Raw genomic sequence first — 57671 nt, 5'->3', positions numbered from 1 at the left:
TCACATCGAAAGATATTATGTTCAAAAATACCGACAGCACGATTAACACTAAAGCAGCGTGGGTGAAAGCATCTTCACACGGTAGTGTCTATACGGCTCAGGTCACGCTAGAGAAAGTTAAAAAGCACACATTATCGGTTGAGGTAAATAAACAGGTAAAAAATATCGAAATTGATGTAAAACCGCAAGAAGGTGCCAAAAATGTCGCGAAAGTTGAGTTAAATGCACCAAAAACAGTGGCAATTAATGCTGGTGCCGAGCTTCAACTCAGCCTAAAAGATAAATTCGGTAATGGTGTTGTCGCGGTTAATATTTCTGATATCACACTGGAACATTTAAATACATTAATACCAATAAATTGGGTTGAAGGCAATGAAGGTAAGTACACATCCAGCTTAGCGCTAACTAAGGCCAAAGCACATCCACTGACAGCCAAGGTTAATGGACATTCTTCAAATGCCACTATCACGGTTGACAGCCCGGAAGGGGTTAAACATGTGGCCAAGATCAGTATGAAGTCTTCAATAACCGCTGATAGTTCAGGGAAATTAACTACCTTCCCAGGGCAAGAGTTCAAGTTAACATTCACATTAACTGACCAGTATTACAATGGCGTCACTGGGTTAAAAGAAACAGATATCAACTTAACTGATACTCAAAAACCAAGTTCAGTGCTAATAACGGCATGGCAAGAAAATACACTGAAGAAAGGTGAATACAATGCCACTGTATCACTGACTCAAACAGCCCAACACAAGCTGACAGCAAAAGTGAATACTGTTTCGGATACTGCACAGATAATGGTGACCCCATTCAGAGACACCAATTACATTGCAACCGTTGAATTAAAACTTGATAAAACTAATACCAATATGGGTAAAACATATAATGTTGAGTTAAAAATCAAGGATAGATACGGTAATGACGTATTTGTTAATAACAACGATATTGCAATACATAATAAAAATCAAAAATCATCAGCTATTCAAGAGAAGTGGGATATAACAAGTGACACTTTCACTCGCCAATATAAAGGAACGCTCAGTTTTACAAAACCTGGAGAGTATATAATCTCAGTCGGTGTAGGTAGGGTAAATAGTAAACCTGAAGTGGTAACTATTGAAGCTGGCGCACCTGTATTTGCCCCAGGAAAAAGCTCACTCACTGCGAGTGCCTATGAAACAAGCACAACTGATATCAAAACGACCACGATACAGCTAATGCTTAAAGATGATAATGGTCATTTGATTACAGGGAAAAAACCAAAAATAGAAACCATATCAAACGTAACCTCTAAGCGGGTATCGAAGGATATGATAGAAAAATCGGCAGGAATATACACTGCAGAGTACCAAAACAGTCTTGATCCAGAAATTATTCACATCAAATTACTCAATAGCTCCATTGGTTATACGGGTAATTACCAATCTATTCAAATTGTCAATTACGACAAAATATCAATTACACCGTTAGGTACTAAGGAAACCTATGCGGTTGATAAGCAATTCCCTTCTACCGGATTTACTGGAGCACAATTTGCCATCAAACCTTCACTAGGTACCGCATCTAACTATAACTGGGAGGTTGACCAAAAGTGGTTATCTATTGATAGCAAAGGAGTTGTGACACTGAATAAACACCCGGAAGGCCGCAACACTGCAAAAGTCACCATCACAGGAAGACCTAAAACGACTAATAGCAAGAATATGGTATATACCTTTAACATGAATAAGTGGTTTAGCACAGGGGCACAATTGGATTTTCATAATGTAATGAAATATTGTACTAATTCTCAAAGAATAGCCACACCAGAAGATATAAAATACAGTAATATCTCGCTATTCACCCAGTGGACAGAGAAAACCATTAACGACAACATAAAACTAGACCAAATAGCAACACAAGGCTGGATTTGGGTAATGAACCAGAATCATATAACCTTATACAATCTACGAACACATAAGTACCTAACCAATCCTTTTAATGCCGGTGAGCGTGGTCTGGTGTGTGTTAAAGAGTATTAATTGTAATTAGTTTTAAATTATTGATACTTATATCTCATCAGCCCCCTATTGGGGGCTTTTTATTATCAATTCCCTTTACCTACCCTTCATCCCTTCCCAATCCAACCCAAATTTAGCGAGATACTTTCGCAACCTGTCTGCATCATTGGGCTGTTTTTTATGTTGCCGCGAAACGGCAAACAGCTCACGCCCCGCTTCGGAAAGGGTAGATGAACGGCGGCAAACTTCAAGCACCATTGCCAACTGTGGTTGGTCGAATAAATCAATCTCACCAATTTGCTTGGGTAATGTATTGGTTGATTTTGTTTGCCATTGGGCTTGCAAGCGGCTAATTTCCTCTTCGGCCACCGCTTTGGTAATGCGCCCGCGTTCGGCAAAAGTGGCCATCCGGCTGATAGATGCGCCCAGTTCACGGAAATTACCACGCCACAGGGCCTGAGGGGAACAGGCAAACTTCACATACACATTACGAGCTTCACTATCAAAACGAATGTGACTTTGCTGGTCTTGGCAAAACTTAGCTAATTCATAATCCACATTTGGCTCGATGTCTTCACGGCGGTCACGCAAGCCCGGTAGCGCAAACGTCCACATATTGATACGGGCAAATAGGTCTTCACGAAATTTGCCCTCCTCAACTTGCTGCGCCAAATTACGGTGAGTCCCCACAATTAATTGAAAATCACTGTGAATTTCTTCATCTGAACCATAAGGGAAAAAGCTTTTCTCTTCGATGGCTTTCAGTAGCATTGCTTGCTCATCAAGGCCTAGCTCCGCAATTTCATCGAGAAATAAAATACCGCCATCGGCTTCTTTTAACAGTCCCTTTCGGGAGTTTAGCGCCCCCGTAAATGCCCCTTTCACATGACCAAACAGCGTCGACATGGCGTTATCACCGCGTAAGGTGGCACAGTTTACTTCCACAAAACGCCCTTTAACTTGGTGGCGGCTTTCACGCAGTTGATAAATTCGCCTAGCTAAGAAAGACTTCCCCGCCCCCGTTGGTCCATTGAGTAAAATCGGGGCTTTAGAACGCAGCGCGACACGTTCGATTTGCTCAATCATGATATTAAATGCCGCGTTGCGGGTGGCAATACCCGATTTTAAAAACGAAACCTGCTGTTGCTGCTCTGTTTGGAAACGGCTGGTGATATGGGTATAACGGCTTAAGTCAAGGTCAATCACGGTATGAATACCGATAGGGTCTTTTTCTCGCCCTTTTTGGCTCGGTGACGTTTGAATTAATTTGGCAGGTAAATAGTGAGCTTCCGTTAATAAAAACCAACAAATTTGTACCACATGGGTACCCGTCGTGATGTGTACCAGATATTCTTCATTATCAGTATCAAATTGATAATGCGAAGAAAAATCCAGTAATGAGGTATACACCTCTTCGAAATCCCACGGGTCAGCAATATCCACCTCATGCAGCACCACTTCTGTATTGGGAGAGGCTTGCTCAATATCCTCTTTCACCCGGTGTGCCATGCCATAGTCATTCACCTGATGCAGTAATTCAAAACGACCAATATCCAAATCAGGCTGTTGGCAAAGGCCAACCGTTGGCCGCCATTTTGTCCAGCGGTTGGCTTTTTTGCCTCGCCTGTCTAGTACGGTACCCAATACCCCAATAACAACCTTACGTTTTTCACTCATAGTATTTATATAAATTTATAAATTACGATATAAAAAGATAATAAATAGCATAATCCATTTACCACGCCAATGTTACCCACTTTTATCTTAAAATTATTTTTTACTTATATTTCAATTTGATAAAAATTTTTATCCCATTTTTTAAAAAGTTGGCATGCTTCTGGCAATACTCTATTCATCCACTGCCGGAAATTGTCTGAACTTCGCGTTCAACCGGTGCAAACATGGTGACTTAGTCACTGCATGGTCTGTATACCGCCGTCGGTAAGATACCTTTTGGTAATAGCAAAGCTATCAGGTTCGACTCCTGAAACTAACGTCTCCAAAACGTAAAACAACGAGCTGAAGTTAAGCTTAAAGCCGCTACTCGGGAGCCACGCTGAGTGATGAGCAAAAATTTAGACAGCCAGTTTTGGCGCTCTACTTTTTCCCTCACTACTTCGCTTTTTTCTTCAGTAGCGGATAAATATAAAAAAGGAAAAATAATGAAAAAAATAAATGTAGCTCAAGGACTTATCGCATTAACTGAAAAAAATGGCGATTTTCAGCACCTATTATTAGCTGGTGAGCACAAAGTGAATGATTGGTTTAACAAATTAACAGTCACCATGTATCCATTAAATGACGAACCAATTGAACATAAGCTGGCAGAGCATTTGCGCCAATATCATCAGCAGTGGGTTGTCGACTATTGCATTGATATCAATTTATCCGATGATGAAGTCGCATTTTTATATTTGCATGATCGTTTAATTGAGGTCATTGCGCCACAAACGCGCCGTTTATATTGGAAAATGACCAATACATTACGGGTTGAGAAGCAAAGTATCGCTGACTTTAAAATGTCCAACGAATTAACCGCCGCGTTAGTACACAAGAAAGACATTAAAGGCCGTGAACTGTGCCTGATCACGCAAATTCCCGCAGGGAAACTTGGCTTATTTAAAGTTGATGGTGAGATAAAAAGTTTATTAGAAACTGGAACTTATGGATATTGGAATATCAAGCAAAAACCAGAAATACAGGTCATTGATGTTTGCTCGCAATCTATTGATAAACCAGTCGATTACGTATTAGCGGAACAAATTCGCCAATATCACCCAGATTGGATAGCATCCCACGGGGTCGATATTGATTTATCGGATGATGAAGTTGGCTTTTTATATTCACACCATAATTTGGTTGAAATTTTATCCCCAGCGACTCGACGTTTGTACTGGAAAGTCGGTGATAGCTTGAAGGTTGAGAAACAGAAGGTCGGTGAAATCGTGTTATCAGAAACCTTGATACAACGTTTAAGTGGCAAAAAGCGTATTAAAGGTCATGAGCTATGTTTAGTCGCTCAAGTACCTGCATGGCATATGGGCGTGCTGAAAATTGATGGTGAAGTCGAAAACTTGCTTGAACCGGGTACTTATGGCTACTGGCGTATCGAACGCACACCCGAAGTTGAGGTGATTGATACCCGTTTACAGTCATTAGAAGTCAGCGGGCAAGAGATTTTAACCAAAGACAAAGTCACACTGCGGATCAATCTGTGTGCTAACTGGCGTTATCACGATATTTTATTGGCATTCTCAAAATTGAGTCAGCCTGTAGAGCATTTATACCGTGAATTACAGTTTTCATTAAGGGAAATCGTTGGTACTCGAACCTTAGATGAATTGTTAGAAAACAAGCAGTTAGTTGATGAATTGATGCTAACTCAAGTAGTGCAGTGTGTGGCTGAGTTTGGCCTAGAAATTGATAGCATCGGTGTAAAAGACATCATTTTACCAGGGGATATGAGAACAATTTTATCCCAAGTGGTAGAAGCCGAAAAATCGGCACAAGCGAACGTGATCCGCCGCCGCGAAGAAACCGCCGCAACGCGCTCACTGTTAAATACTGCAAAAGTGATGGAAAACAACCCCGTTGCACTGCGTTTAAAAGAGCTTGAGACCTTAGAAAGTATCGCACATCGGATCGACCAAATTTCTGTTTACGGCGGTCTAGACCAAGTATTAAACGGATTAGTAAAAATTAAGGAATAAATAATGATAAATAATAAATTCAACGAATTAATTCAAGAAAATGGCGTGCCTGTAAAAATGTGGACCAACGGTGTACCCGTTGACCCTAAAGCGGTAACACAACTACAAAACACCGCAAAAATGCCGTTTATTTTTAAGCACCTAGCCGTAATGCCTGATGTGCATGTAGGGAAAGGTTCAACCATTGGGAGCGTGATCCCAACCAAAGGCGCGATTATCCCTGCGGCAGTGGGGGTGGATATTGGTTGTGGAATGATTGCCGTGCGAACGTCTTTAACGGCATCTGATTTACCAGATAGCTTGCAAAATATCCGTTTTGCTATCGAAGCTGCCGTACCGCACGGTCGAACCACGCATCGACATGGACGTGATAAGGGGGCTTGGCATCGTACACCAGATATTGTTGATAGCCACTGGGCGCACTTGGATGAAGAGTTCAAACGTATCTGTGATAAATACCCAAAACTGCGTCAGACGAACCATTACAACCACTTAGGAACATTGGGAACGGGAAATCACTTTATTGAGCTGTGTTTGGATGAACAAGACCGTGTATGGGTAATGTTACATAGCGGGTCGCGAGGTGTGGGAAACGCGATTGGTAACTTGTTTATCACGTTGGCGCAAAAAGATATGCAACAGCATATCGCTAATTTGCCTGATAGAGACCTTGCTTACTTTGAAGAAGGAAGCGTGCACTTTAATGACTATATGGAAGCGGTCGGATGGGCGCAAGATTTTGCGCGCCATAACCGTGAAGTGATGATGCACCGCGTATTGGAAGCGCTATCGCGTGAAATTCCAAAACCATTTACGACCCAACAAGAGGCCGTAAATTGTCACCATAATTATGTGCAAAAAGAGCAGCACTTTGGTGAAGAAGTACTGGTAACCCGAAAAGGCGCGGTGTCAGCGCGAAAAGGCCAAATGGGGATCATACCAGGATCTATGGGAGCAAAAAGTTTTATCGTGCGCGGTTTAGGTGATGAAGAAAGCTTTTGTTCCTGTAGCCACGGTGCAGGACGCGTAATGAGCCGAACAGAGGCGAAAAAACGTTTCTCAGTCAGCGACCAAAAAATGGCTACCGCCCATGTGGAATGCCGAAAAGACAGTGACGTGATTGACGAAATACCGATGGCGTACAAAGACATCGACGCAGTTATGGCAGCTCAATCATCATTAGTAGAAATTGTTCATACCCTACGCCAAGTGGTGTGTGTGAAGGGGTAAATATAAAAAGTAACAGGAGAAAGCATGGAAACTGACCATGAAAGTGTATCCGTGCTAATGAGAGAACGGATAAGAAAAACACTCAAAGAAATAGAAGAAACTCATCACGTTAAAATACTGTTTGCGTGTGAATCAGGCAGTCGCGGTTGGGGCTTTGCCTCCCGCGACAGCGACTATGATGTTCGATTTATCTATGTTCACAAACTCGATTGGTACCTAACATTAGATAAAAAACGCGATGTGATAGAAAAGCCAATTGATGATGAGCTGGATGTGTCGGGTTGGGAGCTATCTAAAGCATTGAAATTAATGCGTAACTCTAACCCTGCATTAATCGAGTGGCTACACTCACCGATTGTATATTCTAAAGATGAAGTATTTTTTGCTCAACTGGAGCAACTGGCGGCACAATTTTATTCGCCATTAAAATCACGTTATCACTATTTATCAATAAGTAAGCGCAATTTACATACTGATTTTAAAGGTGAGCGCGTTAAATTAAAAAAATATCTTTATTTATTACGGGCGGTATTAGCTTTACGTTGGATAGAAGCAAGCAAGAGTATGCCACCAATGGCATTTTCTGAATTAGTCGCGGCCACAGTCACGGATACCAAGGTACTCGCAGAGATAGATGAACTACTCGTTATTAAGCACCAAGCGGTTGAAAGCGATTATGGCACGAGGCGAACTGCTATTGATAAGCTCATTCTGGAAGTTATCGCCAATGCAGAGCGTATGCAATTTCCAGATCCTGCTTGTCGTGACAGCCGATTATTAGATGACTTTTTTCGTAAAACTGCGTTAGAAAATAATTAACTAATATTTTTTCAAAAAAATAGACCATCAGAAAAATTTTGATGGTCTATTTATTTAATAATATTAAATAAATAACAATAAAACTTATTGCCACCCGGCTTTTTATAAATGAGAGTTTGGGTCCTGTGTATGATGCAATACCGCTAGCACTTCAATGCCTTCAAGCGCTTTTCGATAATAAATAATGTGGCTTTCAACAGGGAAGCTAAAAACGCCCAAATATAAATCTTCACTACGATCACGGCCAAGAGATGGCTGGTTCGCGAGTATATCCGTCATTGTCACACGTAATGCATTCGCATAAGCCTCAGCAACATTAGCTCCCCATCTACGCAGAGAATACAGCTGAATTGAGCGGATATGTCCTTTCGCTTTATGAGTAAACTTAACGCTCATCCTTAAGCCTTATTTTCAAGTTCGTCCATAGTTAGCGGAGCAAATACATCATCAATGCTATGAAGTTCACCGCGTTCTGCTTGAGCAATAGATTCAGCCAAAACCGCTTTTAAACTCTGTAATTTTAACTGCATTAGCTGGTCATATTCATCTGGAGAGATAACAACAGCAACGCGCTTCCCATGCTTACTTATTTCAACAGGTGCACGCTGAACTTTCATCAACAAATCACCAAATTGATTTTTAGCGACTTGTGCGGGGATCGTTTCCATACATCACCTACAATATAAAATGGCTTGATTAGCTATTATAGCTAAAATAGCTTGAATAACCAGCAATCCAAAAAAATCACGTGTCTTGAACTTCCCGTAGTTTGGACAAAAAAATAGACCATCAGAAAAATTTTGATGGTCTTTTTTCAAAGGCAATGTCAAACACGAAAGAAAAACTAATTTATCGCCAGTTCGGGTTTTTGATAATGGAATATTTACCCGCACCTAAAAATGCCAACGCAATACCACTCAAGAAGAAATACACAATACTTTCAATCGCCCATGCACCTGTTTTATCGAGCAAGAATGTTTTATCTAGCCCAATCATCAGCCATGCAACCACCATAGTGAAGGCGACTAATAATGCAGATGGCCGAGTTAAAATCCCTAAAATAATGAAAATAGGGGCAACAACTTCACCTAAAATGGTTCCATAAGCGATAAATTCAGGTAACCCATAAGAAGCCAGCAGCGCTTTAATACCACTCGCTCCTGTCATTAATTTGCTCATGCCATGAAACAACATGAGCCCACCCACAGCAAGGCGCAATAACAACCTGCCTGCATCTTCATGGGACAACAAACGATTTAATAAATTGACCACTTTATACCCCCTATGGATATCCAAAAACATCATTAAGTAGTATGGCTTAAAAATGTATTATGGCTTAGAAAGCTAAAGTAAGAATCATTTTAATTTGCATTTCTTATAACTAAATCAATTTTCATTTGATTAAATTTTGTTAACTTCTCACCCATTCAAATATTACGTTTAATTAACCATTAAACAGTCAAATATACTGAATAATATTATAAACATGACCTTACAGTAACCAGTGTTAATTCCGTTAATGCGTTATAAAATGGGCTACATGTTGTTCGATTTAATTGCTGGTAAAATTGTGGTAACCAATTAGCCAAATGGTCATTTAGCAATTCTTTTAATGCGGCTTCCCTGACTTGTGAAGCCAACACTGCCGCTTGAAATAACATTAAACCAACATGATCCGAAGGCTCTGGATAATGAGTTTGTATTTTCAAGCGTTCGCGTTTTAAAAATTCACTTAATGCCACCGTGGAGGATCCTTGCAATACCCCTTCAGGGTCGAGATATACCGAGCCCCATGGTGGGGCCGGTAATGCTTCGGGACCAATAAATAAATCTGTCCATTGAGTGTGGAGTACCGCAGCTTCGATGTTTAGTGATGCCGAGATACGTTCACTAAGCTGAGCACTGATCTTACAAGGCCATTGAGATGCAAAGTCATTTAACTTGAAAAAGCTTATCGCATAACGGCTTGCATCGTCATTTGGTGAAAATAAATAGCACGTGCCTAAGATATTAAACGCAGCTGCGTAGTGTGAAAAATGGATCATGAAAAAGATAATTTCCTAAGCAATATGCCGTTATTTATCAATGAATAGTGTAAAAACAGTAGCGCAGCATAAATTCAGCAATCATGGCAGCCGCACAACCCACCACTAAATACCCTTTGCTGCTCGAAGACATAACCCCACTCGCAGTCTGTCGCATATGGCGAAATAACCCATACCCCAATACAATCACCGACAATATTCCAACAACCCAGCTTGTAATACGCAGCGACCAAATCCCTTGGTAGGCGTGAATAGAGTCGATAGGAAATGTAATAGATTCATTATTATAGCTCGTGCTAACTAAGTAACTTTCATAGGCAGGTTGATAAGCTAAACGGACTAACAAGCTAATGCCAATCACTGCCCACAGTATCCATAACCCGCGAGTTGAAACTTGCGCCGCTGGCGATCCTGCATGAAAACGCAATAACAAATTGATTAATAAATAATACCCAGCAGCTCCCGCAGTTAACATCGTTCCGTAGAACATCAAATAGGTATTATCATTCATCCACGTTAACATTGATGTATAACGATAAATTGAAGCCATGGCATATACATCACACAACCCAGCGATAATCGCTAAACTAAGTAACAGATATGACAGCTCCTTTTTGAACCAGAGCCATAGAAAGGTCAGCCCAAGAAAAGCAAAATAGGTGGCAGTGAACACCACTTCACGGCTTAACCATGATGAAAAGATATTCAACAATGAATTAGGCGCATTCAAAGGAACCCCTAAGTGGGTAATTGAAGACAACAAACCAATACCCGCGAAGACACAGGCGACAAACACATACCACAACAAAAATTGTGCATTAACTTTACGGCCCAACGCTGCTGATAATTTTTTTGCGAAAAGCGCTAACATCACACTCAACCCAATGGATGTTTGCATCAAAAATGTGAATAACAATAGTGGCCATTCATTCATTTGGCTTCTCCTTGAGAGTTTTGAGTACGGCCAGCCCCTTGGTGCGGGTGGATCACTAAATTCGGATGCGTAATCGATGAGTCCGGTAGCCCACGAACATCCGCAAGCTCGCCATAACGTTGTCTTAATTCATCTATCGGGCCAAACTGAATTGCCCCTAATGGACACGTGGCGACGCAGACGGGTTGCTCCCCTTTTAGTTGTAAGTCGATACAAAAATCACATTTCGACATTTGCTTGGTTTCCGGGTTCATTTGCGGTGCGCCATAGGGGCAAGACCACGCACAAGTTCCACAACCCACACATTTATCTGTGTTGACCATCACGATACCGTCCCCTTCACGTTTGTGCATTGCCGTTGTCGGGCAGTTTTTCACACACATTGGGTCGGCGCAGTGGTTGCATGAAATGGATAACGTATAAGCAAAGACGTTATTCACCAATCCCCCAGAGCCATTTTCAATAAACTCACCGCCAGCGATTTCATATACGCGACGATATTTGCGCCCGACATCAAGGTTATTTTTATCTTTGCACGCGACTTGGCAGGCTTTACAACCTGAGCAGCGTGCAGAGTCGATATAAAAACCAAGCTGTTTGCTGCTTATCGCGGGATAAACGTGAAATTTACTCATGCTTTGCTTACCTCCACCAATAAGGTTTGATGGGCATTTCCATGTGCCATTGCGGTGCTACGGGCTGATGTTAAAACGTTAGCGCAACCGCCTTGGTCAACGCCATTTTCATCAGGTTGCCACCATGCTCCTGCTTGTAAAGCCACCACTCCGGGCATAATCCGCTGGGTGATTTTGACGGGCACCATAGTGATACCGCGGTCGTTATTCACTTTGACGCGCTCTCCATCCGTAATATTTCGTTTTTTGGCATCAATGGAGTTGATCCACAACTCTTGGCGCTGCACTTCTTGTAGCCACGGGTTCGCAAATTGCGTTGAATTGGCACGATTACGGCCTTTCCAAGTAATTAATTGCAATGGATAACGTGAAATTAGCTCGTCTTCTGGCCCTTCAATGGCAGGTACGTAATGAGATAATGCAGGGATCTCCACATCATGACGTTCATAAAGACGCTGAGAAAAAATTTCAATTTTTCCAGATGGCGTTTCAAACGGGTTATTATCGATATCATTAATATTTTTCTCAAAGGCGACATGGCCAGTATGGGGTTTATGTTTTAATAGATGGCGACGTTTAATTAGCAACTCATCAAACGTTGGAATGCCGTCTTCTGGGCGCTTCTGATGAGCGTCATTGACTAAATGTTCAATCCACTCTTTTTCTGTGCGCCCTTCACTGAATTTCTCACCAACCCCAAGTTTTTCAGCTACGTCACGTAACCATTCATAGTCACTACGGCGCTCAAATTCAGGCTCAATCACTTTCTCAGACAAAATAATGTAGTTACCCGTTCCCCATGTCCCCCCCACATTCCAACGTTCTAAGAAGCTGGTTTCAGGCAGTAAAACATCGGCATACTTGGCGCTAGGTGTCATGTATAAGTCACTGTAAACAATAAACTCAACTTTACTTTCATCTTCCAGAACGTTAGCCGCATGCAAAATGTCGGGGTTCTGGTTAGTCATATAGTTACCCGCCAACGAAAAAATCATTTTGATTTCCGTATCGAGTTTTTCTGCGTTTTTTAAACCATTATTTGGCGTCACAAGGTCTTTGTTCTCACAAGCTTGTACCCAATTGGTGATATTGATTTTTGCTTTGACTGGGTTTTCAAATAAGCTCGGCCCCGCTAACGTTTTACGTAAGTCAGGGGTAACTGCCATACCATAGCCCGCAGCCCAACCCCCTTTCACGCCTACATTTCCGGTGATGGTGGCTAATAGCGTGGCACCTCTTGCAGAGCGTTCACCACAGATATGGCGCTGGGGGCCCCAACCTTGCATTAAGGCCGCTGGTTTTGTATTGGCATATTCGCGAGCCAGTTGACGAATGGTATCGGCGGGGACTTTCGTGATGGGTTCCGCCCACTCTGGGGTTTTCACCACACCATCTTTTTTTCCCATTAAATAAGCAATTAATGACTCATTTTCAGGGATGCCTTCAGGCATCTGGTGCTCATCAAACCCCAAGGTGTATTTATCAATAAAGGCCTGATCATGAAGACCTTCGCTGATGATCACATACATCATGGCATCCATCATCGCGTTGTCTGTGGTCGGCAAAATGGGGATCCACTGGTCGGCTAATGACGATGCGGTATCCGAATAGCGTGGGTCAACCACAATGAATTTGGTGCCATTTTTTTTCATTTTTTGGAAATAATGATTAGTATGGCCAAAAATGGTTTCGTTCGGGTTATGTCCCCACAAGATCACCAATGGCGTATCTTCGAGTGTGTCTAGCGTGCTACCACTGGCTGACGTGCCATAGGTATAAGGCGTAACCGCCATGGTATTGCCATTGCTCACTGAGTGGTAATTTTCTAAAAAACCACCCGTGATATTAAACAACCGACGCAACATATTCGCACCGGAGAAAATCCCCCCAGTCACCCCGGTACTGAGGCTCACAAAGCGCGATGCAGGGCCATATTGGGCGTTGATACGCTGCATATTGTCAGCAATCAATGTTGTCGCCTCTTCCCAACTAATGCGCTCAAAGCGCCCTTCGCCACGTTTACCCACGCGCTTCATCGGGTATTTCAGGCGATTTGGGTGATAAACAAATTTTCGATAGCTGCGGCCGCGCACGCAAGCACGCATGATTGGCATCTCTTCGTCTAAATCGGCATCTGGACGGGTACTAATTCGTGTCACCACACCTTCTTTAACATGTGCTCGAATATCACACTTGCCACCGCAGTCAAAACTACTGCAGGTCGAGACCACTCGCTCACCGTTATTTTCCAGCGTTGTGGTTGGGATGATATTCGGGTTTTCTGGTGTCGATGCGACCGTGTTTGTGGCAATAAATGGGACAGCCATGAGTGCAGAGCTGCCTTGAATAAACCGACGACGGGTTATGGGGTCAATCAAACTCTTGCTATCCGCCTGATCGTGATAATTTTCCATGATAACTCTACCTCTGGCATACATTAGGTTGCCGCGCTAGAGTAATCATTTCCCTGCCTGCCAACTTTCGAAAAACCGCCAAACACATTGGAATTTCAGCCAACCATGAAAAACATGTGGTTATATCAATAAAAATTGCCTATATTCAGAAAATAGATGATAACTTTTGAATATCAGCCAAGAAAATTACTATGCGAAATATTCCTCTAAAAACGGTCGATGCAACTCCGCGTGATGTTTTAGCTATCGGCACTGATTACCTACCAAACGTGCTGCTTGATTCTCACGTTCACCGCCGCGCCCAGTTTCTATATGGTGCGACAGGCTTGATTGAAGTGAGTACAGCAGATGGCGAATGGGTCATACCTCCTGATAGTGGTGTTTGGATCCCCTGTAATACGCCTCATGAAACACGCATGTTGAATGTCAGTACGCGTAGCTTATACATTGAGCCCAAAGCCGCTCCACGTAGGGGAAACAAATGTGAAGTGCTCAGGGTTTCGCTCTTACTTCGTCAGCTATTGCTTGAAGCGGTTGATACCCCAATTGAATATGATTTAAATGGCCGTGATGGTGTGATGTACCAATTGATTTTGCATGAAATTGCGCAGGCAGAGCCCCTGCCTTTCTATGCCCCAATTCCACGGGATGAACATTTAGCCCAGTTGTGCCGGGAATTCCTAAAAGCCCCACAAATCACCTCATTACCACAGGAGTGGGCGGCAAAATTACATAAAAGTGAGCGCTCATTTAGCCGTTTTTTTGGTGCTCAAACGGGGTTATCTTTCTCTGACTGGCGGCAGCAAGCTTGTTTATTAAGTGCGATTACCCACATTTCTGCGGGTAAATCCATTACCGAGGTCGCATTCGATTTAGGCTACAGCAGCGTTGGGTCTTTTTCGACCATGTTTAAAAAATGGTTAGGGCAAAGTCCATCCAGTTTTATTCAGAGAATTAGTGGATAACACCTAACCATTCAAAAATTCAATTTAGTCAAATGTGGCAATTAACCATGCAGACCCTTGATAACTTCCTGCGTCTGCATTATTTCCTTGAATACGACTACGTATATGGATCGTGCGATTTGAATGAATTCCTACACGAATATCTGTCCCCGTCGCCCCTGTTTGTTCATCCACAATATCTAACTTACTGTAAATCGTTCTATTTGAAGCATCTTTCATCGGTAAACGCTTTTGCGGGTCACCATCTGTCACATAGTCTAACCGTAACCTTACCTTCGTTAAGGCCGCAAATTTACACGTGTATCTGATGCTTTCCGTCACCAAACTATCGTAATGAATACTACTTAATTGGCCGTGTCGCAAATTGACTGTGCTAGCCTGCCCAGAGCTCGTTTGCGTGGAGCACATTGCTTTCACATTTAACTGAGAAGCTGCAAGACGCATTGGCACTGTTGATTCAGATAAAGGCCAGCTGTCAAAGGGAGGCGCTGTTTTAGGTTCAGTAAAAGCGCGAACATAGCCCGCTAAATCCATTGCAGGAATAACCAGTTTTCCATCAATAATTTGCTCATTAATGAAAAATGTAATAGTAACCGGAAATTGACTGGTAAACTCTTGAGCAGACCTAACAAGCCCCACATAAGCATATGAGCACATTCCTGCATCAATATTTATCCAATTCATTATCGGAGTTTCCACCGTCATCACTAAATTGTTATTGATCCGGTAGGCCGTTTTTCCATCAATTGTGACTCCCGCAGAAGCCACATACATAAACAAACGATGAAATGCCTGTGATGAATGAATTCTTGTATTGCTACTTCCCCATCGTCTACCAACACAATCAACCAAGCCAGACACGCTCACTTGAGCACTATTACCGTCAATAACAATAGGGTTTCCTACACGATAATAATTTTTGCCATCAGAGCCAACCCGTGAAACGGGTTCAATAACACTATTACTATCGATCCGAATTGAATAACCTGAATTGGAATTTTGTATTCGAGGTGCATAGTCTGCATGAGCATTTATTCCATACAAACTAAGAATAGCCACCAGAAAATACATTGATAAGCCAGATGGTTGTTTAAAGAATTCTCTCCTCAAAAATAAGGGAAATGGTATTTTTACCATAAAGCAAGAAACCGCCTGAAATAGGATTTGAAAATTAGACATAACCGATATTACCGCCTTAATAGTAAGTGACCGAAATCATGGCAATAGCACTAAATTTTCCAGCACGGAGTTGGCTCGCTGGTAGGGTACTAACGAGATCAGCTTGTAAAATAATTCGCTGCAAAGTGGCATCTATTTGTTCTGGGAATATTTGCTGAATTTGATTAACTTCAAGTGGATGAGCCACACCTCCAGTTATATTATTGATATTAATGCCAAGGCCATCAGTACTGGTGGATAAAATACTTTTTCCTTGATAAACCATAGTGTTACTATTTTTGGGGTTAATCATAATACCGAGTGATTTATTCCAATTACAGCCAGTTAAATACAAAGGAAATGTATGGGATTGGGAAATATCATCAGAATTATGCGGTATATTAATCACCCCAAAATTGATTTTTAACGGGGTACTGTTATCTTCACTACGCAGGTGGCAGGCTGGGTCGACTAGCGTCGCACTCACATCGATTAAGACATCCGACTTAGATATAAATGGGAGAAATAAAAAACACAAAACAAATTTAGATAACCAATTGATTGTATTCATTACTCATACTCCAATGAAAAAGTCGCTGAGCTTGAAAAAAAACCTTTTTTTGCTTCATTCAGCGGATTTTTACGAACAAATACACCAAATTCCAATTGTTGAGTCCCATCCGTAACCGTAACCGGTGTGACCTCAATCGACTTATCCCAAGTAACAAGTACTCTTTGCTTATCAACTACACCGAGCAGTACACCACTATTTCCATCCGTTCCAAGGTAATTATCACCCTCTACAGCGACCTGTTTTGGGCTTTTCCAGGTAATCTTAATCATCTTATTCAGGTCGGCTTGGCTACATTTTTCAATCGTGATAAAAAAGGGGGTGATATCACTAGGAATATTGTCATTAATCGACTTCAAACGTATATTTTCAATTGTTACCCGCTTATTGATAGAATCAGCCGCTAACTGACAGGTTTTATTGACTAAAATACCACTAAACTCCACATCTAAGCTGTCCATACTCCAAGCGAAAATAGGGAATCCAAGGCTTAAAAGTAAAATAGCCTTACTCATAAACCACCTCCAGCCGTAATAAATTCGATTTGTGCATTGAAACAGGGGGGTAAATGAGATTATTGCCATTTAATAGATTTATTTTCTCTATAGCCGTAACATTCCCATTTTGCACATCATAAAAACGTATTTGTGCGGGCGTTGTTTGCATTTTGTTGGCAGAAAAGGCATCGCCTGCGCCACATTGAGTCAGCATCACCGCTGAGGTTGATATTTTTAAGTGACAAGGTGAATTGAATAATTGAGCGCTGACTTCTAACCATCCACTATTTGAATCTTCATAATGCGATTCATTCACTGCAGTATGATTTAAAAACTCGCTAGCCGAAGCCATCCCGCCTATCACGCCACTGATGACCATGCTACTGATGAAAAATAAGCCGATAAGCATATATTTTATCAATGCATTACTCCTTCTATTATTAATGCTAGGCATATTTCCTAACTTAACTAACGTTCATCAACCACAGTGCAAACCTCTTGCTGGCAACGAAAAGCCAAAGTCGGTTTTCCGCCATAGTCGTTGATATAGGTTAAATGTGGCTTTGTCAGCGGCTGGGAAACAAATTCTTGGGTGGATTTCGGTGGTACCATCACCACCTCGAATTGACTTTGTTCAGACTGTTTTTGGTTATTACCCAAGCCAATAACCGTCAAATTAAAAGGTGTTGAATTATTAAGTTGATACCCTTTATTGGTCTTCATTAGTGTGACCTTATGTGCCCAGTTTGTTTCTGACTCAGCTAAAATGGACGAGGGCCGATAAAAAAGCTTCACCCGCGATTGCAAAGCAATTTGTAAGGTATTCGCATCATGAGATTTAGGCGGGACTTCTCGTAAATTAAAATAAAATACGGATTCCCTATCTTGCGGTAACTGACTAAATAAAGGCGTCAGACTCAAACGAACTAAGCTTTGGCTATTCGGCTCGACACGCTGTAGAGGAGGCGTGGCTAATAACGCTCCTTTTATTAACTTGTTACCTTGCGGGTCTTCAATCCAACTTTGCGCGAGATACGCCTCTTCTGGGTTATCATTGGCTATCTTGATATTGATCGATTTCGCATCCCCAGGGAAAATGATCCGAGTTCGATCCAAGGTCACTGCTGCATGAGTATTAAATGATAATATTGATATAACAAACAGCACCCTCACAACCCATTGATAACAGATATCTAATTTCCACATAATTAGCCTCACAATCATTTACTTGATGATGAATCAACTGAACGGACCGCTTTGACTGAAGAGCATGGCAGCAATAACAAATCAGTAAGCTCATTTAATTTTTCAGGTAGGGATAACTCGCACTGCAGCTGGTTATTCCAATACAACGACAACTTTTCTTGAGGTGATACCCCCACTAGCCACGTCACACCGCCTTCACCCACGAGCCCCAATTCTTGGTTATTTTTATTACGTACACTGGCACCAAAAGGTGGGTGTTTTCCATCTAACAAAGCAAAAACAGCAAATAACTTTTCGCCTTTCATCACCGATAAGCTGCGATAACCGATGGCACCTTTGGTTAACGTAATATCCGTTGAGGGATCGAGGCTTTCTATATCATCGGGTAACTGGCTGGTATTGATTGAAGCAGTAGATTTTCGATAACTATTCACATTGGGAATAACGGCCAATCCAAATGCATTAGTTTTAGTTACACCATTTTCGAGAGGAACACCGCTTACCTCCGGTGTTTCAATCATAAGTCGTGTATCACCGTGCGCTGAGCGGTGCAGTGCTGCCCCTTTAGAGGTTAATGTGAGCCCACCATTGATTGACCCACCAATACTGTGGTACTGATCTGGTACATAGCTTGCATTTATAGATGTACTTGCTTGAGAGATATCTCGTGAATAGAAGCCACTCAAACTGACTTGATTATCAATATTTTGCCCATGGTTATAACCAACATTGATATTGAAATTATCCTGATCTCCATAGCCACTATATCCAACCTGATGATTAAATTGGTTATTTCCCGCTGAGCGTGAGTAGAGCTCAGAGAATGTGACACTATGTCCACGAAATAACGGTACAGTGAGATACAGATTAATGGCATCATCTTCATTACCATTGTCTCGCTCTGTACGGCTCGCTGATAATGATAAATTTGCCGCATTTTGGGACAGAAGAGGGAAATTTAAAGGCGCATTAACGTATAAACCGTATTGTGTTTGTGAGTCATGCTGCCAATAAGTACTATATTGATAATTAAGAGAAATATTAAAATCATCGAAATATTTATTTAAATATAATTGATAATTTTCTTTTGCTGCCTGAGTACCATAACCTATTCTCTCCTCATCCATAAATTGCGTGAGTGTTCGGTATTCTTTGTCAGCAAAACGGTAGCCCGCAAAGGTAATATCTGTACGTAGCTCATCGAAAGATTTTGCGTAATTAACGCGATAAGAGCGTCCTTGGCGTCTTTTATCTGAAAAATCGGCAAAAGATTGTGTGATATCAAAAGAAACCGCACCTATTGAAAAAAGATCTCGCCCTATTCCTAACGCTGCACTTTGGTAATAACCATTAAGCTGAGTGCCTCCATATAAGGACCATGCATTTGAAACACCATATGATAATTCACCACTTACAACAGGCTCCCCTGTTAAATGCCGATTGTCATAACGCGTCTTTCCCATGGCAACTTTATAAATGACGCGCCCGGGACGTGTTAAATAAGGCAACGAGGCCGTACTGATACTAAACTTACTCTCTTCCCCATTTTCTTCGCGGACGGTCACATCTAATACACCACGAATGCCGCTATCAAGTGTTTGAATACGAAATGGGCCGGGAGGAACTGCCGTTTCAGAGATAATGCGTTCTTGGCTGCGAACAATCACAATTGCATTCGTATTTGCAACACCAATAATTTCAGGTGCATACCCCACTAATTTAGGCGGCAGCATGCGGTCATCACTTTCTAAAGAAAAACCGGTATATTGCCAAGATTCAAAAATATCCGAATAGAAATAATTTTCTCCCAACGTAAAGATTGAGGCACTATCTTTCAATGAGGTAAATGCATAAAGACGAGTAAAATCAAAGTTGTGTTTTTCCTGCGGATAATCACCCCGTTGTTTTTGGTAAGATGTACTGTAATCGCCACGTAAGCGCCAAGCCCCCCAATTCACCCCGGTGATCCCATTACTCGATAAATAAACTTGCCGATGATTATCCGTTTCTTTGGTTGCTGAAATATTCGCGTTGTAATCAATAAATACACCACCGATCCCCTCTTCCCATAAATTAGCGGGTACCCAGTAAGGGTCGCGGTATTCCATCCATATTTGTGGAACCGTCATTTTCAACGACAATGTACTGAGCTCGATGGCTGTTTGAACCCCCGTTAACGCAGAAAAGTCGAGACATTTCCCATTATGGGTAAGTGTTACTTTCTCCATCGCCGAACGCTTTAAACCAATTAATTCAAGAACATCTGGAGGAATACAGATAGTTTGTGTGACTTGGGTTGATTCTCCGGCGATTGGCTTATTTTCATAAACGGAGATATCACGGGGTGCCCCTAAGCGTTGTCCATTAACAAAAAGAGTAAAAACATAATTTCCTGGTAGCGTATACCCAGCTACTGAAAACTGGCTCATATCAATATTCTGAATATCATCCGCATCTAAAACATCTGTATTAAATTCAGAGGCAAATACTTTGCATCCCATAAGACCCGATAACAGAAAAGCAATGCGCCAAACCAGCTTCAATTTCGCGTTAATTTTGAACACCATGCTCTATACCATCCTCGCTATACCAGATTAAATGCAATAAGAGTGCATCTTCAAAATGAAGCTCATAGAAACGTATTCTTCGTGCGTGTTATTGGTAATCGATGAAAAAGCGGAGCAGTCCGTAATAACGACCTGCTTGGATCGGTTGTCCGGTTAATTCCAGACGTAAGAAATAACGAAGGAAAAGGCTGTAACCTGATTTATCTTGATACAACACATTGTCAGATAATGAATAATCCTTATTAGGCTGTAATCGTCTTTTTGAATTATCTAATACCGAAATACCCACCCCTTCGGAAGCACCTTGTAGTATAAAAGCATCAATATATTGTGTATTTTGGCCAACAAAGCGTATCTTCCATGTTTTAGATCAACGGTTGAATAGACACTGCCGCAATCTTGTAACTCGATAATAAAAGGCTGATCATGCATTTCTCTTTGCAAGCTATTTGACAACAAAGCGAGAGCCAAAGAAGAAAAATCAATAGTTTGATAGCGATTTTGCAATGTTATTGAGCACGGTGCATCAATGACGCTACCCCTGAGTAATGTTATTGCACTGACGCTGTGGGGTTTAACGCTTTTGATGTCTGCATATGAATGAATGCTAAAAATAAGCATTACCAGCAGCACTGTTATATCCATAGTCCTTTGATAGCTCACCACGACACCTCTTCTACTGGCTCTCATTTAACCACCAGCCAATGCTGGCGGTTAAATAATTTAGTTATTGATAGGTAATACGAAAGTTTGTTACCGCACTGAACCTACCTTCCGATACACTTTTCGTCGTATCAACAGCCTTTGCTAACGCTTTGAAAGACAGCACGTTATCTCCCTTTTTATTGATAATGCGTGAGAACACATCTTTCGCTTTTCCAAATTCAAATCCATCAATGCCAATTCCCACATTGTTGGTATTACCCGCAGAAGTAGAAAGCAAAGTATTTGTTGCATCCGCATAACTTTGGCCTGTAAACACTAATTCCATTGATTTAACAGCAATGGGTTTTCCGGCTGCATCAGTATCAAAATCAGCGAAATCGCATCCCGTAAATTCAATATTAAATTTCACTTCAGCTACGCGACCATTTTCCAATGCTCTGCGAGATAACTGTCCAAAATCAATAAGTTGCTTTAGTGAGGATTGCGCTATATTACAAGGCGTGCTCACAACGACACCTTCGAAATCAACTGTACCGGTATTGTCTGCCGCAGAATTTGCTGACAAAAAAACCGTCATCAATGCAGTAAAAATAAATAACCGAGATGATTTTGATAATTTGGGGGCAATATTTAATTTGGTTAATCGCATATATTTTTCCTTTCAATTAAAAAATTAAACTACAACAAATACACCATTAAAAATTTAATAGCGTAAGTCTAATTTCCATATTTAATCCAATTAAAGAGGACACAAAAACTAAGAACTACAATATATGTAAATTACTATCTCAATAAAAAATCCATTGAAAATCATCTGGTTTTTAGTTTCCCATAATAGTAGAAAAATGTTCTTTCGATGAGATAAAAAATTTCATCTTGTGTTCTTATATCTGCAATTTCACTTGAATGGTTCACTAATACTTTAAAAAAGAACTCTAACCAATTTTTTTCTAATACGTTCAAAAAAATATTTAACGTTTCAATATTAATACCAGTTTCTCCTCTTTCATAACGAGAAATCTGCTGTTGACTTATTTTTAATATTTTCGCTAATTGGTATCCTGTTAATGATTTATCAATTCTTGCTTGCCTTAAAAATAACCCAACATCTCGACGTAATAATGCATCCGTTTTTATCATATTAATTCCAACAAAAAACACTCCCATATAAAAAATTTAATTAGCCAACCTTACTTAAAAGATAGATTATTTTCATGTAAAAAAGTGGATATATCCAAACACAGATAGAAACAATTAATTTTAAATATAGGTTTATTAATTAAGCCTGTAAATACGTTTGTATCGATCGAACATATATAATTTGATAGTTATTTCCTATTAAATTATATAACACCTATTATATATTTTATAAAACTGCAGAAATAAACAAAAAAATCAACAAATTAAACAACATTGCAGATAAAATAATAGCAAAATAAATAAATTAAATTTAAAATATTAACGTACCGGACAAAATAAAACAAAAAGAATAAAGCAACACTACCAATTAAAACGAATAAACCCACTAGATTTACACAAAAATAGAGTTAAACAATGAAGTCAATGCTAACACTCATAAATAAAATAAAGATAATCATCAATTACTATTTAATTTATTATTGTTATATTGAGTTATATCCTCAAGCGTTAATATAAGCAAAATTAAAAATAGAATATCCACTTACTGCATTATTTATGCATTAATCGCATTTTTTATTTAAACACCTAACACCTTGTTCAAATATCCGTTAAAGTAAAGTTAAAAAGGACTCCAAAATGATAGAAAAATTCTATAGCTACCAACCACTGCAGGGTCACGGGCTCCCCCATGATCCTATCCCATCACTCATTGGCCCTAGGCCTATTGGTTGGATATCAACCTGTGATAGTAAAGGTAGAGCCAATCTAGCTCCTTATAGTTTTTTCAATATTTTCAATTATTCACCACCTATATTGGCCTTTTCGAGTGTTGGTAAAAAAGATTCAGTAACTAATGCCATCGAAACAGGGGAGTTTGTGTATAACCTCGCAACTCTTGCACTTGGCGAAAAGGTAAATATGAGTAGTGCTACATTGGCACATGGTGAAAGCGAATTTGCATTAACGGGGCTATCCACTCTCCCTTCAACATTAGTTTCACCCCCTCGCATCGCTCAAACACCCGTTTCAATGGAATGTGTTGTCACGCAATACCAACAACTGAAACGTGCTGATGGCCAGTTATTGGATACTTGGATGGTGATGGGAGAGGTTATCATGGTGCATATTGATGAGTCCGCATTGAATGATGGATTATATGACTGTGCTGGCCAGAAGCCACTATTGCGTGCAGGAGGACCCGCCGATTATTATTGGATAGAACAACAGCAAAATTTAAAAATGTATCGCCCTAAATGACTATAAATCTGAGTAATAAGTATCCTCCAGAGGTTTATTACTCAGACCTGTTATTTCTATGGGTAAAATTTGCAGATTAACTGCTCGCTACTTTTTGGATAAGAGAAATGTGCCGTAATTAAATCAAACTGCGTTTCAGATGTTTGAAATGGGTTTTCCCCTGCTAAATTCCGCGCTGCAAGTCTTGCTTTACACTCGTCATTACTTACCTGTAATACATGAAATACATAAGGGACATCAGATGCCTGTGCCAATGACGTTAACCATTGCCGCTGCATCGGTGTATTCGCAGGAAAATCCATCACAATATTATTCCCAGCCTGTATCAATTGCTTAATATGGCCTTCTAATACTTGCTTCACTAGGATACTTTTTTCAACATAGTGAGCCAGTTCAGTGATTTCATTAGGATAAAGGGCGGCAAGCCATTCATCTTCACAGAGCAAAATAGTACGGGGGGAGTTAGCCAGTTGTTTTGCTAATGTCGATTTCCCTGAAGCAATTTTGCCACAAAGAAAATGCAAACGAGGCGGGTTTTTTAATGATGGTGAGGCTTCTGTTAAATTCATAAATAGCTCCTTACTGAAGAATTAACCAGATAAGGACAAAAAACCCGCCTTATCTGGCGGGTTTAGGATGTAGCTTATCCCCACCACTATGTGATGGTAATAATAATGCTTAAGCTAACAGTGCCTTGTAACATATAAATTTCCTAAATAGAATTATTACTAACTTATCAGCAATCTATACAAACCGTCAAACCTACTTGAATGACATTCATAAAAAAATGACCTGAATAAATTCAGGTCATTTTTCTCTAACTAATGTTTACCATTTTTATGGTGATTAAGCGTTTCTTCTTTTAAATCAAGTTCATCACGTAAACGGTGATATACCCTTTCATTGATATTTTTGCTTTTACGCATTTGATATAACGCGTCCCGTTTCGCTTTTAACGCTGATTTGGACATCTCACGTTCCATATCAATCATTTTGTGTAAATCATAGACATCTGATTCAGTTTCATCTGAGTTATCGAGTCGTCTACCATAAATTTCTAATAATTGAGCCCCAACCTCAGTACGCATGGCAATTTCATCCATATCATCCGATGGGTGATTCATCAGGTCACGTAAATGTGCCATTGCAGCTTCATTTAAGGCCAAGCGCGCTCGAATTTCGTCATTATCATAAGGTAAGTCTTGTACCAACCCTTTCGTTAAAATAGGCAGTGCAATACTGGCAATCAGTAGTGAACATAAAATCACCCCCATCGCTAAGAAAATAGCCACGTCACGATTCGGAAATAATGAACCATCAGGCATCAATAAAGGTAACGTGAGAATACCCGCTAATGTAATCGCTCCACGCACACCCGCTGTCGCCATCACCGCCATCATGCGAATATGCATAACATCCGCTTCTTTACCTCGACGGCGCTTATGGAAGACGGTTAAAGTCATCGAGATCCACACCCAGCTAAAGCGTAAAACGGCCAATGTCACGGTAATAATTGCCACATAAACAAATAGCATCCAAGGATGGCTCGCACCCGCGGCCTCTGCTACAGCAGGCATATTTGTCCACATACCCGGTAACTGTTCGCCTAACAAGATGAAAATCATCCCGTTCAACGCGGTTTGTACCGTATCCCACACCGCTTTACTTTGCATACGAGTGGCGGCTTGCATACGCCCTGCGATTTTTTCATAGTGCATGGCAATACCGGCAACCACTGCCGCTAAAATACCAGAAACATGTAAATGTTCAGCTAACAAGTAAGCCGTAAATGGCATCAATAAGCTGATCATTATCTGAATAGCAGGTTCTTCCCCTGTACGCTTAACCAATAATTGGTTTAACCAACCAATTGCCCAAGCCACTAGCAAACCAATTAAAATTCCGCCAAACGCCACGAATACAAATTGCCCAGCCGCTGAAGCAAGAGAAAATGTGCCAGTTAATGCAGCAACTACCGCAAAACTGAAACACACCAAACCCGTTGCATCATTCAGCAATGACTCCCCCTCTAGGATATGCGCCATTCGCGATGGCAATGGGGAATTGACCGTCATGGCAGACACGGAAACTGGGTCTGTAGGCGACAAAATAGCTGCCAACGCAAAAGCGACGGCCAAAGAAATAGCTGGAATTAACCAATGTATAAAGAAGCCCATACCAATAACCGTTACTACCACTAGACCAATAGCTAACGACATGATCGGCTTAATTTCTTGAAATAAGGCTTCTTTAGGAATACGCCAGCCATCAAGAAACAATAAAGGGGGAATAAATAAAAACAGAAATAGATGAGGTTCAAATTCAACTGTAAAACCGTATAAAGACAAGCCAGCCCCTAGTGCTATCTGGATCAGGGGTAATGGAATAATATCTTTGAGCAGTCGTGAAACAAAAACGCTCACAACAACGGCTAATAAAAAAACGAGTACAAGTGTCACTACTGACATTGATTGCTCCATGTTTAGCTAATCATTAATTATCAGTTATGAAGTAAATAGATAAATTGAATCAATGTAAAGTGGCAATTAATCAATCGATACAAAAATAATAAAATTAAGAAATAGCCTATTTATCATCAGGTTGCGAAGAATCATCACTGACTTAAATACCCATAAAAAACTTATTTATCTATTTGATAAATAGATAGTTAAACGCAATATCAATAATAAGCTGTGTATTGCCATCAAAAATAGGACTAAACCATCATTAATCGACTACTTTGTTGTTTCTTTGGATAAATTTTGACTGCCTGATTTTTTCCTTTTTACCATTTTTGCATTATTTTTATCCGAAGTACTTTTATCAGCTGTATTGGTGTTTTCTATACTGTGCCGCTCAACAAGTTCTTGTAGTACTTGCTTAAGGAGCTTACTTTTACGCAACCCCAAAGGGGCTAAAACGGCTTCTTCGTGTTGCTGAGCTGCAACAAGTAAGCCATCGACCAGTGACATTCCACTTGATGTCACACTAACAAGTGTTATGCGCTTATCACTTCCATTATGGTTACTGTGGCGAACCACGTGTCCCTGCTGCTCTAACCGTTGTAGTACGCGAGTAATTGTCGGTTGTTTTCTGACCGTTTTTTGTGACAGCTCAGTGATCCCCATCGAGCCATTGCCTGCTAGTGTAGATAGCACTCGCCACTCTAAGACTGACAACCCTTTTTTTTCAACAATGGCATGAAATTCCGATGAAACTAACATCCAAGCCTGCCCCAACAGGGCAGGCAAGTAATTATCAACAAAAACCTTTGAGTTTGCCATTCGCTCCCCTTGATAAACTCTTGAATTATTGCATTTGATTACAACCGCTCAAGAGTAGCAGAAGTCGGCGATAATTCAGCTAAAACTTTCCACTCAACAAGGAACCAAACCCATCAACACGAGTTTCTAAACCCAGCTTTTTTAGCATCATATAAGTAGTTGCCACCGAAGAAGACAGTACTGGTAAACCAACTCGGTCTTCAATTAATTGTATTGAGGGTAGCGAAGGCATTTGTACACATGCAGAAGCCACAATTGCATCTACTTGGGTGTTGAGTTTTTTCGTAATTTCCACTGGTGCTAATGGGTTTTGCCGCCCCACGTCTAAATTATCTGGAATTTCCAATGAAATACTATCTACCACTTCAATGCCTTCGCTTTCAATATAATCAATCACTAACTGCGTCAACGGCTTCATATACGGCGTTAAAATAGACACTTTTTTAGCCCCCATCGCATGTAGGCCATCAACTAATGCCCCTGCACTCGTCACTACAGGTGCTGGATGGCCGTTATCTACCGTACGTTGAAATAAACGTTTTTCTGAAATGCGATGGTAACCTTTCCCCATGCTCATAATCGCAACTAAACAGGCATATCCCAGAACATCAACTGCAGCATCTGACAATTCAATAGCACAGCGGTCACTATCGGAGTCCATTTTTGCCAACTCCTCTTTGGTAACTTTTTGCATACGCATACGGCTTGAATGAAAGGTAAAGCGCTCCGCAAACAGCGCTTCTCTTGCGCGTAATATAGCCGGAATTTCTGTTTCCATCGTGGTATTTGATGACGGGACAATCTGCCCGATACGATATGTACGTACTAAACTCATATCTCGTTCTCCCCAAATGACTCACTTGATTCTGGAAATGTGTTTAAGGCTTCACTTTCTTGCCCATTACCGTGAAAACGTGCTGCCGTTAATGGTCGGCGGTTTACTTGTAAATCAAAGATATCAAAACGGTTATAATGCCCTGTAATATCATGCATTTGTCGTGGCTGAATACAGCGGTTCAAATCAATTTCGCCGTAAACAATCCCTTCTTTGTCAATCAAAGGTTGGCCTACAACCCGCCCATCAGGACCAATGATCCCTGAGAAAGCACTGTTTGGTCGAGCCAGTAACTCGCGTGCTTCTGGATGAGTTGCAGACATTGCATCAATAATTTCTTCTGACACTGTCGAACACGAAACAACCGTAAAGACTTTGCCTTCAAAACAGTGGGCTGAAGCACGTAAACGGATCGCCTCGGCCATGTCATAATCTTTTGGTGCAACGGGTAAGGCGATATAGCTCGCAATATGGACTAACTCGCCTTGCGCCAATAAGGCAAAGCGGGCCAATGTATTGGTATTTTCCCCACACGCCAACGCCCCAAGTGGCCCAATACTGGTTTGGTGAACTTTTAGTGAAGAGGCATCTCCATTTGCCCACGTCAATTTTTCTGCCCATGTTGGGACTAATTTACGATGACGTCCCAGAATTCTTCCTTCATCAGAAATTGTCACTAATGTATTATATAACGTAGCAATGCCATTAGGATTTCGCTCATTCACACCAATCACAACATTGATGTGATGGCGTGCTGCAGCTTGAGCAATTTTTTGTATTTCAGGCCCTGGGACTTCAATGGCAGATTTGCACAGTTTTTCAAACCATGGGCTGCCATCTATCGGGTTCATCACCCAACTCCAATAAGGGTAACCAGAAATAAAAACCTCTGGAAATGCCACCAATTTTGCTCCGTTATCAGCCGCCTCTTCAATTAAATGGCAAACTTTATCTACCGTCGCATTGGTATCAAGAAACACCGGAGCAGCTTGTACCGCAGCGGCTTTAAATGTCTGCAAATTAAGCATGCTTCCCCCTTAAACGGCGACAACTGGATGGCGCAATTCACCAATATTCTCAACATATGCTTCAATCACATCGCCTGGCCATACCCATTCTTGTGGCGTTCTCCCCGCTCCGACCCCTTCAGGGGTACCTGTGGCAATAATGTCACCGGGTTCTAATGTGATCCCTTGGCTAATATCTTCAATCAATGTATTCACATTAAATAGCATATGGCGTGTATTTGAGGATTGTTTGGTTACACAATTCACCTTCAAGCTTAGCTCTAAGGTGTGAGGATCTGGGATCTCATCAGCAGTCACAATGCAAGGCCCAAATGGCGCATAGGTATCTTGCCCTTTTGAGTAAATCCACTGTCCTGCACGGCGGCAATCACGCGCACTCATATCAATCATCAAGCTGTAGCCAAACACATAATTAAGCGCATCTTTTGCCGCGACACTTTTCGCACGCGTGCCGATAATCACTGCCAACTCGACTTCCCAGTCTAATTGTTGGGTAATTTTGGCATTATGTTCAATAGCATCTCCCGGTCCAATCACTGTGGTTGGTGGTTTAGAAAAAATAACGGGTTGTTTTGGAAGCTCTTTTGAAGTGTCTAGTGTGCGGCTGGACTCCGCCACGTGTTCAACATAGTTCAAGCCAATACCAAAAATATTTTTACGTGGACGGGGGATCGGTGCCAAGATTTTCACATTTTGTACCGGCCACGCAGTCCCTGCGGGGAATTGCCCTTGATATGTATTTAGAAGTTCTGTACCAACACGCACACCTTGTGGACCTAAATCGATAAAATCCAACATGTTGTCAGGCAAGTACAACCCTTGCTCTTGAGCAAGAAGAGCTAAATCAACTACTTGATGGTTAACAATTGCTCCTAAACGAGCTGCCGCGGTCACATCAGAACGATAAGTTATTAAGCGCATTCTCTTTCTCCTTGAATGAGGTGGTTGCCTCACTCACTTCTTCACGTAAATTGGAATAGTAAAATAATTAAATTAATCAATAAGAAACATGACATTCACCTAGGTAACGACTTTCTGGTGCCCCTCATTTTCGACTAGAGCTTCTTCATAATAGAGCCCCAAAGAGTGCATTACGGGTAAGTCATTAAAGCAAAACAGACATGCATCTTCGGTTTGTGAGGTATTCACATGTTCATGGAACATCCACGATGGCACGCAGAAAATATCACGCTCTTGCCAATCAAAACGTTGTCCATTAATCACGGAGTACCCTTGCCCTTTCGCCACTTGATAAATAAAACTCCCCGTATGGCGATGAGCCTTACCTACAAATCCCGGACGCAGTAATTGCATGCTTGCCCCAATAGTTGGCATCACAGGTCCGCCAGTTAGTGGGTTGGTGTAGTGCATTAAAATGTCATCAAATACTGAGCCATCCGCTGCTTTCGCCGCACGGCATAATGCCTCGTAGGTTGGCCCCCATTGGTATTTAAATAACGGTGAATAAGGTTTATCCCAGCCAATATCGTGAGGGCGTAATGCGGTTCCACCCCACATGCCAACTGGGTAGTCGATAGGTCGTGTTTGCACTTGATGCAAGTCAGGATGCACTTTATAAAACCCAGCTTCCATGGCATTGACTAAGGGGATATCTAACCCATCTTGCCAGATACAGGGTAAGCCATCCTCCGCAACACCGTGTTCATGCCATGTCCCATTCGGTGTCAGTACAAAGTCATTGGCTTCTAGCATCATTTTTTGCCCTTCGACAATAGTGTATGCCCCACGCCCTTCCATAATAAACCGCAATGCGGAGGACGAATGGGCATGAGCCGAAGCGGCTTCTCCTGGGTGCATGACTTGTAGACCTGAATATAACCAACCGACTGCAGCAGCGACATCTTGGCGGCCTGGGTTATTTAAATAAATCACGCGACGCCCCGCTTTTTCTGGTGTCACCAGTTCAACTGAGCGCAACACATGTTCGCGTAAATCACGGTAGCGCCACAACACAGGAACTGAGCTTGATTTGGGCTGCCACGGTTCAATCTTGTTTGCAACCGTCCATAATGCACCTGTCTTCAACGCATCTAGTTCTTGGTAATACGCCACTAGCTCAGGGGTGTCTGCCACATCAGCGCGCCCTGCCACATTTTCTCGATATTGGTCATGGGAGTGTGTACTCATGCTGTTTTCCTCTTTGTTTGCCAAAGCCTTTAACGCGATTTCAAGGATTGAACGAGTTGCTGACGCCCATATTCATACGATGCCGGCCAACGAGTTTCCCACCCATAACGCGCACATTCATGTAGGACCCATGCAGAGTCAGAAAGTAATGGTCGAGATAAAGCACATAAATCCGCCCGTCCAGCGGCAATAATGCTGTTGACTTGGTCTGCATCAGTAATAGCCCCTACAGCAATAACCGGTATTCCAGCTTCATTACGAATACGGTCTGCCATTGGTGTTTGGTACATCCGACCATAAACTGGTTGCTGTTGCGGTGACACTTCACCTGAAGAGCAATCAATCATATCGGCCCCCGCTTGCTTTATTGCACGACCAATTTCTACTGCGTCATCAACTGTCGTCCCACCATCCACCCAGTCCGTCGATGAAATACGAACAGTCAAAGGTTTTGACCACACTTGACGCACAGCACTAATGACGGCTAACGGAAAACGTAAGCGGTTTTCCAACGTTCCACCGTAGTTATCTGTACGCTGATTAGTTAACGGCGAAATAAAGCTTGAGAGTAAATAACCATGCCCTGCTTGCAGTTCAAGCCAGTCAAAACCCGCCATTTCCGCTCGTTTTGCTGCAGCAACAAATTGGTCAATCACCGTAGTCATTTGCGCCTCGGATAGCTCTACCGGTGTTTGTGAGATATTCGGTAAATAAGGCAACGCTGAAGCAGAAACTAACGGCCAGTTATCTGCATCCAGTGGGTGGTTTTCTTTCTCCCACCCTCGCTGAGTTGAACCACGACGTCCCGCATGGCCTAATTGAATGCCAATTTTGGCATCCGTTTTTTGATGAACGAAATCAGTCACTCACTGCCAAGCAATAACTTGTTCGTCATTCCAAATACCGGCACAGCCTTTTGTCACACGGGCATCGGGGGCTATAGCCGTCATTTCAGTCATCACTAGACCCACACCGCCTAATGCACGGCTACCCAAATGTACCAAATGAAAATCGTCGGGTACGCCCTGACTAGCGCAATACAATAGTGTCGGTGATGCAACCACTCGGTTATTAAGCGTGACACCCCGTACGTGATAAGGCGTTAGCATAGGCGGTGTTTTTGCCGTTGAAGTGACACCGGTTTGTTCTGCAAACCACTGCTCATAGTTTTCCAACCATACAGCATCACGCACACGCAAATTCTCATGGGATATACGCTGTGAGCGTGTTAAGAGGGAGTAAGCAAATTGCTCTGGTGCTAAGTTTTCATAACGACAGACATTTTCAAACCATTCTGTCGAATTGCGTGCCGCATTCTGAATTTTTAGTACTTCGACACTGCGAACCTTCTGGTAATGCTCAAGCCCTTTACGTAAATCACCCCCTGAAGTTTTCAAGCTTTCACACAGCTCGATAGCATCTTCTAGTGCTAATTTAGTTCCAGAGCCAATAGAGAAATGGGCGGTATGAGCGGCATCGCCCATCAATACTACGGGAACGTCTTTACCTTGTGTGGGCTGCGTCCAATGCACCCAATTTCCACAAATGACCCGAGGGAAGCGGATCCAAATTGCGGCACCACGTAAATGCGCTGCGTTAGCAATCAGTTTTTCACCATCAAGCCACGGCGCAAATAGTTTTTCACAATAAGCGATGCCATCCTCTTGGGACATTTGGTCAATACCAGCTTTAAGCCAGGTTTCTTCCGTCGTCTCCACAATAAAGGTCGATAACCCTTCTTGAAATTGATAGGCATGAACTTGAAACCATCCGTGCTCATTTTTAGCGAATAAGAAGGTAAAGGCGTCAAAAATCTTCTTTGTACCTAGCCAAACAAAACGGCAACGACGTTGGTCAATATCGGGTTTAAATACGGTTTCATAACGCGTACGTACCGCACTATTAATGCCATCAGAAGCGATAAGCAAATCAGCTTGGTACTCACGAGCAATCGCTTGGTCATCCGTTACTTGGGTTTCGAATACCAGCTCCACCCCCAATTCCACACAACGGTCTTGTAATATATTGAGTAATTTTTTACGCCCAATGCCGATAAACCCATGACCACCGCTGCGGTTACATACACCTTTAAAGTGCACATCGATATCATCCCAGTGACTAAATTCTGCAGAAATCGTTTTGGCAGAAACTGGGTCCGCTTGGCGCAAATTACTGAGCGTGGCATCAGAAAATACCACTCCCCAGCCAAAAGTGTCATAAGGACGATTACGTTCCACCACCACTACACGGTTCTTTGGGTTCTGTAGTTTCATCAGCAACCCGAAATAAAGCCCTGCGGGACCACCGCCAATACACACAATATTCATGGAACTTCTCCTTTACTTACACTGGTTGCTGAGCGGTTAATGCCTGATACAAGGCGTCTGGAATGGGGATGGCTTGATGCGTTTCTAATGACGTCGTGACATAAGTTTGCGTCACTTGCATGCGCAGTACTCCATCAACACCGACACAGCGTTGATGTAACGTCAGAGACTTGCGACCAATACGCTGTACATGCAGCTCTAGCATCACGTTATCCCCCATTTTGCTAATGGCCTTGAACTCCGCTTCTAGGTGTACCGTCGGCAAACCAAAGCGCTGTTCCATGATGTAACCCGCAAAGCCTTGAGGGACTAATTCATCAACCCAACGTTCAAGTAAATTGTTAAACATCACGAAATACTGGGGGTAAAACACAATCCCTGCGGGGTCACACTCCGAAAAATGAATTTTATGTGGCTTAGTAAATGTCAGTAAACTCATGATGTTATCCTTAATTCATCGCTAAACGTTGACGGCATTTTTCCAATTCTTTCCCATGTTCATCGGCCAATGCGGCTTCACGTAGTTCACGTAAATTAATGGGGGTGAGTTTGTTCCCTTGCTGCGCAACGATGTCCATTAAGATTTTAAAATTACGCAACCCTCTCGCATGAGTGTCGCTATACCCCTTAACCACGCGTTGGCATTGGGTAATTTCGGTTGCAAGTGCAGGGTTAGCTTTCGCTGCTTCAATTACAGCCGCTAGCCACTTTTCGATACGCTGCGTTTCTAGTTGATAACGTAATGTCGAACGCCGACCTTTTCGCCATGTGGCTAATACATACAACTGTAAAAAACCAAATAAAGAACTGGTAGTGATCGTGCGCCCTTTTTCGGTCATTTTGCGAAGCGCTTTGTGTAACCAATGTGGACGCATTAACCAACGACCTAAATTTTTGGGAAGCGTTTCGCAAATCTCTTCAATTCTTGGATGCATGAATTCATTGATATCCAACAATTGGTTATCTTTTGCCTGTACTTCATTACGAACGCGAGCAAAACGGCTATCACGAATTTTAAGATCAGCCACTCGGATAGTGTCTTCATAGGACATCCAAAGGGCTAAGTGGCGCGCAAGCGCACGTTGCAAACGCTCATCTTGCCCACCTTTTTGGGCAAAGAGGTTATTGAGGCGTTCCAAATACAAAGTGGCATAAGCGGGGTCTTGGTAATCGATAAGTCGTCGAGTCCCTTCAATCACGAGATACTGCACATGAGGAGAGAATTCATGTTGGATACGAGCTAATAATTGCGATACCTGTTTATTTTTTGGTGAATATATGATGTTCTTTGTGGATTCCGGCTGATATGCATCTTCGGGTTTAGCTGCTTTTTCTGCTCCTAATGTAAAAGCTCGCAAACTTGGTTTTACGCCAACGCCCCCACGTACAATCGTTTCTTCAAATTGTGCGCGGCTAAATGGTAAAACACCGGAACCAAACAGCGCACCAAATAAAACAGCACTAATCACACTGCCACTTTCTTGTGCTGCTTGAGCCATATCAAAGTGAATAAACTGACGCGCAGATGCCGCAGTGTGGCGAATTAATGCTTGGCTATCGACTCGCCCATCGCCCATAGCGGATTTTTCCGCGATGGAGTAAACGCGGTGTGTTGAACTAATCAATGTTGTGCGCTCTGGGGTAACAAAACCGCGCTGTACTGCTCTGCCTGCTTCCATTAACTCAGAGGCCAAAACGACATCAACATCACCGGGCATCGGCATAAGCGCTAATACAGGAGAAGGCGTTTGTGGGTTGTCAGCACCTGGGAATAATTCCACATAATAAATTGTGGCCCCCGTGCGCTGTGCCACGCCAGGTACTGAAGTCGTTTGAGCAAAATAACCGTTTTCTTCACCTAGGTTGACAACCCAGTCGGCAAGTACTCCACCGCCTTCGCCGCCCATGGCTAAAATGGCAATTTTAATCGGCTGTAATGCGACTTTTGTTGATGGTAATGCAGTTGATAACGAATTCATGCATCCCCCTTAGAAACTAAATTGTTCACGACGACGTGCGTCACGACGCTGTAAATAGCCAATAAACCAACCGCGTACACGATGGCGCAATTTGTCCCAACCATTAGGGTTAGTAATAATTTGAGCCTTAAAAAAAGAAGGGCACAAAACAGCAGCGTGAGAGACTTCACCACATAGCCCACAGCCGACACAGCTATCCATCACTGTTGCAACCGGGTCTGTTCTTAATGGGTCTTGGCTGGGTTTAATTGATAAAGACGGGCAACCAGATAAGCGAATACAAGAGTGATCGCCCGTACAGGTGTCAGGGTCGACACCAAAACGCTCACGTACCACTCGTTTGCCTGCGGCAACATCACTACGCACTTTTTTCTTTTCGCGGCGTTGTTTGTTCAACATACATTCGCTTTGCGCAATCAGAACCTTGGGCCCTTGCTCATCGGTTGTTAAAGCTTCACGTAACGTATTTGTCATGGTTTTTAAGTCATAGGTGTGTTTAATGGTTTTCACCCAATTAACACCCACGCCTTTCACCGCTTTTTCAATTTCATGACCAGTACTACGGGTTGGATTCAACGCCGTCGAAGAGAGAATATCTTGCCCTCCTGTCGCAGAGGTATAGCTGTTATCAACCACAATAGTTAAGTTATCACTGCGGTTAAAAACACTATTGGCAATACCACTGGTTAAACCGTTATGCCAAAAACCACCATCTCCCATCACTGAAATCGCGCGTTTCCCAGCTTTTGCATTCAAAGCCGCAGCCCCTGCGCCTCCTAACCCATAACCCATAGTGGTATTCCCCAAATTAAAGGGCGGTAGAATAGAGAATAAATGACAGCCGATATCTGCACTGACATGGTGTTCACCTAATTCACGCTCCACCAACTTCATCGCAGTGAAAATAGGCCTTTCGGGGCAGCCTGTGCAAAACCCTGGTGGGCGCGCATGGACAGACTCGTCTAGCGTTGGCTCAGCTGCATTCACATATTCAGGAAAGGATCCTTCAGATTTTTGAGTGGCAATATTAATCGTTGGAATACGGATCTGTTTTGCAGCCGCCTTGACTTGTGGAGCTATCTTTCCATAGCATTCAAAAAACGAACGTAAACCCGCAAGCACTGTTGCAGTATTATATTCCCCCGCCATTGGCAGCATATCTTTGCCATGTAGGGCAATATCAATCTTGCGTTGACGTAAAATATTCGCCACATTTTGCTCAACAAAATTTGGCTGGCCTTCTTCCAAGACTAAAATGGCTTTTTTGTGGCGACAAAAACGTTCAAATTCATCATCAATCAATGGATAAGCCACATTCATCACATATAAAGGAATTTGGCTATTACCAAAAACATCCGCTAGCCCTAGCTGATTTAATGCGCGGATCAACGTGTTGTAACAACCGCCTTGTAGCGCAATTCCAACATCATCCGAGTCTTCTGCAAAAAATTCATTTAACTTATGTTGTTGAATAAATTTAATTGCAGCGGGCCAGCGAGCTTCAATTTTTTCTTTTTCATGTAAGAAACTAGCAGGGGGTAATACTATGCGACTGACGTCTCGAGTTGGGTTCTCGAGTGCATCTTTCACTGTAAATTTAGGGGGTTGATTATCTGCGCAAACAAATTGTCCGTGAACATGACAAGAACGAATACGCATTTGTAACATAACAGGTGTATTACTGGCTTCAGAGAGCTCAAAGCCGTCTTTCACCGCTTGAACAATGGACGGCAAGTTGGGCCGAGGGTCGAGTAACCACATCTGCGATTTCATTGCGAAAGCATGGCTGCGCTCCTGCATAATAGAAGAGCCTTCACCATAGTCTTCACCAACAATAATTAAAGCCCCACCTAACACGCCACCAGAAGCTAAGTTAGCTAAGGCATCAGATGCGACATTCGTTCCCACGGTTGCTTTAAACGTCACAGCGCCACGTAGTGGATAATTAACTGAGGCAGCCAAAGTTGCCGCTGCAGTTGCTTCACTTGCGCTATTTTCAAAACGAATACCATATTCGGATAAAATATCTTGTGCATCAGCAAGGACATCCATCAAATGGGAGATAGGAGCACCTTGATATCCCGCAACGTAAGATACACCAGACTCTAACAGCGCTTTTGTGACAGCAAGGATCCCTTCACCGCTGAAGGTTTCACCTTGCCCTTGCCGTAATTTTTGAACTTCTTGTACAAACGATCGCTCAGCCATTTTAACCTCACCAATCAACATCAGAACGTTTTTATCTTTTTTGTGTTTCTTATTTGTATATCTTTTGTTAACGCAAGGTCAATCCATGATTAATCATGGAAATTAGATTTATGCAGAGAGTGGATAAGGCTTGCAGATTGGGGACAAAACGAATTGAAACAGCTAGAAGGTAATCTCTTTCACAAAAATAGAGAAGAAAAGTTACCCATAGAAAATAAGTGAAAAACATTCAAAATTATAAAATAGTAAGGGCTATACCCTACAAAAATAAAGGTTTCAGTTATTAAAACCTACATAAGCAAATTAAATAAATTATTGATTCAAAATATAGGCGGGTGACTAGGCAAATAGAAGCAACAATATGATAAATCATGAATATTTTACTATTCAAAAAATAAAATAACTTTATTTTTTATATTGTTATCAATGTCACAATAACCATACAGTTTCTATTTTTTTGCATTATTTGGATAGTTTCTGCACACTTTTAGCTAGGTAACAAAAGTTGTTTATGTTATGTTCACCTCACATTAGGTTACACAATAATTAACAAAATGTTAAAAAACAAAGAGGGTTCTTAGATTATTTAGGCATCCCCTTACCTCTAACATAATCAGTCACTAAATTCTTTTCTACATATAATAACTATTTGAATTCATTGAGAAAACATATAATAAGCAATAAAGTCAGGCCAATACATGATCTTCTATGAAATAGGGCTGGCAAATAATTTTGGAGGTATCTCCGATGTTGAGCAACTCGTGGTCCCATTCAGCTGCACCTCAGATTGAAAATCAGCTTTGTTCTTCAGAGCGTTTACTATTTACATCGGCCGATCCTGAAGAGATAAAATCAATGGTTGGCCGAGTGATGAAACCACATCAGTTTAACTTACTCAATCCACACCAACGTCTCGATGCTCGGATGCACTATATTCCTATGGGGGATATTTCTCTAAGCCGTTTACGATACGGTGCTGATGTCTCTATTGCTCCGGGGCAATTACAAGATTTCTTTCTAGTTCAAATGCCGCTTTCAGGTAGCGCAATCATAGAAAGTGGTGGAAAATGCATAGAATCCACCCCACAAATGGCTTCATTACTCAGCCCTGAAGAGCCAACTACGATGCGTTGGAATAGCGATAATGATCAGTTGATGTTACGCATCTCTCGATCATTATTAGAGAGATCTTTAGTTGGCCAGCTTGGTCATACTTTAGATAAACCATTGGTTTTTGAACTTGGATTTGCATGGCAATCTTGTATTGCGTGGCGAACATTGATGAATTACCTCATTGAATGTGCTACTCGAACCCCAGATCTTTTACAGCATAAATTGATCGCCACACAAGTAGAGCAACTGGTCTCGGTGACACTTCTTTCTACTCAAGGTCATAATTATACTGAAAATCCCAGTTTGAGGAGAGCTACTATCCGACCTCGCCATGTTCGACGAGTTCAAGAGTATTTAGAAGCTCACGCACATGAACCTATCACTGTAGAGCAGTTAGCCCTTATTGCTGGTGTCAGCTTGCGTAGTTTATATGCAGGATTTAAAGAGTTTTTAGATATTAGCCCAATGCAATATTTACGTGATTTACGGATGGAGCGAGTCCGTGCTGAGTTACTTTCAGGAGAAGCTACCAGTGTCACTGGCGTTGCACTACGTTGGGGCTTTACACATATGGGGCGTTTTAGTGCTGAATATAAACAACGTTATGGTGAAACGCCGAGTAAAAGCATGAAAAAAGCCTAATTAGGTATAACAGTCATTTAACAACATAAAATTATTAATATCAAAAATACCATATATTATTTTCTATTTATAATATTAGTTTAAAAAACATCCCCCCCTTTCTAATTTATAGATTAAGGGGGGGATCTAAATGAAGGCCAAAAATGAAAAAAGACAACGTATATTCTTTATTTACTGGTATTATTACCTATATGAAATAGTCGTAATTGCAGAATTCATTGATATCTTAGATAAATTAATATCAGAGATTTTAACTGAATCAATCTTAGTTTCATTTTCATTTAATGAAGAAATTTGATAATAATGTTTTTTATTATTATCCCTCTCATTACAAGTTAATACTATATGGCTAACTGTTTTTTTATAATTACAAGGTTCTTCAAAGACATACCCACCGAAATAAACCTTCCCTCCACTACTTTCCATGCTGCATGTAAAAAAAGAAAACAAAAAAGAGAATAACATAACGATAACTTTCATTGTAACCCACTCTATTCATTGAATTAATTTTAAAAATTAGTTTGTAAAGGCCGTATACAATCACATATAAAATTAAAAAAATAAAATTCAATGGTTTGAAAAAAACATTGCTGTGAAATTAAATTAACCAACAACCAAAAACGTATTTAAAAACTAAGTAATAATACGCTTTAAAATAGATTATATTTGACCTTAGTTAAGGCGAGTGGAATGATACTAAGTTAAATTTTCATGTCAACACACTTTTTAATAAATAATTACACTCTGTCGATTTAATTTATTTTTCAGAAGTAAAAAACACATTTATATTCAAATTACTAGACAAAAAAACATGCCTAAAAATAATTAAAAAAAATGGTTCTCTAATAAAAAGCTAGAGAACCACTCTCATTTAATTAATATAGATATATTTACTATAGATATATTTACTAATCGTAAGAAATATTAAAAATCATCTTAGCTTGTATTTTCCCTGGTGTTATTTCTTTTTTATATTGATAATATTTAGCTATGTAATTAAGATTTATTGCTTTTTCTTGAAGTATTCCCACGCTTCCTACCAAATATTTTTTATCCCATTCCAATGGTTTATCTTCTTTAGTCAGAACCTGTACCCCGACCCCATCCGCAGCTTGAAGCTCTGTTGAACTATTTTCAAGTACACCTTGAGTTTTATTTGTATCTGGTGCAAGTTCCCCATTAAATGACATATAAATATTAGATGTATTGGACGCATTAACACCGCCACTACATAACATAGTAATCGCAAATGGTGTTAAACCTGCGGTTGATCCTAAACCTGTAAACTCACTTTTTTTCACTGATTTCATTATTACATTTTGGTTTACGCCAGAGGTTATTTTGCAGGAAGGAGAAACAATCGTGATAGCATCGGCATTCAAACGTGTAATCAATGCAGGAGATATCGAATCAGGTAAATAACCATAGCGGGTGTACTCTCCTTGATGGATTGACCCCGAGCCAGTGACATCTGCAATTTTAATCACTTGAATAGTAAACGTAGATCCCGCTAGTACAACATTTTTTGTACCTTCTCCAGGCACGGTATAATGGCCGGGATAAGTGATTTTTATCTTCCCGCCATCAGCATCACGAATAAACCGTAAGCCAATTCCAGGAACATTCGTTTCGATAATATTATCCCCAGACATAGGCTTACTTGCGACAACTTTCGCATCTAATACCGTACCGCCGCTACATTCGGCCCATACAGCTGTTGCCATATCCATATTCCATGTTCGCTCCCGAATTATAGTACCAACGGGTAATTCAGGGCTCACGACCACTCGACCTAACTCCATGTTAATATCTACGGGAGGCACTGAGGTACGAACACAGTCAGCCATCACAGGAGAGCTAATGCAAAAAATAGCAGAAAAATAATATAAATAAACTATTCGCATACTATGTTCCTATTCAATTCAATTTGTTTGTTAAGCAAGAATGAACACTCCCCCTCATGCCAAACAACCGTTGCCTTACCTTCATATTCATCATTAACAAATATATTACTACCTTGCCCAACACTGCCTATCGATGCACCCGAGTCCCCTTTGATTTCAGCACCAAATGGAAGTGGTTGATTGTTAATGCGTTTAACTTCAAATACTTTGCTCTTTTCAACTTTCGTACCAAAGCTGACTTTAACGATACTCCCTTCATAAGGAACTACGTTTTTAAGTGTATTTTGAAAAACAATATCTTCTGAGCTTCCTTTAGGATCGAGTTCAATAGTATTGACGCGATATGGGCGCATATAAGATGCGAGTGCATAGCCTTGACTATCGATATGAGTCCCCGGAGATCCTACAATTGAAGCTCCCTGAGCATCTTTCGCTTCTATCAAAGCCATCGTTTGGGATGTATTTGGCGAAAAAGTTACGCCATCAGCATGAAGCACCATTGAACCATTAGCCCCTAGGGCATACTGACGATAACGTTTTCCATGGCTATAACTTGCATTTAAAGAAGAGTAAGGGGTTCGATAAGCAGTATTTAATGCAATGTTATTATTACTATTATTTGAGAAAGAAGAGTTTATACCATAAACCCAATTGTTATCTTCATCGAGAGAGCCATTAATACCTAGTTGGGTTGCATCGAATGATGAGTTATTGAAGATAGTATTTGATGTCAATGAGATATGTTGGTTATCACCAAAATATAATGGATAACTAAGGTTAATACTTATCCTGTCGTCTTTACTGTTTTTATAATTGTCGGAATAAAGCCGTATAAAAGAAATGGAGTAAGATAGCTTATCAAAATGATTATAATAGTTAAATTGGTATTGTTTTTCAGTGTTCCTATCATCCCAATAATCAACTATCCGCCCGGTAAAATAAAAACCGCCATAGCTTTCGGGAAGTTCTTGGTTAATTGTGTAATTGAGACTTTTCTTTTCATGCCGTAGTTGGCTAGTTGTTTGGCGCTTTTCATTATCAATAAGGTAAAGTGATTCATTCAGATCATAGTAAGACTCATTTGAGCGAATATTACCGCTAACAATAAAATTGGTTTTTGTATCTGAAAATAATTTATTTAGTGTTAATTGATGCTTAAAACCATTTTCTCGATGGTTTTGTGTTTTCACTCTTGCACTCGTAATGTCGTAAGCCAAAGCCCCGACTTGTGTATTAATAGCAGTACCCAGCATGTATGCTTGATAATCATCATACGCATTAACACCCGTATAGAATGTGAAATAATTATTGTAGCCATGCTGTAATGTCCCTTGAATAATATAGGGGCGATGGCGATAACTATTTTGATCTAACTTACCTGTTGCAACTTGGTAGCGGGTAAACTTAGGTCTTAAGAGTTGGGGTAATGAGGAATACGGAACAAAGAAAGAGCTTTCACTTCCATCCGCTTCTTTGATAGTCACTTCAAGGTCATTACCATAGCCTGACGGTGTCACATCTTGTAAATTAAATGGCCCGGGAGGAACAGTAGTTTGATAGATAACGGTGTTATTTTGTCGAACGGTGACTAGTGCATTACTTTGGGCTATTCCACGTATTTCCGGTGTATAATTTGTAACACCATCAAGGTACATACTGTCATCCGTTGCTATTTTCACCCCCCGTAAACTCACACTATCAAATAAGTTACCTTCGGTATAAAATTGCCCTACCGTCATGGTTGATTTCATAGAAACTAATGGCGCTTGGAGATAAGTTTGATTGCTATCCCATCGAAAACTGTCACCTTCCTGCCACGCGGCATTACCGATGTGTTTTAATTGCCAACCGTTATATGAAAAACCCGAATTAATGCCAAGATACATCGTGGAATAGCGTTCAATGGATGAGTCTGAAAGGTTATTACTATAAAAGTTAGCTTGATATGCTGTATTTAATGCAGGAATTCCTTTATCCCAGAATTCAGGCGGCACATAGCCAGCTTGCGACTGTATAATATAGAGTTGAGGTAGCGTTAAATCTAACCTGAGGCTGGTCGGGTCTAACGTTTCCTTAATATTTCTATCGTTGTTCCATTCCTTCAGAAAACCACACGACTGTTCGCTACGACTAAGTGTTGGGTTCAATGCGGCAGTGTTAATTGACAAGCTCATTAGCAAAGTATTTGAATAACATGCTGCGATATTTTGCTTACCTCTTTTGCTTAATTGAATTTCATGTCGACCTTTCCAATAGCCATTAACATAGAAATCAATCGAGTAAACCCCTTCCCTTAATTCATTTTCATTAAAATGGGTAAGATCGATACTTTCCTGGCTGCCTACAATAAAACCACTATTGAACTCATATATTTCATCTGAACTTTGCTCTTCAGCATGAGCCTCACTGGTTACAACCAATATAGGTATAATCGACAATGTGAAAAAAATAGTTTTATTTTTTTTAAATCGCATATTCATCCTTGCATCCGATCATTTCACTTTTATTTTTGCTGGAACCTCTGCACCATAATCATTGATATTATTGATTATTATATTATCTCCTGGATTTACGACTCCATTAATCTTGATAGTTTGAGATTCTCCCGGTGCTAACATAAATGCTTCGGTATTAAGTGTTGTCTTTTCGTCATTGATAGCAGTGATTGTAATAAAAAAGGGAGTGGGGTTTTTAACTTGGATATTTTGTTTACCTGCAAAAATCTGTAACTGTTCAGGAGCTAACTCTCTACTACCCAAATTTTTCGGACGATACATAAATTTAAAGCGAGAGCGGATTGCTAGTTGCAGCATATTTTGCTCAGCGTTTTTTTCTGATTTTGTAATTGGTGGAATATCCAATAAATTCAGCCAATATAAAGTCTCCTTATCTGTCGACAATAATGTTCTATCAACCAATTTTATTCGAATTGTTTGCCCGCCACTTGCAGAGATTTTTGATATTGGCGGTGTTATTTGAAAAGGAGTTTTAATTGTTTCAGGAAGGGCCTTTGGGTCACCTTCATCAAGCCAAACTTGAGCAACCGCAGGTCTATTTGCTGTATTATTTAGCTGGACCGTAATTTCTTTGTCATTTTCAGCGTAAATAAACCGAGTACCATTAACAATAATATTATTGGCAAAAGAAAAGTGACAAACAAATAACAAAAAAACATTTAATAAACTCAGTACTTTCATTTTCACCTCTTTTAAAGGCGGTAGTAAAACTACCGCTTGTTATAACAAAAATGCAAAAATTACTTATACGTTATTTCATAAGTTGCATAGCTATTAACTAAACCCGTTGTCACAATCGCAGGGTTTGGTGCCGAATAACCAATAAAATAAGTAAATCGAGCACCATCTTTAATCGATGTTAAGTCTGTAACAACTTTTGCTTGATTTGGATCACCAGGGATAATTTTAGTGCTGGATAAAGAAGAATCACCTTTTGTTGCTAACACAAGCTGGATATTTTTAGCTCCTGTTGACTCTGTATTTGCTAAATACCCTTCAGCTCCTGTAGGCGGATTCTGTAATATATTACCGCCATTCCAATATACACCAATTCGTTTCATATCTAATTTAACATCAACGTCTGCACGTGTTGATGTTGCTGTTTGAGTACAGTTTGTTACATCAATAACAAATGATTTCGGTTTTAAATATGTCAAAGCTGCGGCTGCTTTCACTTCTTTAATTGAAACTGGCGCTAAATATACGCTAGCGTTACTTCCTTGACCATCGACTGAAATAGTACAAGAAATATCAGTGACTTTACCAAAGAAATTCACCTGACCACCACCAACAGTATCTGTTGCGGCAAATGAATTTAATGAAAAACAACTTGTTGTAATCATCGCAGCTAATAATAGTTTTTTCATGATATGTTCCTCTAATTAAAGAGCAGTATTTACATTAGATTTTAATTAAACAAACTGAAGCAGGGTGTTTAATTATTAATAAATGTTAGCAAATGTTTCTTTATTAATACTTTGAAAACTAATACTAGATATTACTTCATGATAAAAAACCAGATTTAAAATAACCAGCGTCTGGATGACATTAATCATAATACATAAAATTACATCAAATAAAATGTTTTATTTGATATTTAATATTTATTTAATAGAATTTAAAAAATAACCAGAATAAACATAAAGATAAAAACTTAATTATTTAAGAAAATTAAATAGCGGAGAAAAACCCAGACAATAAATACACTAAAAACGGGTATAAGTTTAATATATCATTTAAGTTTTTATACATATAAAACACGTATATATACTTTATATTTAAAATAAGAATAAAGGGGATTTAAAATGCGTAGAATTACTATAAATTTAAGTATTAATAAGCATAACGCCGTATAATATTAAAACTATAAGGCGTTATAGAAAAAAGGAATGTCTATAATTAGTTAGAATGGAATTGATGCTTTCAAATAAATTTGTGAACCTTCAGGCCGGTTTCTAACTTCAAAATCTTTTTCCCATTTTGCAGTAAATAACCACCCCTGAGGGTTTGCATAACGAATCGAAGGCCCTACTGAGTATGCGCGAGCTTTGCCTTGAGCTGAATTCGGGCCGCTATCATCGGTCATTTGCAAAAATGCATAGCCACCAATACCTGCCACCCAACCATTTCCAACCCCCCACCCTAGTGCATAATCAGCGTGAAATGCTTGCCCTGAGCGGGTTTTCGTATCGTTATTACGGAAGTTAAAGTCATACATCATTTTCAAATCTGCATTTACACCAACAGGCGGTATATAACTGATTGCCCAAACCGGTTGCAGCGCCCAATAATTTTTACCTAAACTTGATGGGTCTGTCTTGCTGTATTTACCTGTTGGGGCATACGCATCTAGCCCAACCACATAGTGTAAATCCGCCGATGGATGAAACCCTAATGCAGGGCCAAATGTGACATCGCCGAGACCCCGACTGGTCTCTTTTTGGCCTGCTGCTTTTGCGGTTACATCTAGCAACGGCACAATGGTATGGAAAGCCAGATCACCACCGAAAACTTTTTGATCAGTCACCCAAATAAAACGCGGTGCCAATACGTTAACATTCACACTAAAACCTGGAACCGGTATTTTATCCCCTTTATTATCACGAACGCTGTCATAATGTGCATTTCCCCCATACATCAGTACATGTACCCCTTGCGGTGGCAGTGCCCCTGACATAAAGTTTTCTAGCCCATCGGGATATACCCCTAAACCGCCACCTTCAGTGGCAATCGCACCAAACGAAAGTACGCTGAGACACGAACCTGCTACAAGCTTACTGATTGTTATTTTTTTCATCATATTTCCTGCCATAGTGGGTTGTCTTACTGTGTGTGCTTTACCTGTTATGTCGCAAATCCTTTGTCGATTTATTATGTCCTGCGTTTGACTGCTAATTTTTGGGCAACAAGGTAACCTGAACCGCCACCCAAACCGGGGCCGGGGTGCGTTGAAGCGCCAATATGAAAAAGGTTTTTGACTGCAGTTTGATGTGTTTTTGTCTGGCCAGTCGCTGCGAAAGGCCGCAACCAGAAGAACTGATCGGGGGAGCACGTCCCTGAATAAGGATCGCCACCAACAAGGTTACAGTTGTAGTTTTCTAAGTCAGCGGGAGAGATTGCCTTACGTCCCACTATCAAATGAGAAAAGCCAGGCATTACCAGCTCTAAACGCTGTTGAATTCGATCGGCAACAGCCTCTCGCACTTGCTCATTCCAGCGTCCATCATCGGGTATTGAAATTTCACCAGCAGAATCCCCTTTTAAAACTCGAGGTAACTCTTGCATCTGGATCCATAAGATCCACCCACCATCGGGGGCTCGACTGGGATCAAGTGCGGTAGGTTGGCCAATACCAAATGTCGGTTTATCGGGTAAATAACCATTATTTGCCTGTGTCACCGACAAACACACCTGCTCCATGCTTTCAGTGAAATGCACCAGTGGTACATTTAACAGCTCAGGATTGCACCAAGGGGGAGGGGCGCTTAAAGCAAAATGAATTTGCATACCTGCACGCCCATAACGGTAACCTCTCGCTTTTTCCCTCACTTGTGGCGAAATATTTTCGAGTAATGAACCATACAACTGTGTTGGGGTAACGTTACAAACCACGCTTTCAGAGGCTGCAATGACTTGCCCATTCACCTTCACACCTGTTGCCCGTTGGTTTTTCCCCTCACCTGTGGTGATGATTTTTTCAACGTGCATACCCGTTTTTAACTGACCGCCGTGCGCTTCAATAACCTTTGCAAACGCTTCCACGATACGAGCGCTACCGCCTTTCACCACAGGCATGCCACCAGCGACCACCGCGGCAAAAGTCAATTTGCCAATTAATGCAGAACTGGCTTCATCCGGCCCAAGTCCGGTATGTAATACCCATGGCGCCATCAAAGCTCGGCTAAAATCGTGCTGTAATTCACGTTCTGACCAACGGCGAAAGCTTTCTATTCCGGCTTTTGCAAAATCAAGCAAGCCATCGACCCCACGTTTTCGCCATTCTGAAAATAATAATTTCAGCATATTGGCGCTGTATGGGTTTTGCCCTAATAAGCCAAATGTGAGCGCTACATCTTGTGTAAATAGCTGTTCCGCCATCTTACGAAATGCAAGGCCATCCCCCGGAGCCAACTGGTCGAGCTGCTTGGCCGCTTCAGAAATATCGCGTTTTAGCGCTATTGATTGGCCATCCGGTTGCACTAGACCCGTTGAATAATCACATTGTGCAAATTCTAATCCATACTGCTTTAAATAGGGTTCGAGCTCTTGGTATCCAGGGCTACCAACAAATAAGGAGTACCAACAAGAAAGGAGATCGTGGGTATAGCCCTCAAATAAATTTTCAGTGCGAATGCAGCCCCCTAAGCGATCATTTCGCTCAAGAACGAGGACTGATTTCCCACGTACTGCCAACAAGGCAGCACACATCAAGGAGTTCATCCCACTGCCCACCACAATGACCTGAGGGGTTGAGTTTGTTGTCATACCTCACCCCACAAGTGCGAGTACACGTAATGGGCTGCCTGAGCCACCTTCAATTTTAAGTGGCGCAGCAACAATCACGACACCAGTCGCAGGCAGTTTGTCGAGGTTCGTCAAACATTGCAGGCCATATTTATTGTGACCATGCATTAAAGTATGGCAAGGGTAAGGTACTGGCCAACTATATGACTGCCCTGCATCTGTATTTATAGTTTCAACACCAAACCCTTTAACATCACGCTGGTGAATAAGCCATTCTACCGCTTCTTGAGATGGCCCCGGCGTGTGCGCACCATCTTCACGCATACTGACATAGGCAACTGGGTCATTCGCCTTTTTCGACCAATCAGTTCTAAAAAGTACCCAAGCGGCTTTAGGAATTGTGCCGTGCTTTTCTTCCCACTTTTGCAGAAACTCGACAGTTAATACCCAGTCAGGGTTTTGAGCCACTTCCGCACTGGCATCGACCACAACAGCTGGCGCTACAAAGTTTTCCACTGGAATGGTGTCCACCGTATTATTGATTTGGTCTTTACCGCTAATCCAATGAATTGGCGCATCAAAATGCGTCCCAGTATGTTCTCCGCAACTAAAATTATTCCAATACCATGCAGGGCCGTTATCATCGTAGCGAGAAATCTGTTCCATGCTAAATGACCAGACTTGCCCGAACTGTTCAGGCAATTGCAGAGCTGGAAATGAAGGCGATAACGTTTGTGTCAGGTCAATAACTTGAATGTTCCCTTCCTGCAATTGTGTTGCGAATGTCATTAATACTTGCTGGTTCATAGTCTCTTCCTCACTTAAGGCGCGTCATGTAATGCAGTAAAACTACCGCCATGGAACACTAGTGGCTTACCCGTTTCACTGCCGATACGGCGAACATGCCCCACCATCAATAAGTGGTCGCCAATCGTGTCTTGTTTATGGTTTTCACATACCAATGTCGCTATCGCTCCGTGCAATGCGGGAATACCTTCTGGTGTAAGGTGAGTCGCCACATCTTCAAATTTATTTTCGATACGCGGGTTCGCAAAACGCATTGCAAGTTCTTGGTGCCCGTGACCTAAGATATTGATAGTGAAATGAGAGCAATCACGAAATACGGATAAGTTTGGTGAATGGTTAACTAAGCTCCATAGCACTAGCGGTGGGTCAAGTGATAGCGATGCAAACGAGTTGATAGTCAACCCAACATCACGGCCATCTGCAGTTCGAGTGGTAACAATCGCAACCCCTGTTGGATAGCACCCCAGCAGATTACGCAATATTTTTGATTCAAATTCGGTATCGCCCCATTCCCTATCACACATGAGTGTATCCTCTGCAATCATAGACATACTGATATCCCCCATTAAGCTCGAGCTTCTTCCATCATTTGCGATTGAATATAGGCCTCACAGGCAGCCCCATCTTTCCACCAAGGGAATAATACGGGCGGGTAATTAAAGGCATTGGCGATGGTGTGTGCTAAGGATGGCAACTGCTGGGCTGCATCTAATAAGTGTAAAATATGGGGCTCAGGAGGGGCGAGTAAGGAATTGGTCCATTCCACAACATGGCGGCCATACTTCCAGAACTGCTCAAATGTGTCATTCATCCACTCGGCAGTGTAAGGCTTGTCACCATGGGCTAAAATAGCGTCATAATAGACTTTACAAGCCTTGGTGGCATTATTTGAACCTTGCCCCGTTAGTGGGTCATTAGTTACTAATGCGTCTCCTAGACCAAACACAATGTTGCCTGATGGTAGAGTTAACACCGGTTTTCTCACTGTTGGTGCAAATCTTCCGGCTAAAATGCCATTATCATCAGTTAACTCAACATGATGACAACGCTCTGCTTCCCAAGGTAAATAGGTATTGAGAATTTTTTTACTGTAAGCCAAGTGTTCCTGTGGAGTACGTGCGTCATTCCACTGATCCATCGGCCCACCGGGGATCCCTTCAAACACCATAATGTGGCAATCACCGCTATTCGTCAGTGATGGGAATACAAAATACTCACCAACACCGGGGATCAAGTTGAAAGAAACTTGTGAGAACTCTGGCGTTGGTAACATGCCATGCACATAAGTCAATGCCAAGGCGCGTTGTGGTTTGTCATAAGGTGAGCGGCTAGCATCGCGCTCAAGCAGTTTAACAATTTCCCCTTTTCCACCCGCTAACACGACTAAATCATGCGTTTGCGCTAAGTGTTCCAGTTCTGCGACACCAACATCTTCAATACGTAAATTACCGCCACGAGCAGCAAATAACTCCATCCAGTAAGGCATTTTGATACGTTGGTCGACCGCTTGGGCATAATTATCGAGGCGCGAACGCCAAGAAATCACTTTTTCCCCTGCTTTTTCGGGATGAGGAACGGTAAAACCAATGCCTTCAACTGGAGGGCACTGTTCTTCCCAAAAATTAATCCCTAAATCACGTTCAAATTGCAGTGAAATATCGAACATGCACTGGCTCGACATCACTCGGCCATTTTTAACATCATCTGGAGTGCGGTTTGTTGCAACCGTGACTTCATAACCTTTATTGAGTAGGCCTAAAGCTAATGGCATACCCGCTTGACCACCACCGACGATAGCAATACGACGCATAGTATTTTCCTCTACAAAATAGTTAAAGTGGTGTCTTACTGTGCAAGACGGGGAATTGCGGGTTTAGCCTGTTCAGGCCCCATAGCGGAATAACCGCCATCGACAGCGTAATCTGCACCTGTAACAAAACTGGCCAAATCAGATAGCAGGAACGCGACAACTTGAGCGACTTCTTCCGGGTCACCGACGCGTTTTAATAAGTGGTAATCAGCGGCAACACGGTCTGTTTTTTGACGGTCACCCCCCGTGATTTCATCCATAACTCGGGACCAAGTCCACCCCGGAGAAACGGAATTCACACGAATTCCTTCAGCCGCATAATCCATTGCTTGGCTGCGAGTTACCTCCAACATAGTGGCTTTAGAGGCGGGATAGAGCCAGCGGCCTGTTTGGGCGACAGAAGAAGAAATACTGGTAAAATTGACGATGGCGCCTTTGCCTGATTTTGCGAAATGCACTTTGGCAAACTGCGCTGCCATCACCGCACTCACCACATTGATATTCAACGCAGTAAGCCAATCCTGCCTTGTAGATAACTGGCCTTCATCAAGATAAGTGGCTGCCAGATTAACTAAAAAATCGAGTTGGCCATATTTTTGCGCAACACGATCAATGCCTTGTTTAAGTTGTTGGTCGTCAGTGATATCGACAGGAAGAAAATCAATATTGGGCTCACTTTGAGCTACCTTTTCACCATTCAAGGTATCAATATCAAAAATCGTGACTTTAACGCCGTAGTCACTTAATACCTTCGCAACGGTTGCACCAATTTTGGTCGCTCCCCCAGTCACAATGGCAATCTTATTATTCAAGCCTTTCATCTTTGCTACCCTCTTTTCTTCTCACTTAGTTACAATGAGTTCACAAAAAATTAACATAACGAATAGTTACGCAAATATGTTGGAAAGGGGTAGCCGATGGACGCAAAAAATATCCACTATGTGCGGTAATTTAAATAGCAAGGTGATGATATAAATCGTTAAATAGCCACTTTCAGCAGTGGCTATCCAAATAATGAAAAGTATGATTAATCGCAGAAATTAATAAAGTAACTCATGGACGCTCTAAAATACGGGCACCGGGTCCTCTCCTACCAAGTACATCATCAGGGTTACGCAACGGGCAGTCACTGAGTGATAAGCAACCACAACCAATACAGTTATCCAATTCATTACGTAAACGAGTCAATTGCCGAATACGCTTATCTAAAGACTTACGCCACTGTGTCGACATCTCCTTCCATTGCTCTGAAGTTAGTGCGCTATTTGCAGGGAAACGCCCTAATGCCTCTTGAATTTCATGTAATGGGATCCCCGTACTTTGTGCAACTTTAATAATGGCGATATAACGAAGGACAACAGAATGAAATCGTCGCTGATTCCCTTGAGTGCGAGTACTTTGAATTAGCCCCTTTGATTCATAAAAATGGACTGTGGAGACAGGCACTCCAGCGCGTTTTGCCACCTCACCCACCGTTAATGCCCGCGTAAAATCAATTTTTCTCCCCTCATTTTTCTGAGGTTTTATCGTTTTTGTGTCTTTGTCCGCCATTTTAGCTCACCTTTGCTTGACCTCAACTTAACTTAAGGTTTTATAGTGCGACCCTGCTAGTTTGTCAATTGAGGTTATTTTTTAAAGGGGATAGGTTTATGCCATCGGTGATTACCAAAATGTTAGAAAGCAATAGCTTATGGCTTATTGCTCGCTTACTAATCTTGGTTTTATTTATTTCATCTGGTTTAGCCAAAGTTTTTGATTATGAAAATAGTCTGGCTGAAATGCGTGCTGCAGGTCTTCACCCAGATTGGTTTTTCAATATTGCTTCTGCTGCTGTCATGTTAGTTGGCTCCGTTCTTGTGCTATTTAATCGTCTTTTATGGCTTGGTACTGGGGCATTAGCCGTGTTTTTGTTCCTCACTATTGTGGTTGTCCACACCTTTTGGAGCTACACGGGAGAACAAGCTCAAATCGCGATGTTTTGGGCTGTTGAACATATCGCCGTTATTGGGGGCTTAATCGCTATCGCCATTGCAGGGCATTTTAGAGGTCTTTATTTCGCGCTAAAAGCGCAGAAATAGAAGGAAAATTTAATGAATAAAAAAACAATAATGACACTTTGTTCCGTTTTAGTTGCTGTTGGGGCGGGTAGCGCGATTTATTCGACCTATGCCCAAAATGAAGAAGACGAACAAGCAGCCTACCAGTATCCACCCGTAAAAGTGGCGTTGGCACCTGTTAGCTTAGATACCGCACCTCGCACTTTTTACGGTGTGGGTGAATTAGAAGCTGGCAGCCAAGTCTTAGTCGCGGCGGAAACCAATGGCCGTATTACAAAAATTGCATTTGAATCTGGCCAGCAAGTCAAAAAAGGCCAATTATTAGTACAACTCAATGATGCTGTTGAACAAGCTGATTTATCACGCTACCAAGCACAGTTGCGTAATGCGGCTCGCTTATACGAAAGAACCCGTTCATTATCTGCGCAACATTTAGTAGCAGAGGCTCAAGTAGATAGCACGCGTGCTGAACGTGATATTGCCCAAGGCCTGATCCGCCAAACCCAAGCATTGATTGCGCAAAAAACAATCCGCGCCCCGTTCGATGGGACAATTGGTATTCGCCAAGTTCATGAAGGACAATATTTAAACCCCGGTGAAGCCATTGCCAGCTTGGTGGATACCCAAACCTTAAAGCTCAATTTTTCTTTAGATGAACAGGCCTCACCGGAACTGCATCAAGGACAAATTGTTGATATTACGGTGGATGCTTATCCCAATAAAACATTCCCAGCCCGTATTACGGCCATTGACCCACTCATCGGTAAGTCACGCACTATCGCCCTGCAAGCCACTCTAGAAAATAGTGATGGCACATTAAAAGCCGGGATGTACGCCAATGTGAATGTGGTTCGCCAAGCCAGTAATGAAGTCATTACGATCCCAGAAACCGCTGTTACATATACCGCCTATGGCGATACCGTGTTTATTACACAAGGTGAAGGGGATGCGATGACCGTCAAGCGCGTATCTGTGAAAACAGGGCAACGTTGGGATGGCAAAATTGAGATAGAGCATGGCTTGAGTGCTAACGATAAAGTCGTCACCTCTGGGCAATTACGCTTAAATGACGGCTCTGCTGTCACCCCAGTTGCTCAAGATACATTGTCTGAACCTATCGCTAACATGGCTCAAGGTTCATAAGGAAGGCGCAATGAAATTTACTGATATTTTTGTTCGCCGACCTGTTCTGGCCCTCGTAGTCAGTGCGCTGATTGTGTTAATTGGTTTATTTGCGTTGAGTAAGTTGCCTATTCGCCAATATCCACAGCTAGAAAGCTCGACGATCACCATTGCTACGCAATACCCTGGCGCATCGGCTAAATTGATGCAAGGTTTTGTGACGCAACCCATCGCACAAGCGGTTTCCTCAGTGGAAGGCGTCGATTATCTGTCCTCATCTTCAGTACAAGGAAGCAGCCTTGTCACGGTACGAATGGAACTTAACCGAGACTCAACCCAAGCCCTTGCGCAAGTCATGGCGAAGGTGAACCAAGTTCGTTATAAATTACCGAAAGAAGCTTATGACCCTGTGATTGAGCTTTCCTCTGGAGAATCCACAGCGGTTGCTTATATCGGTTTTTCCAGTACCAATTTATCCATTCCAGCCCTGACAGACTATATTTCTCGCGTTATTGAACCAATGTATTCCTCAATTGACGGTGTCGCTAAAGTTCAAGTCTTTGGTGGCCAACAGTTAGCAATGCGTTTATGGCTGGATGCTGATAAATTAGCCGGCCGGGGGCTAACTGCGGCAGATGTTGCGCAAGCGGTTCGCCAAAACAACTACCAAGCGGCTCCCGGTAAAGTCAAAGGCGAGTTCGTAATTTCTAATGTTTATGTCAATACCGACCTCACTAATGTCGATGAGTTTCGTGATTTAGTGATCCGCAATGACGGTAACGGGTTAGTACGTTTAAAAGATGTGGGAACCATTGAATTAGGAGCCGCTTCTACAGAAACCAGCGGTTTAATGAATGGTGAACCCGCAATTTACCTTGGTTTATTTGCCACACCAACCGGTAACCCACTGGTAATCGTTGACGGCATGAATCAATTAATGCCAGACATCACCAAAACATTACCTCCCGGTGTTAAAGTCGAAATGGCATTTGAAACTTCGCGCTTTATTAAAGCGTCTATTGACCAAGTTATTAACACCTTAGTTGAAGCGTTACTGATTGTTATTGCCGTTATTTACCTGTGTTTAGGGTCAATTCGCAGCGTGATCATCCCAATTTTAGCTATTCCCCTATCAATGTTAGGTGCCGCAGCCTTGATGATGGCATTTGGGTTTAGTATTAACTTACTCACGTTACTCGCCATGGTATTAGCGATTGGTCTCGTCGTCGATGATGCTATCGTGGTGGTTGAAAACGTCCATCGCCATATTGAAGAAGGGAAATCACCGGTTTTAGCGGCTTTAATTGGCGCTCGTGAAGTGGCAGGTCCCGTTATCGCTATGACGATCACCTTGGCAGCGGTATATGCCCCAATAGGGCTAATGTCTGGGTTAACGGGTGCTTTATTTAAAGAATTTGCGCTCACGTTGGCTGGTGCGGTGATTGTTTCCGGTATTGTAGCGTTAACCCTCTCCCCTGTTATGAGTTCCTTCATGTTGAACTCAAAACAGAATGAAGGACGTATGGCGCGTATGGCAGAAACTTTCTTTTCTACCTTAGCCCACTACTATACCATTGTATTGAATTTCTCTTTGAAAAACCGTTGGTTAACAGGTGTTATTGCCATTGGTGTATTCATTAGTTTACCACTGCTTTATCAATCTGCTCCTCGTGAATTAGCCCCTGTAGAAGACCAATCTAGCGTATTAACCGCTATCAAATCGCCTCAGCACGCTAACCTCGAGTACGTAGAACGTTTTTCACGTAAATTACATGATGTTTTCATGGAGTTACCGGAAACGGAGAGTACTTGGATTATTAACGGAACCGATGGCCCTTCCGCCAGCTTTGGGGGAACTAACTTGACATCATGGGAGCAACGCGACCGCGTCGCGTCTGAGATCCAAGGCGACTTACAAGGGCGTGTTGGTGATGTCGAAGGGAACAGCATTTTCGTTTTCCAATTGCCCGCATTACCCGGTTCAACCGGTGGCTTACCAATCCAAATGGTTCTCAGAAGCCCGCAGGACTATTCCGTACTCTACAAAACCATGGAAGAGATCAAGCAACAAGCACGTGAAAGTGGCCTGTTTATGGTGGTAGATAGTGATCTTGACTACAACAACCCAGTAGTAGAAATCCGCATCAACCGTTCAAAAGCGAATAGCTTAGGCATTCGTATGCAAGATGTCGGTGAATCGCTGACCTTATTAGTGGGAGAAAACTATATTAACCGCTTTGGGATGGATGGCCGTTCCTATGATGTGATCCCGCAAAGTATCCGTAGCCAACGCCTGACACCGGAAGCCCTTTCTCGCCATTATGTAAAATCGGAAGCGGGAACGATGATCCCACTCTCAACCGTGGTCGATATCAACACCCAAGTGGAGCCAAATAAACTCACACAATTTAATCAGCAAAATGCTGCAATTTTCCAAGCAATACCAGCTCCTGGCGTCACGTTAGGCCAAGCTGTTGCCTACTTAGACGAGATAGCCAATGAGCTACCCGCCGGTTTTAGCCATGACTGGCAATCCGATTCGCGCCAATATAAACAAGAAGGAAACACCCTCGCCTTTGCCTTTATGGCGGCGCTCATCATTATTTACTTAGTCTTAGCCGCACAGTATGAAAGTTTAGTCGACCCATTGATTATCTTGATTACTGTTCCACTTTCAATTTGTGGTGCGTTAATTCCATTGGCACTTGGCTATGCGACATTGAATATTTACACCCAAATCGGCTTAGTCACATTGATTGGCTTAATCAGTAAACATGGGATATTGATGGTTGAATTTGCCAATGAATTACAAACCAATGAAGGATTAGACAGGCGACATGCCATTCTCAAAGCGGCACAAATTCGTTTACGCCCAATATTAATGACAACCGCAGCAATGGTGATAGGTTTAGTTCCACTACTCTTCGCCACTGGAGCGGGAGCGAATAGCCGCTTTGGTTTAGGCTTAGTAATAGTCACCGGAATGTTAGTTGGCACACTATTTACCCTGTTTGTTTTACCGACCATTTATACCTTACTCGCCCGTAATCACAGTGCAACCGCGCTAACACCAAGGCGCTATGAGCTTGCCGAAGCGAATCGCCTAATCAAAGAAACTGAGGAGACGTCCCAATGAGAAATACGTTAACTAGCCGTCATCAACGTAACAACCGTACAATCGACGAAGTGGAAGTGAATGCGATGAGCAATAGCATGGCGATGCTATTAATTTATCATGGTCTCCCCGCGGGTCTGGGAAAACCCCATTCCACCTCAAACTCGAACACCTTAAATAAGCCTACGCGCTAAATGTAAATAGCCGCCAAACCTAAATGGAATGGCGGCTATTATCAAACAACATCCCAACCTACTATCGCTATTGGCCTTCATAAAAGGCTAAAACAAGATTACCTTCCCGAATAATAATTGGGTTGCCGGGTAATGCGTCCAACAATTCACGTTGGGAATTTTCTACGACAACCGCCACATCTTTATAATGATAATTTTTTAAGGGTATACGGATTTAATGGTTGATGGGGCACCTTTACCCCACCAACCTGATACCATTATCAGATGGTTGATAGATCGACCCCGTAGTTGAGTTCCTCTG

Annotated in this window: 49 protein-coding genes and 2 pseudogenes (1 of these 51 running past the window's edge); 11 read left to right on the top strand and 40 right to left on the bottom strand. The window is 41.8% G+C overall.

The annotated features are described in order from the left end of the window. On the top strand, positions 1-2024 hold the final stretch of the coding sequence (locus G6Q48_RS14825) for an invasin domain 3-containing protein (RefSeq protein WP_166267283.1). Its footprint begins 11908 nt before the window's first position; 2024 of the gene's 13932 nt are visible here — the last part of the coding sequence; its start codon lies beyond the left edge, outside the window; the stop codon is at positions 2022-2024. 75 nt (positions 2025-2099) lie between these two features. Here the strand turns inward: G6Q48_RS14825 and rtcR are convergent, their stop codons facing one another. Then, positions 2100-3680: an RNA repair transcriptional activator RtcR gene (gene rtcR, locus G6Q48_RS14820; RefSeq protein ID WP_166267281.1), complete on the bottom strand. Its 1581-nt coding sequence runs from the start codon at positions 3678-3680 to the stop codon at positions 2100-2102. A 959-nt stretch (positions 3681-4639) separates the two neighbouring features. Here rtcR and G6Q48_RS14815 point away from each other — a divergent pair. Genes G6Q48_RS14815 through G6Q48_RS14805 form a run of 3 tightly spaced genes read left to right on the top strand, consistent with a single transcriptional unit; the run spans position 4640 to position 7762 of the window. Then, positions 4640-5713, top strand: a complete 1074-nt coding sequence (locus G6Q48_RS14815) for a slipin family protein (protein ID WP_439652722.1) — start codon at positions 4640-4642, stop codon at positions 5711-5713. A gap of 3 nt (positions 5714-5716) precedes the next feature. Continuing rightward, positions 5717-6943, top strand: a complete 1227-nt coding sequence (locus G6Q48_RS14810; RefSeq protein ID WP_102139126.1) for an RtcB family protein — start codon at positions 5717-5719, stop codon at positions 6941-6943. 24 nt (positions 6944-6967) lie between these two features. Then, a complete protein-coding gene (locus tag G6Q48_RS14805) occupies positions 6968-7762 on the top strand; it encodes a nucleotidyltransferase domain-containing protein (RefSeq protein ID WP_166267279.1) in 795 nt (264 codons plus the stop codon). 102 nt (positions 7763-7864) lie between these two features. Here the strand turns inward: G6Q48_RS14805 and G6Q48_RS14800 are convergent, their stop codons facing one another. The 7 genes from G6Q48_RS14800 to G6Q48_RS14770 all read right to left on the bottom strand — a co-directional run bounded on the left by G6Q48_RS14800 (position 7865) and on the right by G6Q48_RS14770 (position 13790). Next, positions 7865-8158 carry a type II toxin-antitoxin system RelE/ParE family toxin gene (locus tag G6Q48_RS14800; protein ID WP_166267277.1) on the bottom strand — a complete coding sequence of 98 codons (294 nt, stop codon included), beginning with the start codon at positions 8156-8158 and terminating at the stop codon, positions 7865-7867. A gap of 2 nt (positions 8159-8160) precedes the next feature. Beyond that, on the bottom strand, positions 8161-8430 hold the full coding sequence (locus tag G6Q48_RS14795; RefSeq protein ID WP_166267275.1) for a type II toxin-antitoxin system Phd/YefM family antitoxin: 270 nt from the start codon (positions 8428-8430) through the stop codon (positions 8161-8163). 181 nt (positions 8431-8611) lie between these two features. After that, entirely contained in the window at positions 8612-9067 is a 456-nt protein-coding gene (locus tag G6Q48_RS14790; protein WP_244974779.1) for a DoxX family protein, read from the bottom strand. A 173-nt stretch (positions 9068-9240) separates the two neighbouring features. Beyond that, complete coding sequence (locus G6Q48_RS14785; protein WP_166267273.1) at positions 9241-9807, bottom strand: molecular chaperone TorD family protein; 567 nt, start codon at positions 9805-9807, stop codon at positions 9241-9243. A 37-nt stretch (positions 9808-9844) separates the two neighbouring features. Continuing rightward, positions 9845-10741, bottom strand: a complete 897-nt coding sequence (locus G6Q48_RS14780; RefSeq protein ID WP_166267271.1) for a dimethyl sulfoxide reductase anchor subunit family protein — start codon at positions 10739-10741, stop codon at positions 9845-9847. Beyond that, entirely contained in the window at positions 10738-11376 is a 639-nt protein-coding gene (locus tag G6Q48_RS14775) for a DMSO/selenate family reductase complex B subunit (protein WP_102139131.1), read from the bottom strand. Before G6Q48_RS14775 ends, G6Q48_RS14780 begins: the two co-directional genes overlap by 4 nt. Continuing rightward, positions 11373-13790 (bottom strand): DMSO/selenate family reductase complex A subunit, encoded by a 2418-nt coding sequence (locus G6Q48_RS14770; RefSeq protein ID WP_166267269.1) that lies wholly within the window; start codon positions 13788-13790, stop codon positions 11373-11375. Before G6Q48_RS14770 ends, G6Q48_RS14775 begins: the two co-directional genes overlap by 4 nt. Before the next feature lie 191 nt (positions 13791-13981). On the opposite strand from G6Q48_RS14770, the gene G6Q48_RS14765 reads away from it, so the two are divergent. Beyond that, positions 13982-14755: an AraC family transcriptional regulator gene (locus tag G6Q48_RS14765; RefSeq protein WP_166267267.1), complete on the top strand. Its 774-nt coding sequence runs from the start codon at positions 13982-13984 to the stop codon at positions 14753-14755. Positions 14756-14779: 24 nt separating this feature from the next. On the opposite strand, the gene G6Q48_RS14760 is transcribed toward G6Q48_RS14765, so the two are convergent. The 9 genes and pseudogenes from G6Q48_RS14760 to G6Q48_RS14720 all read right to left on the bottom strand — a co-directional run bounded on the left by G6Q48_RS14760 (position 14780) and on the right by G6Q48_RS14720 (position 22560). Beyond that, positions 14780-15826 carry an adhesin gene (locus G6Q48_RS14760; protein WP_231068834.1) on the bottom strand — a complete coding sequence of 349 codons (1047 nt, stop codon included), beginning with the start codon at positions 15824-15826 and terminating at the stop codon, positions 14780-14782. A 124-nt stretch (positions 15827-15950) separates the two neighbouring features. Beyond that, positions 15951-16484: a fimbrial protein gene (locus G6Q48_RS14755; RefSeq protein ID WP_102139135.1), complete on the bottom strand. Its 534-nt coding sequence runs from the start codon at positions 16482-16484 to the stop codon at positions 15951-15953. Continuing rightward, entirely contained in the window at positions 16484-16999 is a 516-nt protein-coding gene (locus tag G6Q48_RS14750; protein WP_166267265.1) for a fimbrial protein, read from the bottom strand. The genes G6Q48_RS14755 and G6Q48_RS14750 overlap by 1 nt, the downstream gene beginning before the upstream one ends. Further along, positions 16992-17402 carry a hypothetical protein gene (locus G6Q48_RS14745; protein WP_166267263.1) on the bottom strand — a complete coding sequence of 137 codons (411 nt, stop codon included), beginning with the start codon at positions 17400-17402 and terminating at the stop codon, positions 16992-16994. The genes G6Q48_RS14750 and G6Q48_RS14745 overlap by 8 nt, the downstream gene beginning before the upstream one ends. 47 nt (positions 17403-17449) lie before the next feature. Further along, the gene (locus G6Q48_RS14740) at positions 17450-18187 is read right to left on the bottom strand and encodes a fimbrial biogenesis chaperone (protein WP_229597524.1); all 738 of its coding nucleotides are present in this window, start codon (positions 18185-18187) and stop codon (positions 17450-17452) included. Between the two features lie 14 nt (positions 18188-18201). Beyond that, a complete protein-coding gene (locus G6Q48_RS14735; RefSeq protein ID WP_166267259.1) occupies positions 18202-20754 on the bottom strand; it encodes a fimbria/pilus outer membrane usher protein in 2553 nt (850 codons plus the stop codon). A gap of 88 nt (positions 20755-20842) precedes the next feature. Further along, positions 20843-21420 (bottom strand): annotated as a pseudogene (locus tag G6Q48_RS14730) (fimbrial protein). 61 nt (positions 21421-21481) lie between these two features. Further along, entirely contained in the window at positions 21482-21997 is a 516-nt protein-coding gene (locus G6Q48_RS14725) for a fimbrial protein (RefSeq protein WP_102139192.1), read from the bottom strand. Between the two features lie 233 nt (positions 21998-22230). Next, a complete protein-coding gene (locus G6Q48_RS14720; protein ID WP_166267257.1) occupies positions 22231-22560 on the bottom strand; it encodes a helix-turn-helix domain-containing protein in 330 nt (109 codons plus the stop codon). A gap of 636 nt (positions 22561-23196) precedes the next feature. Here G6Q48_RS14720 and G6Q48_RS14715 point away from each other — a divergent pair. Next, a complete protein-coding gene (locus tag G6Q48_RS14715) occupies positions 23197-23817 on the top strand; it encodes a flavin reductase (RefSeq protein ID WP_166267255.1) in 621 nt (206 codons plus the stop codon). A gap of 56 nt (positions 23818-23873) precedes the next feature. Here the strand turns inward: G6Q48_RS14715 and G6Q48_RS14710 are convergent, their stop codons facing one another. From G6Q48_RS14710 to G6Q48_RS14660, 11 genes and pseudogenes are all read right to left on the bottom strand, one after another. Beyond that, positions 23874-24386 (bottom strand): AAA family ATPase, encoded by a 513-nt coding sequence (locus G6Q48_RS14710; protein ID WP_166267253.1) that lies wholly within the window; start codon positions 24384-24386, stop codon positions 23874-23876. Positions 24387-24638: 252 nt separating this feature from the next. Beyond that, positions 24639-26285: a Na+/H+ antiporter gene (locus tag G6Q48_RS14705; RefSeq protein ID WP_166267251.1), complete on the bottom strand. Its 1647-nt coding sequence runs from the start codon at positions 26283-26285 to the stop codon at positions 24639-24641. Between the two features lie 267 nt (positions 26286-26552). Next, the gene (locus G6Q48_RS14700; RefSeq protein ID WP_166267249.1) at positions 26553-27101 is read right to left on the bottom strand and encodes a MarR family winged helix-turn-helix transcriptional regulator; all 549 of its coding nucleotides are present in this window, start codon (positions 27099-27101) and stop codon (positions 26553-26555) included. A gap of 79 nt (positions 27102-27180) precedes the next feature. Then, entirely contained in the window at positions 27181-27936 is a 756-nt protein-coding gene (locus tag G6Q48_RS14695; protein WP_166267247.1) for a maleate cis-trans isomerase family protein, read from the bottom strand. Continuing rightward, a complete protein-coding gene (locus G6Q48_RS14690; protein ID WP_102139146.1) occupies positions 27933-28964 on the bottom strand; it encodes a carbon-nitrogen hydrolase family protein in 1032 nt (343 codons plus the stop codon). The genes G6Q48_RS14695 and G6Q48_RS14690 overlap by 4 nt, the downstream gene beginning before the upstream one ends. A gap of 9 nt (positions 28965-28973) precedes the next feature. Continuing rightward, complete coding sequence (locus G6Q48_RS14685) at positions 28974-29885, bottom strand: fumarylacetoacetate hydrolase family protein (protein ID WP_166267245.1); 912 nt, start codon at positions 29883-29885, stop codon at positions 28974-28976. Positions 29886-29984: 99 nt separating this feature from the next. Then, positions 29985-31112 (bottom strand): cupin domain-containing protein, encoded by a 1128-nt coding sequence (locus tag G6Q48_RS14680; protein WP_102139148.1) that lies wholly within the window; start codon positions 31110-31112, stop codon positions 29985-29987. Between the two features lie 29 nt (positions 31113-31141). After that, positions 31142-33439: pseudogene (locus tag G6Q48_RS22540) on the bottom strand (bifunctional salicylyl-CoA 5-hydroxylase/oxidoreductase). A 16-nt stretch (positions 33440-33455) separates the two neighbouring features. Beyond that, positions 33456-33878 carry an acyl-CoA thioesterase gene (locus G6Q48_RS14670; RefSeq protein WP_102139150.1) on the bottom strand — a complete coding sequence of 141 codons (423 nt, stop codon included), beginning with the start codon at positions 33876-33878 and terminating at the stop codon, positions 33456-33458. Positions 33879-33888: 10 nt separating this feature from the next. Next, positions 33889-35418 (bottom strand): indolepyruvate oxidoreductase subunit beta family protein, encoded by a 1530-nt coding sequence (locus G6Q48_RS14665; protein ID WP_102139151.1) that lies wholly within the window; start codon positions 35416-35418, stop codon positions 33889-33891. 9 nt (positions 35419-35427) lie between these two features. Continuing rightward, the gene (locus tag G6Q48_RS14660; RefSeq protein ID WP_166267243.1) at positions 35428-37626 is read right to left on the bottom strand and encodes a thiamine pyrophosphate-dependent enzyme; all 2199 of its coding nucleotides are present in this window, start codon (positions 37624-37626) and stop codon (positions 35428-35430) included. A gap of 747 nt (positions 37627-38373) precedes the next feature. Here G6Q48_RS14660 and G6Q48_RS14655 point away from each other — a divergent pair. Then, the gene (locus tag G6Q48_RS14655) at positions 38374-39381 is read left to right on the top strand and encodes an AraC family transcriptional regulator (RefSeq protein ID WP_166267241.1); all 1008 of its coding nucleotides are present in this window, start codon (positions 38374-38376) and stop codon (positions 39379-39381) included. 183 nt (positions 39382-39564) lie between these two features. Here the strand turns inward: G6Q48_RS14655 and G6Q48_RS14650 are convergent, their stop codons facing one another. The 12 genes from G6Q48_RS14650 to soxR all read right to left on the bottom strand — a co-directional run bounded on the left by G6Q48_RS14650 (position 39565) and on the right by soxR (position 52433). Further along, on the bottom strand, positions 39565-39861 hold the full coding sequence (locus G6Q48_RS14650) for a hypothetical protein (RefSeq protein WP_166267239.1): 297 nt from the start codon (positions 39859-39861) through the stop codon (positions 39565-39567). Positions 39862-40289: 428 nt separating this feature from the next. After that, a complete protein-coding gene (locus G6Q48_RS14645) occupies positions 40290-41285 on the bottom strand; it encodes a fimbrial protein (protein ID WP_166267237.1) in 996 nt (331 codons plus the stop codon). Then, positions 41276-43759, bottom strand: coding sequence for a fimbria/pilus outer membrane usher protein (locus tag G6Q48_RS14640; protein WP_166267235.1), 2484 nt, complete (start codon positions 43757-43759; stop codon positions 41276-41278). The genes G6Q48_RS14645 and G6Q48_RS14640 overlap by 10 nt, the downstream gene beginning before the upstream one ends. Positions 43760-43777: 18 nt before the next feature. Then, positions 43778-44482: a fimbrial biogenesis chaperone gene (locus G6Q48_RS22815; RefSeq protein ID WP_166267233.1), complete on the bottom strand. Its 705-nt coding sequence runs from the start codon at positions 44480-44482 to the stop codon at positions 43778-43780. A 59-nt stretch (positions 44483-44541) separates the two neighbouring features. Then, the gene (locus tag G6Q48_RS14630) at positions 44542-45168 is read right to left on the bottom strand and encodes a fimbrial protein (RefSeq protein WP_102139157.1); all 627 of its coding nucleotides are present in this window, start codon (positions 45166-45168) and stop codon (positions 44542-44544) included. A gap of 536 nt (positions 45169-45704) precedes the next feature. Then, positions 45705-46601, bottom strand: a complete 897-nt coding sequence (locus G6Q48_RS14625) for a transporter (RefSeq protein ID WP_166267231.1) — start codon at positions 46599-46601, stop codon at positions 45705-45707. Positions 46602-46672: 71 nt separating this feature from the next. Next, a complete protein-coding gene (locus G6Q48_RS14620) occupies positions 46673-48286 on the bottom strand; it encodes an FAD-dependent oxidoreductase (RefSeq protein WP_166267229.1) in 1614 nt (537 codons plus the stop codon). Positions 48287-48289: 3 nt separating this feature from the next. Then, on the bottom strand, positions 48290-49072 hold the full coding sequence (locus G6Q48_RS22810; RefSeq protein ID WP_102139160.1) for a cyclase family protein: 783 nt from the start codon (positions 49070-49072) through the stop codon (positions 48290-48292). Positions 49073-49086: 14 nt separating this feature from the next. Then, the gene (locus G6Q48_RS14610; protein ID WP_242685819.1) at positions 49087-49623 is read right to left on the bottom strand and encodes a flavin reductase family protein; all 537 of its coding nucleotides are present in this window, start codon (positions 49621-49623) and stop codon (positions 49087-49089) included. 14 nt (positions 49624-49637) lie between these two features. Next, positions 49638-50882, bottom strand: coding sequence for a styrene monooxygenase/indole monooxygenase family protein (locus G6Q48_RS14605; protein ID WP_166267227.1), 1245 nt, complete (start codon positions 50880-50882; stop codon positions 49638-49640). Between the two features lie 35 nt (positions 50883-50917). Then, positions 50918-51703, bottom strand: coding sequence for an SDR family oxidoreductase (locus G6Q48_RS14600; protein ID WP_102139162.1), 786 nt, complete (start codon positions 51701-51703; stop codon positions 50918-50920). 232 nt (positions 51704-51935) lie between these two features. Beyond that, the gene (gene soxR / locus G6Q48_RS14595) at positions 51936-52433 is read right to left on the bottom strand and encodes a redox-sensitive transcriptional activator SoxR (protein ID WP_102139163.1); all 498 of its coding nucleotides are present in this window, start codon (positions 52431-52433) and stop codon (positions 51936-51938) included. 98 nt (positions 52434-52531) lie between these two features. Here soxR and G6Q48_RS14590 point away from each other — a divergent pair, with 98 nt between their 5' ends. The 4 genes from G6Q48_RS14590 to G6Q48_RS14575 are packed head-to-tail and all read left to right on the top strand — an operon-like array spanning position 52532 to position 57370. Then, positions 52532-52960: a DoxX family protein gene (locus G6Q48_RS14590; protein ID WP_102139164.1), complete on the top strand. Its 429-nt coding sequence runs from the start codon at positions 52532-52534 to the stop codon at positions 52958-52960. Positions 52961-52972: 12 nt separating this feature from the next. After that, entirely contained in the window at positions 52973-54082 is a 1110-nt protein-coding gene (locus G6Q48_RS14585) for an efflux RND transporter periplasmic adaptor subunit (RefSeq protein WP_102139165.1), read from the top strand. Positions 54083-54092: 10 nt separating this feature from the next. Beyond that, positions 54093-57197, top strand: a complete 3105-nt coding sequence (locus G6Q48_RS14580; protein ID WP_102139166.1) for a MexW/MexI family multidrug efflux RND transporter permease subunit — start codon at positions 54093-54095, stop codon at positions 57195-57197. After that, on the top strand, positions 57194-57370 hold the full coding sequence (locus G6Q48_RS14575; protein WP_166267225.1) for a hypothetical protein: 177 nt from the start codon (positions 57194-57196) through the stop codon (positions 57368-57370). The genes G6Q48_RS14580 and G6Q48_RS14575 overlap by 4 nt, the downstream gene beginning before the upstream one ends. Positions 57371-57671 lie beyond the last annotated feature (301 nt).

Source organism: Providencia sp. M-27 (assembly GCF_011077905.1).
GTDB lineage: Bacteria > Pseudomonadota > Gammaproteobacteria > Enterobacterales > Enterobacteriaceae > Providencia > Providencia huaxiensis.
Note: the sequence above shows the minus strand (reverse complement) of the source record. Positions and strands in the feature narration are given on the sequence as shown.

Bases quoted from the DNA above. Each gene is read 5' to 3' on its own strand.
- rtcR (WP_166267281.1), bottom strand. From the start codon at position 3,680: ATGAGTGAAAAACGTAAGGTTGTTATTGGGGTATTGGGTACCGTACTA.
- G6Q48_RS14810 (WP_102139126.1), top strand. From the start codon at position 5,717: ATGATAAATAATAAATTCAACGAATTAATTCAAGAAAATGGCGTGCCT.
- G6Q48_RS14805 (WP_166267279.1), top strand. From the start codon at position 6,968: ATGGAAACTGACCATGAAAGTGTATCCGTGCTAATGAGAGAACGGATA.
- G6Q48_RS14800 (WP_166267277.1), bottom strand. From the start codon at position 8,158: ATGAGCGTTAAGTTTACTCATAAAGCGAAAGGACATATCCGCTCAATT.
- G6Q48_RS14795 (WP_166267275.1), bottom strand. From the start codon at position 8,430: ATGGAAACGATCCCCGCACAAGTCGCTAAAAATCAATTTGGTGATTTG.
- G6Q48_RS14790 (WP_244974779.1), bottom strand. From the start codon at position 9,067: ATGATGTTTTTGGATATCCATAGGGGGTATAAAGTGGTCAATTTATTA.
- G6Q48_RS14785 (WP_166267273.1), bottom strand. From the start codon at position 9,807: ATGATCCATTTTTCACACTACGCAGCTGCGTTTAATATCTTAGGCACG.
- G6Q48_RS14780 (WP_166267271.1), bottom strand. From the start codon at position 10,741: ATGAATGAATGGCCACTATTGTTATTCACATTTTTGATGCAAACATCC.
- G6Q48_RS14775 (WP_102139131.1), bottom strand. From the start codon at position 11,376: ATGAGTAAATTTCACGTTTATCCCGCGATAAGCAGCAAACAGCTTGGT.
- G6Q48_RS14770 (WP_166267269.1), bottom strand. From the start codon at position 13,790: ATGGAAAATTATCACGATCAGGCGGATAGCAAGAGTTTGATTGACCCC.
- G6Q48_RS14765 (WP_166267267.1), top strand. From the start codon at position 13,982: ATGCGAAATATTCCTCTAAAAACGGTCGATGCAACTCCGCGTGATGTT.
- G6Q48_RS14760 (WP_231068834.1), bottom strand. From the start codon at position 15,826: ATGTATTTTCTGGTGGCTATTCTTAGTTTGTATGGAATAAATGCTCAT.
- G6Q48_RS14755 (WP_102139135.1), bottom strand. From the start codon at position 16,484: ATGAATACAATCAATTGGTTATCTAAATTTGTTTTGTGTTTTTTATTT.
- G6Q48_RS14750 (WP_166267265.1), bottom strand. From the start codon at position 16,999: ATGAGTAAGGCTATTTTACTTTTAAGCCTTGGATTCCCTATTTTCGCT.
- G6Q48_RS14740 (WP_229597524.1), bottom strand. From the start codon at position 18,187: ATGTGGAAATTAGATATCTGTTATCAATGGGTTGTGAGGGTGCTGTTT.
- G6Q48_RS14735 (WP_166267259.1), bottom strand. From the start codon at position 20,754: ATGGTGTTCAAAATTAACGCGAAATTGAAGCTGGTTTGGCGCATTGCT.
- G6Q48_RS14725 (WP_102139192.1), bottom strand. From the start codon at position 21,997: ATGACGGTTTTTTTGTCAGCAAATTCTGCGGCAGACAATACCGGTACA.
- G6Q48_RS14720 (WP_166267257.1), bottom strand. From the start codon at position 22,560: ATGATAAAAACGGATGCATTATTACGTCGAGATGTTGGGTTATTTTTA.
- G6Q48_RS14715 (WP_166267255.1), top strand. From the start codon at position 23,197: ATGATAGAAAAATTCTATAGCTACCAACCACTGCAGGGTCACGGGCTC.
- G6Q48_RS14710 (WP_166267253.1), bottom strand. From the start codon at position 24,386: ATGAATTTAACAGAAGCCTCACCATCATTAAAAAACCCGCCTCGTTTG.
- G6Q48_RS14705 (WP_166267251.1), bottom strand. From the start codon at position 26,285: ATGTCAGTAGTGACACTTGTACTCGTTTTTTTATTAGCCGTTGTTGTG.
- G6Q48_RS14700 (WP_166267249.1), bottom strand. From the start codon at position 27,101: ATGGCAAACTCAAAGGTTTTTGTTGATAATTACTTGCCTGCCCTGTTG.
- G6Q48_RS14695 (WP_166267247.1), bottom strand. From the start codon at position 27,936: ATGAGTTTAGTACGTACATATCGTATCGGGCAGATTGTCCCGTCATCA.
- G6Q48_RS14690 (WP_102139146.1), bottom strand. From the start codon at position 28,964: ATGCTTAATTTGCAGACATTTAAAGCCGCTGCGGTACAAGCTGCTCCG.
- G6Q48_RS14685 (WP_166267245.1), bottom strand. From the start codon at position 29,885: ATGCGCTTAATAACTTATCGTTCTGATGTGACCGCGGCAGCTCGTTTA.
- G6Q48_RS14680 (WP_102139148.1), bottom strand. From the start codon at position 31,112: ATGAGTACACACTCCCATGACCAATATCGAGAAAATGTGGCAGGGCGC.
- G6Q48_RS14670 (WP_102139150.1), bottom strand. From the start codon at position 33,878: ATGAGTTTACTGACATTTACTAAGCCACATAAAATTCATTTTTCGGAG.
- G6Q48_RS14665 (WP_102139151.1), bottom strand. From the start codon at position 35,418: ATGAATTCGTTATCAACTGCATTACCATCAACAAAAGTCGCATTACAG.
- G6Q48_RS14660 (WP_166267243.1), bottom strand. From the start codon at position 37,626: ATGGCTGAGCGATCGTTTGTACAAGAAGTTCAAAAATTACGGCAAGGG.
- G6Q48_RS14655 (WP_166267241.1), top strand. From the start codon at position 38,374: ATGTTGAGCAACTCGTGGTCCCATTCAGCTGCACCTCAGATTGAAAAT.
- G6Q48_RS14650 (WP_166267239.1), bottom strand. From the start codon at position 39,861: ATGAAAGTTATCGTTATGTTATTCTCTTTTTTGTTTTCTTTTTTTACA.
- G6Q48_RS14645 (WP_166267237.1), bottom strand. From the start codon at position 41,285: ATGCGAATAGTTTATTTATATTATTTTTCTGCTATTTTTTGCATTAGC.
- G6Q48_RS14640 (WP_166267235.1), bottom strand. From the start codon at position 43,759: ATGCGATTTAAAAAAAATAAAACTATTTTTTTCACATTGTCGATTATA.
- G6Q48_RS22815 (WP_166267233.1), bottom strand. From the start codon at position 44,482: ATGAAAGTACTGAGTTTATTAAATGTTTTTTTGTTATTTGTTTGTCAC.
- G6Q48_RS14630 (WP_102139157.1), bottom strand. From the start codon at position 45,168: ATGAAAAAACTATTATTAGCTGCGATGATTACAACAAGTTGTTTTTCA.
- G6Q48_RS14625 (WP_166267231.1), bottom strand. From the start codon at position 46,601: ATGATGAAAAAAATAACAATCAGTAAGCTTGTAGCAGGTTCGTGTCTC.
- G6Q48_RS14620 (WP_166267229.1), bottom strand. From the start codon at position 48,286: ATGACAACAAACTCAACCCCTCAGGTCATTGTGGTGGGCAGTGGGATG.
- G6Q48_RS22810 (WP_102139160.1), bottom strand. From the start codon at position 49,072: ATGAACCAGCAAGTATTAATGACATTCGCAACACAATTGCAGGAAGGG.
- G6Q48_RS14610 (WP_242685819.1), bottom strand. From the start codon at position 49,623: ATGTCTATGATTGCAGAGGATACACTCATGTGTGATAGGGAATGGGGC.
- G6Q48_RS14605 (WP_166267227.1), bottom strand. From the start codon at position 50,882: ATGCGTCGTATTGCTATCGTCGGTGGTGGTCAAGCGGGTATGCCATTA.
- G6Q48_RS14600 (WP_102139162.1), bottom strand. From the start codon at position 51,703: ATGAAAGGCTTGAATAATAAGATTGCCATTGTGACTGGGGGAGCGACC.
- soxR (WP_102139163.1), bottom strand. From the start codon at position 52,433: ATGGCGGACAAAGACACAAAAACGATAAAACCTCAGAAAAATGAGGGG.
- G6Q48_RS14590 (WP_102139164.1), top strand. From the start codon at position 52,532: ATGCCATCGGTGATTACCAAAATGTTAGAAAGCAATAGCTTATGGCTT.
- G6Q48_RS14585 (WP_102139165.1), top strand. From the start codon at position 52,973: ATGAATAAAAAAACAATAATGACACTTTGTTCCGTTTTAGTTGCTGTT.
- G6Q48_RS14580 (WP_102139166.1), top strand. From the start codon at position 54,093: ATGAAATTTACTGATATTTTTGTTCGCCGACCTGTTCTGGCCCTCGTA.
- G6Q48_RS14575 (WP_166267225.1), top strand. From the start codon at position 57,194: ATGAGAAATACGTTAACTAGCCGTCATCAACGTAACAACCGTACAATC.